The following is a 56,335-nucleotide window of genomic DNA, read 5'->3' as shown; positions in this document are numbered from 1 at the left end:
GAGCGCCAGGGCCAAAAGGCCGAGACGCCCCACGAGATTTTGCATCGTCATGCTGAATCCTCTTGTTCGGTAGACGCCGTTTCGGCGTAAGCGGGTCACGCTACTCCACCGTAACCGATTTCGCGAGGTTGCGGGGTTGATCTACGTCGCAACCGCGGCGTACGGCGATGTGGTAGGCGAGGAGCTGGAGGGGAACCACCTCCAGAATAGGCAGAAGGAGCTCGGGTGCCTGGGGAATGTGGATGACGTGCTCGACGAGCTGGCCGATCTGGTCGTCGCCGTTGATGGCGACGGCGATGACACGGCCGGAGCGGGCGGTGACCTCCTGGATGTTCGAAAGGGTCTTCTCGTACTTGAGGACGGAGGAGGGGTCGTTGGGGTCCTTGGTGGCGATGCAGACGACCGGAAGGGTCTCGTCGATGAGGGCGTTGGGGCCATGCTTCATCTCGCCTGCGGGGTAGCCCTCGGCGTGGATGTAACTGATCTCCTTGAGCTTGAGAGCGCCTTCGAGGGCGATGGGGTAGTGGATGCCGCGGCCGAGGAAGAGGAAATCGCGGGCGGTGGAGAAGGACTTGGCGAGGGTGCAGCATTGGTCGTCGATGGAACGGAGGATCTCTTCCACCTTGCCGGGAACCTTGGAGAGTTCGTCGACGAGTTCGCGGGACTGGGCTTCGGTGATCGTCCCGCGGACCTGCGCGAGATAGAGGGCGAAGAGGAAGAGGGCGGTGAGCTGGGCGGTGAAGGCCTTTGTGGAGGCGACGCCTATCTCCGGGCCGGCGTTGGTGGTGATGGTTCCCTGGGCCTCACGGGAGACGGCTGCGCCGACGACGTTGCAGATGGCGAGGGTTTTGGAGCCCTTGGCGATGAGTTCCTTTTGCGCGGCGATGGTGTCGGCGGTTTCGCCGGACTGGGTGATGAGGAGGCCGAGTCCTTTGGAATCGGCGATGGGGTCGCGGTAGCGGTACTCGCTGGCGTAGTCGACGTCAACGGGCAGGCGGGCGAGGCGCTCGATCATGAACTTGCCGGCGAGGCCTGCGTGCCAACTGGTGCCGCAGGCGGCGATGGTGATCTGGGTGGCATCCTTGAACTCCTGCTCGGAGATCTGCATCTCGGCGAGGAAGACCTTGCCGGTTTCGAGCGAGACGCGACCGAGGGTGGTGTCGCGGATGGCGCGGGGCTGCTCGTTGATCTCCTTGAGCATGAAGTGCTTGTAGCCGGCTTTTTCGGCTTGAATGGGGTCCCAGGCGATGCGGACGACCTTGAGGGGCAGAGGCGCGCCCTGGAAGTCGGTGATGGTGACTCCGGCGGGGGTGAGGACGGCGATCTCACCGTCCTGGAGGAAGTGCATGTTGCGGGTGTGGTGGAGGATGCCGGGAACGTCGGAGGCGACGAAGTACTCGCCTTCGCCGATGCCGATGACGGCGGGCGGGCCCATGCGGGCGGCGACGAGTTTATCGGGCTCGTGGGCGCTCATGACGCCGATGGCGAAGGCGCCGGTGACGCGCTTGACGGCGCGGCGGACGGCCTCTTCGAGGGGCAGGCTGGGCCTGGTGCGGTCGCCCAGAACAGCCTCGGATTCGTTGGCTTCCTCGACCGTTTCGTGCTCGTGGGGTGTGGCGCTGGCGAGTTCGAGCTCATCCTGGATGAGGTGCGCGATGATTTCGGTGTCGGTCTCGGAGACGAAGGTATGGCCCTTGGCGATGAGGGTGGCCTTGAGGGCTAAGTAGTTCTCCACAATGCCGTTATGGACGACGACGAGGGTTCCGGTGCCGTCGCGGTGAGGGTGTGCGTTCTCCTCGGTGGGGCGTCCGTGGGTGGCCCAGCGGGTGTGTCCGATGCCGAAGGTGCCTTCGATGGGGCGCTCGGCGATGACGGCTTCGAGGTTGCGGAGTTTGCCCGGGGCGCGGCGCAGCACGAGAGAGGATCCGTTGGCCTGGACCGGCCCGCCAGCGACGGCGATGCCTGCGGAGTCATAACCGCGATACTCCAGACGACGCAGACCTTCGATGATGATGGGGACGGGAGGCTTTGGACCGATGTAACCGACAATTCCGCACATAGTGTGATTGTAGATGCGAAAAGTGCGTGTGAAGCCCGGTTACGGAGTTACATTCCATGACCAAGAATAAGTAAGAATAAGCAACCAAAGTGCTTGCATATTGCAACTTAAGAGGAGTAAGGTTCGTCTTGCTCTCGGGTGCATCTAACCCGTTAGAAATGTAGATCCTGTAAGGGGTCTAAAGGAAAGTAATATGCGTAAGCTAACCCGTTTTGCTACACCACTGTTTGCAGTGGCGATTATGAGCAGCGTTCCCTTTGTGGCGCTCGCCCAGTCTTCCCAGAACCAGAACAGCGCCGTTCAGGATTGGAACACCCCTCCCGCCGGTACCGAGCAGGCCCAGCAGGGCTATCGCGATGGTATCGAGGCTGCGAAGCTCGACACCCTGACCAAGCGCAAGATCGACCCCAAGGTCTCTCACCTGTACGTCCACCCTCCCGTGAAGGGCAATGCGAAGGAAGCATACCGCTCCTCCTTCGAGGCTGGCTACAAGGCAGCGATCGAGCACGGCATCACCGCTCCCGGAGCCTAATTTTCTCCGCCAGCAGCGCATGCAACAAGAAGGGCCCCGGTCGGGGCCCTTCTTCTTGTTTAAAGCGCCCTGCGCGGGCGGCGGTCTTTCGTGACGTGTCTACCGGTCGTGGTGACGTGGAATCGTGCGGGCCTTCCGTTGGCAGGCGTGGCATTCCGACCCACGAGGAGATCCGCCTTACTGCTTCGTGATGTCGACCGTGTTGTCTTCCGGGTTGCGGTCGATGAGTTTGTTGAACGGATCGATGCCTGCTCGCGTGGGCTTCTCGTCCACGATGAACTCGAAGGTCGATGTGGGTTGATTGATCCACCTCTTTTCTACGTGAAGAGGTACTTCGTGGTTCTTTTCTCCCTTGAAGACGCCCAGCTCGATGAGGTCGTTCAACGGTGCGACGGTTTCGTTGCCGGTGCCGTCGGCCTTCAGCTTCTTCGCATCCACATGCATCGTGACTTTGAACGTATGGTCGGGGGTCTCGACGTAGGTGGCGGTCGTGGTCTTGTTGTCGTAGAGGGTGATGGTCTCGAACATGTCGGTGATGAGGTACTGGAGCTCCGGCGGGGTGACGGCACGTAGCTCCGCGGTGAGGGCGCGGGTGTCGGGATAGGGCGGACCGGCGAACTTGTACTTGTCGAGCAGAGTCTTGAGGGCGAGGTTGACCTTGTCCTCGCCGATGTAGTCGGAGAGGCCGTAGAGGACGAGTGAACCCTTTTGATACCAGACGTAAGGCTCGTTCTGCACGAGGACCAGAGGCGGTTCGTGGCGGACTTCCCCGGCGCGCCCGCGGAGGTAGCCGTCCAATTCGTAACGTAAAAACTTACGCATGTTGGCAGCGCCGTACTTCTTCTCCATGACGCGGAGGGCGGAGTACTCGGCGAAGGACTCGGACATCATGTTGGAGCCGAGGACGGCACCGCCGATGAGTTGGTGCGCCCACCACTGGTGCGCGAGTTCGTGGTCGGTGACGAAGTAGGTGAAGTCGATGTCGTCGGGCTTTTCGACCTTGCCGATGAAGCCGATGCCTTCCGAGAAGGGGATGGTGTTGGGGAACGACTGGGCGAAGGTGCGGTAGCGCGGGTACTCGAGGATGCGGTACTGGCCAAACTGGAAGGGGCCGTAGTTCTTTTCGTAGTATTCGAGGCCCTTTTTGGAGGCTTCGATCATGTCGTCGTTGTCGAACTCATGCTTGGGGTCGTGATAGACCTCGATATTGATGGGGCCGTTGACGCCCTGATAGACGGCACGCTTTACGTCGTAGCGGCCGGAGTTGTAGTCGTAGAACTCGAGCATTTTGGTCTGGCCCATGGAGTACTCGAAGTAGTTGCGGCCGTTCTGCTTCCACTGCTTCTGGAGATAGCCGGGCGAGAGCGCGATCTGGTCGGGGGCGGTGCTGACGATGGTGTGATAAGTGATCCAGTCGCCGTCCGGGGTAAAGAGATTGACGTTGGTGTAGTAGGGGTCGCCGCGTGGGGCGAGTTCTTCGAGGGGGCCGAGTTTTTCTTCCTTGCGCCGGACGGGGTTGTCGAGCTCCTGCCCGCGGTTGTAGCCGAGATGCGGGAAGTAGTCCTGATCGAAGAAGGTGCCGTTGGCGACGAGTTCGGGGCGCTCGCCGTTGTTGCGGAAGCCATGCGAGTGATAGGACGCCTTGAAGAACATCTTCATCTCTTCGCCGGGAGCGAGGGGCGTTTCGAGATGGTAGATGGTGTACCAGTGTTTGGGATCGGAGAGGGTGATGTGCGAGGGTCGATCGAAGGTGACTTCGTCGACCGACTCCTTGGTGGCGTTGATGTGGATGTCCGGGATGGGCTGATCGGTCTTGTTTTTCAGCGTGAAGGTGCCGGTGGCTTCGAAGGAGCGGGTCTCGGGCAGGAGGTTGACCCTGGTGTCGACGTCGGTGATCTTCGGTTGCGGGAGACGCTCGTATTTTTTGTAGAGCTTCTCGTAGTCGGCCTGGCGATGACGCTGTTCCTGGTCGGTGCGGATTTCGTTGAGGACGTGTGTGTTGTAGTAGATCCAGGCGCCCGATCCAAGGAAGGCGAGGGCGAAGAGGGCGGCGATGGGAAGCATGGAGGGGAGGCGAAGCTTGGCGTTGCGCCAGCGCTCGCCGAAGGGGGCTTCTGTGCCGCGCTGCGCTAGTGCAATGGCGAAGACGGCGAGCAAGCAGGCGAACGCGAGCCAGTAAAAATCCTCCCAGAACAGCGGTTTTACGAAATGGCCGTAGCCATTCATGTCCGAATAGGTGTAGCTCACGGGGTTGTTGAAAAGGTACAGGACGTCAATCCAGCCCCACCGGGTAATGAAGGTGGGGATGAAGAAGACCGCGATGGCGATGGCGTGACCGACGAATTTGTTCTTGACGAATGTCTGGATCGCCATACAGAACAGGGCGAACGTGCAGATCATCACGAACGTAATGAGGTAGAGTTCCTTGAAGTACTGCCCCAGCTCGAACCGGAAGTATCCCTGCATCGCCTGACTGAGAACGCCTGTGAGGAGCACGACGGTAAGGATCGCGAGCTGCACGATGCAGATCGCCGCAAACTTGCTCATCCAGTCGACCCAGCCTGCGAACGGCAGCGCGTCGTGGATCAATTCAAACTTCGTGTCCCGCTCTCGCCAGATCAGTTCACCGGCGTAGATGGTCACGATGATGTAGAGCAGAAGGATGGACCAGTTCTCGACCGCCTGCAACATGAGGTAGGTGACTGGATAGACATTCGCACCGTTGATGCGGCCGGCAACTCGACCAGTGAGCAGATTCAGACCGACCATCATGAGGCAGATAGCCCAGAAGAGAACTTCGGAGAAGATGTTCTTCATCCGGACTCGCATCATGGAGATGAACTGAGCCCAGGTTGTTGCCAGACCAAATATCTGGGTGACTCTTGGCAGCACGACATGGAAAGTGGGCCGTGGAGGTCCGAGCTCCTCGTCCGCCTCCAGGTTGCGTTTTTTTCCGGAGCGGACGGTGACCGCTTCGCCCTGCATCGGGAAAAAGATATAGGCAACAAGCAGTGCTACACACCCCACTCCGATCCAGAGGAGCCGGTTGTAGAGAAACTCGCCATGCCACGGAATCATCATTCCGTTGCGGTCGGCTACGGTCCAATAACGGGTGACGGAGTCGATGAGTACGTTGCCGAGTGGATCGAAGACGGATGGCCAGAAGCGATTGAGGGAGCGAGCCGTGAGTACGGAAAAGAGGAAACCGAGATACACCACAAACAGTCCGATGCCCTGCAGATAGACGATGACCAGCTTGCGGGTGAGCGCGGCTACGCAGAAAAATGAGGCCCCTAGAAAGAAGGCCTGGATCAGTGGAATCTGGATGAAGGTCTTCAGAATCATCGCGACGAGATGACCGTCGACGGGAAGCAAACGTGTGTGATCCACCCAAGGTGCGAGCGACCCGGCGAGCTCGCCGAAGATGAGGCCACTGAAGACAAAGACGGTCGTGACGAACGATCCAAGCCATCGGCCCCCGAGGTAGGCGAACTTGCTGAGGGGCTTGGTGAAGATGAGTTGATAGGTATTCAACTGGAAGTCGCGCAAGATGGCCGGGCCGAAGATACCGGCCACCAGAATCATCCCGAAGAAACTGAAGAGCATCTGGATCTGCGCGGTCTCGTACGGTCCGTTGAGTAGAACTTTACCCGGTCCGATCATGAAGTCTTCCGCGGCAACTCCAAAGAACGCGAGGAAGAAAAAGACGGCGAAGAACGAGTAAGCGAGCGCGCCCTTGGCACGAAGCTTCAACTCGAAGAAGAAGAAATTCAGGAACATGCCCATCGTTTTATCCTTGTCGACGTCTCTGTGGGGAAGGCTAGGCTGCGACTGCGGGCCTGGGCTGCTTGATGGTCAGGAAGTAGACGTCTTCAAGGTTCTGCTCGACGGGCGTGAAGCCCTCGCCTGGGTCGGATTCGGCGTAGACGCGGACCTCGTGCTTGCCGCCGGAGAGCTGCGTCGAGACGACAGTGTAGCCTTCGCCGATGGCGGTCATCTCTTCCTGGCTGGAGACGAGCTTCGAGAAGATGCGGCCGTGCAGGGTGGCGAGGGTCTCTTCGGGAGCGCCTTCGAGCAGAACCTGTCCGCCGGCGATGACGGCCATGCGAGGGCAGAGCTCGCGGACGTCGCCGACGATGTGCGTGGAGAGGATGACGACGGTGTCGCGGCCGATGGAGCCGAGGAGGTTGAGGAAGCGGTTGCGCTCGGCGGGGTCGAGGCCGGCGGTGGGCTCGTCGACGATGATGAGTTTGGGGTTGGCGAGCAGGGCCTGCGCGATGCCGAAGCGCTGCTTCATGCCGCCGGAGTAGCCGCCGAGGTTCTTCTTGCGGGCGTCCCAGAGGTTGGTCTGCTGGAGGAGTGCGTCGACGATCTCCCTGCGCTGGCCGGAGTGCGTGATGCCCTTCATGACGGCGAGGTGGTCGAGCATGTCGAGCGCGGACATCTTGGGGTAGACGCCGAACTCCTGAGGGAGATAGCCGAGCAGGCCGCGGACCTTGTCCTTCTCCTTGAGGACGTTGACGTCGTCGAGGAAGATCTCGCCGGTGTCGGGCTCCTGGAGGGTGGCGATGGTGCGCATGAGGGTGGACTTCCCTGCCCCGTTGGGACCGAGCAGACCGAACATGTTGTTTCCGATGGTCAGCGAGAGGTTCTGCAACGCCTTGACGCCGTTGCCATAGGTCTTCGAAAGGTTCGTGATACGCAAAGCCATGCGAGGTCGCTCCAGGAAGAACGCAGAATTTTATTCGGAAAGCCCGGTACACACGACGTTAGCCGTTTTCTGGCGATACGGCAAAGCTTATTCTTCGGTTCCGTGGGTTACATGACAAAGAAAAAGCACGCCCTTGCAGTAGCCTGGGCGTGCTCTTCACTGGTAACAAAATCCTGACGGTTGGTTAGGGGACGCGCTCGACGAGTAACTCGATGTCGGTATGACGGTTGCTTCCCGGGATATCGAGTGAGCCGAGCGTGATTGGTTTTCCCAAGGTCACAATGGCGTCAAGCTCGACGCTCTCCTGACGAATCACTGGGTCGGCGGGAGTGGCGGGTGGCGCATCGGCCATGCTCGACTGCTCTATCTTGCTCTGGACCTGCAGACCATATCCGAGTTCACGCAACCGACCCGCTATATTCAACCCAATATCGAGATAGGTCATCTGAGTTTGCACGGCCTTGGAGTCGGTGTTGGAGTAGGATCCCGTCGCGATGGGAATGCGGCTACCTATCTTGGCGACAGAGGAATGATTGTCGGCGGAGCTGGTCATCGAGATGTGCTGCACGCCGACTCGCTTTCCGGCTTCACTTTCGGTAAGGGTGTAGGTCAGGCGATAGGTATGCATCACTGCCTGGGGTTGTTCTGGCGCAGGCGGTTCAGCGGGCTTATTCTGGGCGAGCCCCGTCAGCGGGAAGAGAAGCGCGAGGCCAAGGAGACTGCGAGCGATTTTCATTAAGATCCTCCATCTTTCTGTCGAACATAGGCGTTGAACTCTTGTTTTTCGCGGGCGTCGGCTGCGGCCCTGCGTACCGGGTCGAGTGCATCGATGACGGCATCCTGACGCACGCGCGAGACGGCTACGAGCAACTGCTCCTCGTGGGTCAGGGCAGCCTCGGCATCTTTCGTCCTCTGGTTCACCGCAGCGATCTCAATCGCCTGCGTGGCTTGTCTCTGGCGCACCTGAGCGAGCTTTACGAGAAGCTTCTCCTGCTCGGTCAAAGGAGCAGGAGAAGCGGGGTAGGAGGCCTCAACCGTGGGTTTCATGACGAGGTGGGGCCTGCGCAAAGGAATCGACCTGCGCGAAGCGATGAGTGCTCCACTCCGAGCCAAATCCTGCGAAGGGAGGGCGTTCGCTGCAGCTGGAACAAGCGGCACAGGTGAAGCACGATGGAACCGTATGCCGACGACTAGAGCAACAACCGCACACGCACCAAGCGCGCAGGCCGGGATGAGCCAGCGGCGTCCTTGCGGAGCCTCCACGCGTTGCGTCTCCAGACGGCGCAGAACGCGCTGCTCGAGGCACTCGGGAGCTTCGGCACTGCTTAGGGTCTTCAAGGCTTGGTCTAACCGTTCGTCGTTCATATCGCACCTCCTAACCGCTGCTTCAAGTGGGTTCTCGCCCGGAAGATCAGCGAGCGCACACTGGATTCACTCTTGCCCAGCACCACGGCTACCTCCGCCGTGGTCAACTCTTCGACCGCGCACAACAGCAGACAGGCCTTCTCGGCGGCGGGCAGCTTGTCGAGTGCCTTCAGGACCATGGCTACATCGCGGGCGATCGCGATCTGAGCCTCCGCGCCCAGGTCACGTGAGACGAGCTCTGCCGCTGCGGCATCGTCCATCTGATCCGGCCGGATGCGCCGCTTGCGGTCTAACGCGAGGTTCCAGCAGATGCGTACGAGCCATGGCTTCATCTCACGGATACCGGCCAGCTTTCCACGGTGCTCGATGACGCGCAGGAAGGTCTCCTGCACGACGTCTTCGGCCTCGCTTGGGTTGCGGACGACGGAGTAAGCGACGCGATAGAGCAGGCCGTTGAAGTCGCGGACGAGTCCGGCGATGTCCGGCTGGTCCTGCGTCTCCTCCCGTCCGAACCATCCCAAGCTGAATTCCCCGATCGCCAGCGCCATAGTGTCCTTCTACTCCCATAGACGGGCAAGTGGATATCGCGCTCGGAAATATTCAGTCCATGAGAACGAAGGCAAGGACCGAAGCGATTCCCTGCGGGAATCTCGGTACATTCCGGCAAAAGCTGCCCTTTTTGGCATGGCTGACGCCATGCCCTTCCGTTCGATGCCCTTCCATTGAATGGCTGCGTCCAGCATCACTCGACGGGATGCCGGCTAGCGGCGGAAGGCGAGGACGGCGTTGAGGCCGCCGAAGGCGAGGGAGTTGGAGAGGGCGAAGTCCTTGTCCATGGCGCGGGGACTGCCCATGACTAGATCGAGGGCGAGGGTCTCATCCGCGTGGACAAGGCCTGCAGTGTGCGGGGCGCGGCGTTCGCGGAGGGAGAGAAGGGTCGCGAGGGCCTCGATGGCTCCAGTGGCTCCGATGGCATGGCCGGTGACGGCCTTGGTGGCGCTGACGGGAACGGTGCCGCAACCGAAGATGCGTCCGATGGCCTCGGCCTCGACGGCATCGTTGGCCTGGGTGCCGGTGCCGTGCGCGTTGAGGTAGCCGATATCGATGGGGGCGATGCCGGCGTCGGCGAGTGCGGCGGACATGGCGCGGGCGGCTCCTGCGGGGTCGGGCTGGGTGATGTGGGTGGCGTCGGACGACATGCCGAAGCCCACGATCTCACCGAGAATTTCAGCCCCACGGGCGAGCGCGGCAGTGCGTTCTTCGAGGCAGAGGATCGCCGCGCCTTCGCCGAGGGTCATGCCGTCGCGGTCGCGAGCGAAGGGACGGCACTGGGTGGGCGAGACGACGCGCATGGAGTCCCAGGCGCGGAGGAAGCCGAAGGTGAGCGGGGCCTCGTGGCCGCCGGTGATGGCTGCGTCCACCATCCCTGAGCGCACCATATGGAAGGCCATGCCGATGGCGTGGGTACCGGAGGCGCAGGCGGTGGAGAGGTTGAGGACGGGACCGGTGACCCGGTGGGCCATCGCGACCTGGCTGGAGCCTGAGGAGGCCATCGAGCGGACCACCGTGAGCGGATGGACGCGGGCGTTGGCGAGGTAGAGCTTGGCGGTTTCGGGCTCCTCCCAGGTGCGGCCCCCGGTGGAGCAGCCGAGGATGACGGCGGTGCGTTCGCCTGGGTAGTCGAGGCCGCTCTGCCGGACGGCCTGCGCGGCGGCGATGAGGGCGAACTGACTGGAGCGCTCGGTGGAGATGACCTGCTGGGGGGTGAGGAAAGCCGAGGGGTCGAAGACGCGCACCTGGGAGGTGCGTGTGAACTTGAGTCCGGAAGGCCGGCCTTCGGGGAGGTCGGAGAAGACGTGTTCGGCGATGCCGGTGCGGCCCGCGAAGATTGCGTTTGCGAAGGACTCGACGGTGGCTCCTGCCGGGGTGATGCAGCCCATGCCGGTGACGACGACGCGACGGGTCATGCCTTGGCCGCGACGAGCGATTGCACGCCGTCGACCATGTCGCCCACGGTCCGGATGCTGCCGATGGCGGCGTCGGGGATCTCGATGGCGAAGGCCTCTTCGACCTCGAAGGAGAGGTTGATCTTGTCGAGGGAGTCGATGGCGAGGGAGTCGAAGGTGGTCTCGCGGGCGATGGTCTCGGGGGAGACCTTCTTCGATGTGGCGATCATACCGATCAGCCTTTGCTCCAGATCTTCAGGGACGTGCATCCTCACCTCGTCGCGTTGATTGCTGCCTGTGATTGTTTGTATCCGGTCTTGGCGGTTTGGTTGTCAGGGGGAGGCAGGAATCCTGTCACATGCATGCGGAGGAGAGCTTCGAAGACAGGGGGCGCGGTTGCGAAGACTGCCATGGTGGCCTGGCGGAGGGTGGGGGAGGCGCTCATGAGCAGGAGGGCGGCGCTCATTCCACGCGCCATCCGCAGCGTTTTGGAGTGCGCGGATTCGTAGCGTGCGAGATGGTTTGCCGCCAGAGCTTCGGAGAGGGCGTCGGCCTGGCGGAAGCAGAGGTTCATGCCTTCGCCGGTGATGGCATCGACGGAGCCGGAGGCGTCGCCGACCAGGGCGATGCGGCCTGTGGTGACGCGGCGGACGCGACGTGTCACCGTGAGGGCTCCGCGGGCCGTGCTCAGGGTGGGGGCGCCGGCCAGACGCGATTGCAGCTCCGGGAAGAGGTTGAGGGCTTGCGCCATGGTGTCGAACTTTTGCGTGGAGAGGAAGGCGACGCCGACCTGCTGCTCGCCGACCGGCGTGACGTAGGCCTGCGCGCCGTTAGCCCAGTAGACCTCGACGAACTCCGACCATGGAGCGATGGCGAAGTGCTGCCGCAGGCCTACGCGCCGCGTGGTGACTTGGCTCTCCAGGCGGGCGAGGGCGCGTACGCGGGACTGGCTGCCGTCGGCTCCGACGAGGATGCCGGCGTGGATGTCTTCGAGGGCCCGGAGAGGGACGCCCCACTCGACGGCGACGCCGAGTTCGGCGGCTCGGTCCAGCATCGCGCGGTGCAGCTCGGTGCGGCGCACGCCCATGCCTTGCGCGACGCGAAACCGGGCGTGTGCTGCGCGGTTGTGGGACAGGAAGCGGATGCCTGCGATGGGTCGTCCGTGGAGATCGCGCACGCCCATGCGGTCGAGGCGGTCGAGTGCGTCGGGCAGGAGACCTTCGCCGCAGGCCTTGTCGACGGGGCCTGCGCGGGCGGCGTCGAGGACGCGCACGCGCAGCCCACGCTGGGCCGCCGTGATCGCGCAGGCGAGACCCGCGGGACCAGCACCCACGACGCAAACGTCCGGTAGAGCCATGGCGAAGACCTCCAGCCCAGCATAGTCCACTAGACTGGAGGAAGACGATGTCGACTCTTGCGCTTGTTAGCCTCATCATCACCGCAGCCGCCCTCTTTGGATGGCTCAGCGTCCGCGTCCTTCGGTTGCCCATCACCATTGGCACCATGATTCTGACGGTGCTGGCCTCGATCGTGTTGCTGATCGTCAGCCTGCGTGACCCGGGACTGCACCTTTGGGCGGTCGGCCTGGTTGGACGCATTCGCTTCGAGGACCTGATTCTGCATGGGATGCTGGGGCTTCTGCTGTTTGCGGGAGCGTTTCTGCTCGACCTGCACTACCTGGCCAAGGAGAAGCTCGCGGTTGGCCTGCTCTCGGTCTTTGGCACGCTGTTCACGACCGCGGGGATATCCACTGCGCTGTTCTATGCGCTGCCGCTGGTGGGGCTGCATGCGACGTGGATCGAGTGCCTGTTTTTTGGGACGCTGATCTCGCCGACGGACCCGATCGCCGTGCTGGAGATGCTGCACCGGGTGGGTGTGCCGAAGAATATCCAGGCGCAGCTTGCGGGAGAGTCACTGTTCAATGACGGCGTGGGTGCGGTGCTGTTTCTGGCCGTGTTGAGCGCGAGCCGCGGCGCCACACCGCATGCGGGACATATTGCATGGCTGCTGCTGGTGCAGTCGGGCGGTGGGCTGCTGCTGGGGACTGCGCTAGCGTGGTGTACCTCCGAGTTGATGCGCCGGGTGGATGCTTACCAGATCGAGATCATGCTGACCCTGGCGCTGGCGCTGGCGGGCTACTCGCTGGCAGAGACGCTGCATCTTTCGGCTCCGCTGGAGGCTGTGGCAGCGGGGATCGCACTGCGCCGTTTCAATCTGAATCACCTGCATGCCGATATCTCGCATGAGGCACTGGACCGCTTCTGGCGCGTGGTGGATGAGATTCAGAACGGCATCCTGTTCGTGCTGCTGGGGCTGGAGGTGCTGGTCATTGCGTTCAACCGGACTACGTTTGCGAGTGGCGCGCTGGCGATTGTGATCGTCACGGTGACGCGGACGGCGGTGGTGGCGGTGGTCCTCTCCGGGGTGCGGCTCATTCAGCGAGGGCACAAGACGTCGATCCTGACGCTGAGCTGGGGCGGGCTGCGCGGTGGGTTGTCGATCGCGCTGGCGCTCTCGATTCCGGAGGCCATGGGACGCACGTGGATTCTGGCGACGACGTACCTGGTGGTGGTGTTCTCCATTGTGGTGCAGGGGGGGACGATGGATCTGTTTCTGAAGCGGTTTGGGGTGTGCGAGGAGAGCTAGAGGCCGACTCCGGGTTGCCAGGTGCGGCCTTCGAGCTTGTAGATGGGATCGTTCTCCGGGGGAAGTTCGGGGAACTCGGCGCGGCACTCGGTCATGACGAGGCAACTGATGAGGGCATCGAAGGCGTCTTCGCTGGACTTCGCGGCGGCGAGCACGCTGCGGGAGAGGCCTGGGTACTTCTTCTGCTTGAGGTACTCGGTGCGGGCGGCTTCGGAGCTTTTGTTGACCGGGCCGGTCATGAGGCGGGTGTACATCTCGACCGCCATGGGGAAGACGGGCGGGTCGAAGGGCCAGACGGAGAAGCCGCCCTCGCGGAGCGTGAGGAGGTGGGGCATGCCGCGGAGGGAGCCTGTCCCGACGGAGCCTGAGCCGCCGATCTGGAAGGGAGACTTGGGCGCGATGCCGGCGACGCGCGCGGCCTTGGCGGGCTCGGCGATCTGGGACTTGATCTTGACCTCGATGTCGGCGCGGCGGAGCATGCGGTGGTTGTCTACGCCGCAGAACTCGAGGGGTTTCTTCTTCGGCTTGCCCCAGAAGCGGTCGTCCTTGCAGTCGACGTGGAGCCAGGCTTCGCCCTGGCCTTCGGCGACTTTCTTCCAGAGGGCCGGAGCGGTCTTGAGGTTGTGCTCCTGCAGAAACCAGGCGGGGTAGCTAAAGATGAAGTCGAAGCCTACGACCATGCATGGGGTCTCGTGCGAGCGCTCGATGAGCCATGCGGTCCACTCGTCGCGTGTCCGTCCGCCTTCGAGCGTCACGGTTCCCCCCATGGTCTTGCCCTTGTCGGAACGCGTCCAGACGCCAGCCCAGATCTTGCGTCGCTGTCCGGAGGCGCTCTGGTCGCCGGACCAGTCGATGGCTACGACGCGATCCATTATTCGACGGCCTCGTCATCGTGTTCGGCGTAGGAGTCGGAGTCGCCACCGCCCTCTTCGAGCATGGCGTCTTCGGGAACCTCCCACGCGCGGAGGAGCTTGAAGATGGCGTTCGAGGAGTATCCGGCGCGGATGAGACGGTTCATGACGCGGACTGTCTCCTTCTGGTCGGCGGGCTTCTTCATGCGCTTGCGGGTGACGTAGGCGCGGGCGAGGGCGACTTCGTCGGCCTCGTCGAAGGCGGCGGAGACGGCGGCGGCTACCGTTTCCTTGTGGATGCCTTTTTGGGTGAGGTCCTGCTGGACGCGGCGGCGGCCAAAGCCCTGGTTCTCCTTGCGCATGCGCGTGTAGTCGGCGGCGAAGCGGGTGTCGGAGAGGTAGCGGAGGTCTTTCAATCGAAGGACGACAGCGTCCATCGCCGCTTCTCCGGCCTGGCCCTCTTCGGCGCGGGTCTTCATGAGGCGGCGCAGGTCGCGCTCGGTGCGCATGCGGACCGTCAGCGTCTTCAGGGCGTACTCGAAGAGCCCTGCCTCGCCGACGGGCTCGCGTTTTTTGGGTTTGGCAAACGGCAACGTGCTCTCCTGCTTACTTCGATGCGTAGGCGTTCGAATGGGTCCAACGATCGCACCAGTCGCTGACGGTCTCGTTCCAGAGTTTGGCGTTTTGCGGCTTCAACACCCAGTGGCCCTCGTCGGGGAAGTAGAGCATCTTCGAGGGTACGTTGAGGCGCTGGAGGGCGGTGAAGAGCTGGAAGCCCTCGGAGACGTCGAGGCGGTAGTCCTTTTGGGAGTGGATGACGAGGGTCGGGGTCTTCGCGTTCTGGATTTGGAGCATGGGCGACCACTTGCGGAAGGGGTCGTCTTCGGCGGGTCCGGCGGCGTAACGCCAGGGCTGGCCGGGGTTGGGGTCGCCGGGGCGGCGGAACTCCCACTCGTTGAACCAGAGCTCCTCGGTGTCGCCGTAGGCGGAGGCGGGGTTGTACATGCCGTCGTGGGAGACGATGCACTGGAACCGGTTGGTGTGGGTGAGGATCCAGTTGGCCATGAAGCCGCCGTAGCTGGCTCCGAGGGCGCACTCGCGGGTCTTGTCGATGAAGGGGTATTTCGCCTCGGCGGCGTCGAGGCCGTTCATGAGATCGATATAGGCGCGGCCGCCCCAGTCGCCGCTGACCTCGTCGACGAACTTCTGCCCGTAGCCGGTGGAACCGCGGGGGTTGACCATTACCACGACGTAACCGGATGCGGCCATGAGTTCAGGGTTCCAGCGATAGGACCAGGCGTCTCCCCAGGCGCCTTGCGGGCCTCCGTGGATGAGGAACTTTACGGGGTATTTTCTGGAGGGGTCGAAATTTGGAGGGCGGACGAGGAAGCCCTGGACCTTGGTGTTTTCGACTCCGGTGAACCAGAAGGATTCCATCTTCTGCAAAGCCACGGAATCCAGAGCGCCATCGTTGATATGGGTCAGCCTTGTTTCTTTCGGCTCCATCAAACTCACCGGTTGAACGAACTCCGGACTCATGAACTCGTTGAGCGCGGTATGCCCGAGCAACCCCATGGGAATGGTAACCAGTTCGGTGGGACCTTCAGCACTCATCCTGGTTGCAACGAGGGTCGTCTGTTCCGTGGCTGATCGGTCGATGAAGAGATGAAGGTCTCCGTACTCGCCCTCACCGCTCCATCGGAGGAAGAGAGGATCGCCTCCGCGACGAAAGCCGAAGACGTCGTACGAAAAGATCGCTTCCGCTCCGCGCACTCCACTGGTAAAGACCAGCGATGTGCTGTCTCCGTTCCATACGAACTCGTCGATCCAGCCGTCGAAGTAGCCGCCTGGGGGCGTGTTGAGCTTGGGCATCAACTCCTTCAACGTCCCTGCAAGTCGATCGAACAGCACTAGGCGGAAGCGATCAGACTCAAACCCCGCCCGAGCCTGCGACCGAAACGCAATCCACTTCCCATCCGGCGAATACTGCGGCCCATCGTCGCTTCCTGGTGAAGTAGAGATCTTCCTCGGCTTCGCACCCGCATCATCGAGCAGCAGGGTAAAGACATCGTTGTTCGTGCTCGCGGCAGGAACTGTATCTAGATTGGTTACAAATGCGATTTCGTCGGATCCCGGAGACCAGGCGTAGCCAAGCGGGCCGCCGAGGGAGAACGTCGGCGTCTCCGCGTCGCCGACAAAACGCTTTGGCGTCAGGTCGCGGACTACGGAGCTATCGCCCACCGAGACAACCAGGACATGCGAGCGCTTCTCGCCGGTGAAGGCGTTCCAGTGGCGGTAAAGGAGGTGATCCCAGACCTGGGCTTTGACCGGGTTCTTGGCGGCAGCGTCGTCCTTGGCCTTGTTGCAGGCGTCCTCGTCGGTGAAGACAGCTTTGTCGGAGCAGTCGGGGTAGACGCTGGAGACGAAGAGGAGGCGCTTCGAGTTGGGGGACCAGATGGCTCCGTCGGCTTCCGTGGAGACGGCGGTGAGGCGGCGGACGCCGTGGATGGTGCCGGAGGCCTCGTCCCAGGCGGCGAGCCAGATCTGCGAGCCGGTGTCGTCGTTGCCGGTGAACGAGACCCACTTGCCGTCGGGGGAGAAGCGTCCGTTCGAGGCACCGGCGGGCAGGCCGAGGTCACGCTCCTTGCCGCCGCCGATGGGCACCACCCAGAGGCGGTTGATCTTGGTGTTCGCGGTGAGCGAGACGTCGGTGACCGAGAACAGCACCCACTTGCCGCCGGAGGAGATCTGCGGGTCGGCGACGCGCTTCATCGCCATCAGGTCTTCGAAGGTCATGGGCCGCTTCGCCTGGGCGAGAGCCGCTCCGGTGGTACCCATCAACACTGCGCACAGGATCGAACGGACAAAACGATTCATCGCGCCAGTCTAGAGCATTCGGCGGTACAGCGTCGGCTGAGCGACGAAGCCCTGGTGTATATTTGCCGCACCATGAGCCTGCTCAAAGCTTTCTTCCGCTATCTGGCGGAAAATCACGACGTATGCTCGGGGATCTACCGCAGAATGTGCCATCCGTGGTCGGGGGAGTACACGGAATACCTTCGCCGGTTCGGCGGCTTCCACTCCATGGGCGAGAATGTCAGCATCCGCAAGACCACCGTATTTCTGGATCCGGCGTACGTGAAGATCGGCAATAACGTGCAGTTTTCAACCTGCACGCTGATCGGCCATGGCGGGGAGATTGCCATGCTGAACCGCGCCTACGGATGCAGCCTGGAGTGCGTGGGCAAGATCGACATTCGGGACAACGTGTTTATCGGGTACGGTGCGATGATCCTGCCGGGCGTGACGATCGGGCCGAACGCCATCGTCGCCGCCGGGGCGGTGGTGCATGAGGATGTTCCGCCGGGATCGATCGTGGGAGGCGTTCCCGCGCGGGTAATCGGGTCCGTGGACGACTATGTGGCGCGTCTGCAGGCGCGGACCGATGCGCTTCCGTGGCACGCCATCATTGAGCGGCGTGCCTCGTCGTTCGATCCGAATGTCGAGGAAGAACTGGTGCGGCAGCGTGTCGCGTATTTCTATGGGGAGCAGCTACCCAGGACCGGGATCGCGGTCGATCCGGACGCCCTCGTGCTTCCGTAGAGACGTAGCTTTCGGTGCGGAAGCCGTTGCGCCTGAGCTCTTCATCTCGCGAACGGGCAGCTCCACGACCACCGCCGCTCCGTGTGGATGCAGGTTGAAGGCGGAGATCTCGCCGCCGTGTTCGCGGACGATTCCATAGCAGATGGAAAGACCGAGACCGGCTCCCTCGCCCGGCTGGCGCGTGGTGTAGAAGGGGTCGAAGGCGCGAGCAGGCTCGCGGAAGCCGGGGCCGGTGTCCGAGACGATCAGGTGCATGGTCTGGCCGTCGTGGCTGACGGTGATGCGGATGGTGGGCGAGAGATCACCCTCGTCGGCCCCGCGGGGGAGGCTGGTTCCGCGCATCTCCGGCGTACCGGCCCTGGGTCCGTCTCCGCTGCGTCGGCGCTCCCTGCCGGCGGCGATGGCCTGAGCGGCGTTGTTGAGGAGGTGCTCCAGGATCTGGCGGAGCCGGTCGCGGTTACCCCGGACCGAGGGCATGGCTTCGCCGGTTTCGACGACCAGGCGGACACCGCGCTCGCTGAGTTTGCCGGCGCAGGCCCTGGCGACCTCGTCAAGGAGCGCCTCGATGGCCACGGGCTCGTCGAGGAGGGTGACGGGCCGCCAGAAGTTGAGCAGGCTCTCCACGGTCTCCTTCATGCGCAGGGCTTCGCGGATGATGGTGTCGGCATCCTCGCGAACACGGGCGTCCTCCGAGGACTGGAGAATGAGTTCTGCGAACCCGAGGACGGCGGTGAGGGGGTTATTGAGTTCATGGGCGACTCCACCGGCAAGCTGGCCCAGGCCAGCGAGCTTTTCGCTGCGGAGAAGACGCTCGGCCAGGGAGGCGTTTTCGATGGTGCGGGCCAGCTTGACAGCGAGGGACTCGAGGGGAGCCATCGCGATGGGATCCTTCTCTGCACGATCGGCGGCGAGGCCAACGACCAGCGCGCCGAGGACGGCGCCACCGGCTCCCCGGAGCATGGTAACGATGACCTGGCGGCAGTCGGTCTCGGCGAGAGGACCGGTAGAGACGAAGCCCACGCTCTCGAAGGCGTCGGGCGAAGCGATCGGCATGACGAAGCTGCCTGCGCCGATCTTCTCCCGGGCCAGCGCTTTGACCGGACCGGCGGGACCGAGTCCGCGCTCCTGGCGGATGACGCTGACGCCCCACGTTTGGAGCGCGCCAACGGTGAGGTCGTCCATGCCTGAGCTCCCGGCGACGAAGAGCTTGCCTTCGGCGTCGCGGACGAGCATGGCGATGCGGCGGAAGCGGCTTGCTTCGATCACGGCGCGGCAGACGCGGCGGGCGAGCGGGCGAGTGTCGCCGCCGGGGCCGAGCGCGACGTCGAGACGGGCGTAGGCCTCCTGCTCCTCCCACTGGGCTCGTTCCAGGCGGGCTGCGCGGGCCTGCTGCCTCTGGCGGCGCAGGAGCGCCCAGACAGCCGCGAGCATGCCGCCGAGGGCCGACAGGCAGAATCCGTGCAGCATGCCGGCCCCATGCGGTCCCCGGAAACTCGCCAACCACTCCGACAAAACCTTCAATCTCCCCAGCATGCCTGTCCTTCGTTTCCTTAATCCGGTAATTGGCGTCTAATTTGTTACAGAAGTCTTTACGCCCGCGCCAGGAAGATTCAGCAGATGATGAAGATCACCACCGCCTCGCACACCCTTTTCGTCCTCGCTCTTTTCTCCCTATCGGTCCATGCCGCGCCGCTCACCGGGGTGGCGGGGTCTTCGGACAGCACCTTGGTAATGGGAGGCGCGGTTTCCGGGCTCAACTTCCTCGGGGGGCAGGAAGGCTTTGGACCGCTCGATCCGACGCCGCTGCCGGCCGGCCTGACCGCCGACGAACTGATCGCGAAGATGGGTGCGCGCGAGTCGGAGTTCGCCAAGGCGCGGACGAACTATGTCTTTCGCCAGACGGTGAAGGTGCAAACGATCACCGAGGACACCAACAAAGTCGATGGCGAGTACCAGCAGGTGACCGACATCAGCATCTCGCCCACGACCGGACGCCGCGAAGAGCACGTCGTCTTCGCGCCGCAGAACACGCTGGAGCGCGTGATGATGTCGCCGGCCGACTTCAAGGACATTGAGCAGAGACTGCCGTTCGTGCTGACCACCGAGGAGCTGCCGCAGTACAACATCACGTACCTGGGGCGGCAAAAGGTCGATGAGCTCGACACCTACGTGCTGGATGTAAAGCCCAAGGTGATGGAGAAGAACAAGCGCTACTACCAGGGCAAGGTCTGGATCGACCAGCAGGACTTCCAGATTGTGCTGATCAATGGCAAGAACGTGCCGGATGACACGCGCGCCGGGCATGAGGATCTTTCGCCGCCCTTCACCACCTACTACGAGCAGATCGACGGCAAGTACTGGTTCCCGACCTACACCAAGATGGAGGGAACACTGCACTTCGCAGCCCAGCGCGGTGCGGTGTCGCAGGACGTGCATATGAGGAACATCATCCGTTACACGAATTACAAGCGGTTCCGTGGATCGGCGAGGATCATCTCGACGGGCGATGTGCAGTCCGATGCACCGGCGACGACGACTCCACCGAAGAAGTAGAAGACTTAGTTCATCACCACGATGCCTTTACGGCGAATCACGTTGAGGAGTGCCAGCGCGGGACCGGTCGGACGCTTTATTCCGCGCTCCAACTGGGAGACGTATCCGGCGGTCAGGTTGAGATAGCGGGCGAAGGCGGCCTGGCTGAGATTTTCCCTCTCCCGGACGGCACGAATGTCCTCTCCGCTGATCGGTTGCATGGTCTCGAGCACCTTGTTGCCGAAGTGACGCAACGTGATCTTGCCATACGTCGCATCGTCCATGATGCCAAACCGGTGCTGCTCCTCGGCCATCTCCAGAATGGCGTAGCCGAGAGGGCTAGCCTTCTTTTTCGTCGTCATCACGTCTCTCCTTTCCCGTCTGGCGTATCGCTGAAACCACCTGGTCGTGAGAGTGATCACCCGCAAAACCTAGCACTGTGAACTACAGTTTTACGCTCCGGGGGCTGTACTGTCGCGCTCTCTCCCTCTCACAAACCAGTCGCTTCGTTTTTTGGACTCGCCAAGTTATCGTTTACTTGGCTACAATCACCGGGTCAAATCATCTCAACGATTCCGGAGTCCGCATGTCCATCACCCGCCGCCATACCCTCAAACTCCTTACCGGGGCCGCCGCCGCCACGCTTGCACCGCGCACCCTGCTGGGCCAGCAGATTACCAAGGGTCCCTTCACCGCCGAAAATCTGAAGACCTACGAGACGCCGGCGTGGTTTACCGAAGCGAAGTTCGGCATCTGGTCACACTGGGGCCCGCAGTCGGGCGTAGAAAAGGGCGACTGGTACGCGCGGAATATGTATATCCAGGGCTCGAAACAGTATGAGTACGAGGTGGCGACCTACGGGCATCCCTCCAAGGAGGGCTACAAGAAGCACATTCCCACGTTCAAGGGGGCGAAGTGGGACCCGGAGCACCTGATGGACCTGTACAAAGCCGCTGGCGCGAAGTACTTCGTCTCAATGGGCGTCCACCACGACAACTTCGATATGTGGAACTCAAAGTATCAGCCGCGCTGGAACGCGGTGGCCAATGGGCCGAAGCGAGACATCGTGGGCGAGTATGCCAAGGCGGCGCGTGCGCGGGGGCTGCGGTTTGGCGTGTCGGAGCATCTTTCGAACTCGTTCGACTGGCTGGCGGTGTCGCACCTGTCGGACTCGACCGGGCCTCTGGCGGGCGTGTCCTACGACGGCGTCGACCCGGCGTATGCGGATCTCTATCACGACCTCTCGGGGATGACGCTGGAAGAGATCAAGGGGCTGAAGGCGATGGGGCGCGTGGCACCGGATCGCTGGAAGAAGCAGTACTTCAACCGGATCAAGGATCTGGTGGACCAGCACTCGCCGGACCTGTTGTACACGGACGGCGGGATTCCGTTCGACGTGTACGGCAACTCGCTGGTGGCGGAGGTCTATAACGTCAGCGCGAATCTGCACAAGGGCCGGACCGAAGCCATCTACAACGGCAAGGAGCCGGAGCAGTGCGAGGTCGGAACCTGCACGCTGGATCGCGAGCGGGGGGTCGCGGATGGGATTGCCCCGAAGCCATGGCAAACGGATACATGCATCGGGCAGTGGCACTACAACCGCGGCATCAAGTACAAGACGTCGGCCAAGGTGATCGAACTGCTGACCGATATCGTGAGCAAGAACGGGAACCTGCTGCTGAACTTCCCGCTGCCGAACTCAGGCGAGCTCGACCCCGACGAGATGGTGACGCTGAACGGCATTACGAAGTGGATGCAGGTGAACTCGGAAGGCATCTATGGGACACGACCGTTTACGGTCTACGGCGAGGGGCCGTCGACGAAGGTCAATGCCGGCAATGGAGGATTCAACGAGGACAAGCGGCCTCCGTTTGGGACGGAGGACATTCGCTTCACGACCAAGGGCAAGACGCTGTATGCGTTCGTCTTTGGACCTCCGACATCGGACATTCTCATCAAGAGCCTGGGAACGGGCCCGAAGGTGAAGAGTGTACGGATTCTGGGGTACTCGGAGGCAGTGAAGTTCACGCAGAGCTCGGCTGGGCTCAAGGCTTCTGTACCTTCGAAGCCGATCAGCGAGATCGCTCTGACGTACAAGATCGAACTCGCTTAGAACGATGGTCCTCACGTTGATTGGAAGCCAATCTCCGGACAACGTGAGGACCAGTATCGTTTAAGCCGGCAACACCGGGATGCTTACGCGGCCTCTCCGCTTTCGAAGTAGAGGTAGCGGCGCCAGCTCGGGTCGGCCGATCCAATCATGCGCATGATGTGGCGCGAGGTGTGCAGCGAGAACGGCTTGGGCTCGCGCAGGAGCTTCATGTCGGTGAGCTCATGCAGCATCTGGTTGCCCTTGCGGCGATTGCACGAAGGGCAGCAGGCGACGAGGTTCTCCCAGGTCGAGAGGCCTCCGCGCGAACGCGGAATGACATGATCGAGCGTCAGCTCACCGGCAGTCAGCACCACCGAGCAGTACTGGCAGCAGTTCCGATCACGCAGCAGGATGTTCTTACGCGAGAGCGCCCGGGTCTGGTGCGGGATGCGCCGGTATTCCAGCAGGCGGATGACCGACGGCATCGCCACGCGCACGCGGGCGGCATGCAGCATGTTGCCCTGCTCTTCCTCCGTGCGGGCGACGCCCTTGAGCACCAGCACAAGAGCGCGCTTTGCCCCGCAGATGTTGATGGGCTCGTAGCTGGCATTCAGCACCAGCACCGGCGTCTGCATGGACTTTGGACGCACGACCGCCAGCCGTACGTCGAGCTCCGTCGTGAGCCGCCCCGAGCTATGCGACCCTGCCGCGTGTTTGTTCGTACTCCTCTGTTTCCGTGCCTTCCCCGAGTGCGTTCCAGACTGCATCAGAAAAATCCTCCGTCATCAGAACTCGTAGCTGTTTGACCTGCTTGACCAAATCCAACCGGGCTCCGGACAGTACCGTCCCAGAACCCGACCGATTCCTTTTGCGCGCGGGCCAGGGTTGCGACCCAGACCTTGGCGGCTCCCGCTGCGACCAGAACGCGCGCACACTCCCGGGCCGTGGCGCCGGTGGTGTAGATGTCGTCGACCAGAAGAACTTCGCGCCCGGCGATGCGTCTGGCGTCGGCGACGACAAAGGCTCCGCGCAGATTCCTGCGGCGCATGCGCGGGGTGAGGGCGAATTGGCTCTCGGTATCGCGGGTGCGGTGCAGAACCTTGTGGGCGGCGATCAGACCGGGCAGGCGGCGCAGAGCCTCATTGGCCAGCAAGACTGCCTGGTTGTAGCCGCGGACACGCTGTTTGGCCGGGAAGAGAGGTACCGCGACGACCAGGGCATCCGTCAAGCCGAGGTCCTGGACCGCCGTCGCGAGCATCCGGCCCAGGACCGGGGCTACGCTCGCAACCCGCTCATACTTCAGCAAATGCACCATCTCGCGGAGCTCATCCGCGTAGAGCCCGTAGGCTACCGCGCGGAGAAAGGTGGGAGGCGCCAGACGGCACTCGCCGCATCGCACACCATAAAGGCTCTGCGCGAAGAAACGCTCGCTCTCCATGCCGAGCGCTTCGCCGCATATGCTGCAGAGGCCTCCGCGCTGGGGCCGGACGGCACCGACGCATCTCGGGCAGACCGGACCGGCGCCGCCTGCCATCACAAACGACAAGGGACCGCCGCATACGCGGCAGTCCCCGGGAAACACTGTACTTAAGATATCTTCAGCGGCCACGCGCTGACTTCGCAGCACACGCGACACCGCGCGCCATGCTGTTGCCCCCCCGGGAACTCTCCCAGGCGGACCGCCAACCCCGAGCGTTTGAACCTTCAAGCTCTCGCTGAAGACCGCACCTCATTCGCCGGCGCGCCATTCGCAGTCTGCGAAGCGCCAATGCCCGCAGTATAGCGCAAAGAGAGGTCTCAGCGATCGGGATGCATGGATCGGAGTGCATTTTTGTTCGTTTGCCGAACCCTCAACCCTGACCCCGAAACCCTGCCTTCACTGGTACACTCCCATCAACCCAACCAAGCCGTACCCGGGAGCCCCAAACCAGATGGCCGCAAGCAAGTCGTTCCAGCCCTTCGTCCCCGCCTCCGAATCGCGCGCCGAGTTTACGCCGCGCGCCGTCATCCTCGGAGCCATCTTCGCGGTCCTCTTTGGCGCCGTGACGGTCTATGTCGGACTTCGCGCCGGACTTACGGTGGCCGCCTCCATCCCGATCTCGGTCCTTTCGATCACCATTCTGCGCGCCTTCGGCAAGGCATCGATCCTTGAAAACAACATCGTCCAGACGGTGGGCAACGCAGGCCAGTCGATTGCCTCGGGCGTCATCTTTACACTGCCCGCGCTGATCTTTCTGGGTTTCGATCTGGAGTCCACACGCATCTTCGCGCTGGCGCTGTTTGGCGGGTGGCTGGGCGTGCTGTTCATGATTCCGCTGCGACGACAGCTCATCGTCGATGAACACGAGACCCTCCTCTACCCCGAAGGCACCGCCTGCGCCGACGTTCTGATGGCGGGCGAGCGCGGCGGATCGTTCGCGTCCCGTGTCTTCTGGGGCCTTGGCATGGGTGGCCTCTATGCGCTGTTCCAGAACGAGTACCTGCTCCGCCTGTGGCCCTCCGGCCCGAACTACGAGCCTGACTTCGGTCCGCAGCATCTGCTGAAGGGCGCCGCCATTCGCGCCGACTGTACCCCGGAGTACCTCGGCGTCGGCTACATCATCGGCATTCGCGTCGCGGCTGTCATGCTCGCCGGTGGATGCTTCTCCTGGCTGGTGCTGATGCCCGCCATCTCGTTTTTCGGCGGACACCTTACCGTGCCGCTCTATCCCGGAACCATTCCCATCGGGCAGATGGATCCGTCGACGCTCTGGAAGACGTACGTCCGTCCCATGGGCGCGGGAGCCGTCGCCGCAGCCGGACTCATCACGCTCCTGCGCACCGCACCGACCATCGTCTCAGCGCTGATGGAAGGCATCCGCTCCATGAAGGCCAAGAGTCCGGCTGCGAGCAGGTCCACGCGGACGATTCGTACCGCTCACGATCTGCCCATGTCCGCCGTGCTGATCGGGTCCGTCCTGCTGATCGTGCTGATGGTTGCGTTCCTCCAGTTCCACCCCGTCCCCGGAGCGCAGGTGGGACTCTTCGCCAATATCTCCGCCGCCCTGCTGGTGGTCGTGTTCGGCTTTCTGTTCGTCGCCGTTTCGGCGCGCATCGTGGGCATCGTGGGATCGTCGTCGTCGCCTGTCTCCGGCATGACGATCGCGACCCTGATGGCCACCACCGCCATCTTTCTGGTGCGTGGGTGGACCGCACCGGCCTTTGGCGCGTTGGCCATCACGATCGGCGGCATCGTCTGCATCGCGGCCTCGAACGCCGGCGACACCGCGCAGGATCTGAAGACTGGATATCTGATCGGAGCCACCCCCTGGAAGCAACAGGTCGCCGTGATGGTCGGCGTCATTATCTCCGTGGTATCGATTGGAGCCACGCTCTCGGCGATGAACAACGGTCTCGAGACCTTCCAGCGGCTGCCCACACCCATCGCCGTAACCTCCAGCATGTATGCCGATGGAGTGCAGGACAAGGGCCCTTACTCGCATAAACCGTTCCATCTCTCCTCGAAGTCCGGTGCGGCGGACAATGGCGATGTCGTCGCCGACCCGCATGCGTATACGTTGCTGAACGTCATCGGATCGAGCACGCTGCCCGATGGCAAGTACCTGCTCAACCCCACGACGGGCAAGATCGAGATCCAGTGGATCCAGGGCATCGGCTCGGAACAGGTGGCGGCTCCGCAGGGACGCCTGATGGCGACCGTGATCAACGGCATTCTCTCGCGCAAACTGCCCTGGGGTCTGGTGCTGCTCGGCGTGGCACTGGTGATCGTCGTCGAGCTGCTGGGGGTTCGCTCGCTGACGTTTGCCGTGGGCGCGTATCTCTCGATTGCGACGACGCTGGCGATCTTCGTGGGCGGTGTGATGCGGTGGATGATCGACCGCGCTATCCTGCACCACCACGCCAAGCAGACGGCTGCGGAGAACAAGCTCTCAGCCGAGCTATGGCAGAGCGACCGCACCGCTTGGATGGCCGCGCACCCCGGCTTCGATCCGGCCGATCCGGCCATCCTCGATCCCAACGCGCCGGTCCCGCTCGATCTCACGGCACGCGAGATCGAAGTGGATTCGGAGATCTCGCCGGGGTCGCTGTATGCATCGGGACTGATCGCAGCAGGAGGCCTCTTCGGACTGCTGGGAGTGTGCCTCAAGTTCTATGAGAACTACTTCGACAAGACCGTGCCGCGCTTCCCTGCCTCGTTCAGCGCGCACTCGATCGCGCATGACTGGCTGAGCATACTGATGTTCGGGTTGCTGGCCTTCAGCCTGTACTACTTTGCGCGCAAGCCACTGGATATGGAGTAAGCGATTCCCCTCAGTGACCACCGCAACCGCTGCCGCCGCACCCGTGTCCTCCACATCCGTGTCCTCCACATCCGTGTCCACCGCAGCCGTGGCTTCCGTCGCCGCTGCTGTGGCCGCTGGCCTGGCTGAGCTTCCGCTTCTTCGAGTCGCCGTTTCTGAGGCTAAAATCGCGCCTTGCGCCCCCTGAGCCGCTCTCACAGCGTCAGCTTCCAGCCGAGCCCCACTCCCGGATAGCCTAGATATCCCTCCGCGGAGTATGCTGACACGGAATCGATTCCACACTAAGGAACCTCCGTGAAGCCGAACGCCCTCCGCCTTGCCCTCCTTCTCGCTGCCGCGACCACCCTCGCCCCGCTCGCCTCCGCGCAAAAGCTCGCCGCCACGCCCCCCATGGGCTGGAACTCCTGGAACTACTTCGCCGGCCGCGTCACCGACAAGGACATCCGCGATACCGCCGACCTGCTCGTCTCCACCGGCATGCGCGACGCCGGCTACGTCTACGTCAACATCGACGACACCTGGGAGGGCAAGCGCGACGCCCAGGGACACATCACCACCAACGAAAAATTCCCCGACATGAAAGCCCTCGCCGACTACGTCCACTCCAAGGGCCTCAAGCTCGGCATCTACTCCTCGCCCGGCGACCAGACCTGCGCGCGCTTCGAGGGCTCGCTCGGCCATGAGTACCAGGATGCACAGACCTACGCCGACTGGGGCATCGACTACCTGAAGTACGATCTTTGCGGCTTCCGCAAGAAGATGCTTGCCGACGCCCCCAACGACCCCGTCAAGCAGAACAAGATGATGCGCGACGCCTATATGCTGATGCACAAGGCGATCGTCAAGACAGGCCGTCCGATGGTCTACTCGCTCTGCCAGTACGGCTTCGATGCGGTCTGGGACTGGGCTCCGGAGGTTGGTGCGAACCTGTGGCGCACCACCGGCGACATCAACGCCACCTTCGACCGCATGACCGTCATCGGCCTCAATCAGGACGGTCTTGAGAAGTTCGCCGGCCCCGGACACTGGAACGATCCCGACATGCTCGAGGTCGGCAACGGCAAGCTCACGCTCGATGAGAACCGCTTCCACATGACCCTGTGGGCCATGCTCGCCTCGCCTCTGCTGGCGGGCAACGACCTCACCAAGATGACGCCTGAGGTCGCCTCGATCCTGATGAACAAACAGGTCCTCGCCATCGACCAGGACCCCGCGGGACACCAGGGCAAGCGCATCTACCAGGAGGGCCCGGTGCAGATCTGGAGTCGCGAACTGGCGGACGGCAGCACGGCGCTCGCGGTCTTCAACACGGGTGAGGATGCAAGCTCGATGCGCAACATCGCTCTGCCGCTGAAGCAGCTTGGTTTTTCCAAGCCGCCCATGGCCACCGATGTGTGGACCAACAAGCCGGTGGGGCGTCTCGACGCCAGCTACAAACCGACGATCCCGCGCCACGCGTCGATCCTGCTGAAGCTGACCAAGTAGCGGAACGACCGGTAAGCGCCTCCGCTTACCGGTCGCCGTTCTCGCCCTCGGCTGCCTGACGATTCAACTCCACATCGCGATCGTCGATTGCCTGCGTCTCCTTCGGCTCGATCCCGCGAAGCACCTCGAGCAACTGTGCCGGATCGAACGATCGCACGCGATAGTCCGCCGTCGGGCACTCCACATTGGCGCTTTCGATCACCACGATCGGCAGGTCGCGTTTCTTCCGCTTCAAACCCGCCACCAGAGCCTCACACTCCATGTCACCGAGCGAGGCGTCCAGCACCACACCGCTGACAGCGGGGAAGCGCTCATACAGTTCCATCGCCTCTTTTCCGCTGTAGGCGGTGATGACGTTCATCTTCGCTGTCTCGATCAGAAGCTTCCGTGTCGAGATATTTCCTGCAAACTCACGATCCACCACCAGAAAACAGGGCCTTTTCATTCCTTTATTATCTCTCCCCTGCGTCTCCCGGCGCAGGATACCTGCGCCCGAGCGCGGGATTTCCCCGCTTTCCACCCGGCGGGCTATCCTTGCCGAAGGCGACCGGACGACTGTTCCAACAACCATTCCGGCGCAAGCCCCCTCCAACTGCTCAGTACGGAAAGGCAGAACACATTGACGACCAAGACCCCTTTTTCCACCAGGACCCGCCTGATTCTCCTTACGCTTGCCCTTCTTCCCATCGCCTGCGATACCAAGGCCAAGCCTACGCCGGAGAACTACCTGCAGACCCTGAACACCTATTTCGCCGATAAATCCGAGTGCCTGCTGCCCAATACCCGTTTTCCCCTGATCACCTCGGACCCCGCCGAGATCAATCGCATGAACACGCTGGTCGCCGCACAGCTCCTGACCGTAAGCCATGAGACCGCCATCCACGTCGCGCGGTACGTGCCCTCGACACTGGGCGAAAAATCCGCCCCGCACTTCTGCTACGGCCACCGGAACGTCACGACGATCGACTCCTCCACACCGCTGGCTCCGGCGAACGGCTTCAATGAGACGCAGGTGACCTATCACTACTCCATGAAGGATGTGCCGATCTGGGCGAAGACGCCGTCGGTGCAGGCTGCCTACCCGGAGATGGCCGCCAAGGTCACCGGATCGACCCAGGACAAGGCGACGCTCGCGCAGACCCGCGTCGGATTCCAGGTCCCCGACTAATGCGGACGCAGTGCCCTGCGTCACCACGAGTGGGGCTTCGTTCCGCTTTATCATGGACGCAGGAGCCAGCATGAAGCGCATCGCCATCCTCGGTGGAGGCACAGCCGGGGTAGCAGCCGCCTACTTCCTCGCGCAGTCCGGAGCGGAACACGACGTCACCCTCTTTGAGGCCAGCCCGCGCCTTGGCGGCATCGTCGAAACCGTGCGGGAGGGCGGATTCGTCATCGAAGGTGGCCCGGACGGATGGGTTACCGAGAAACCGTGGGCCCTTACACTGGCGCAGGAACTCGGTTTGGGCGATGAGGTCATTCAGTCGCTCGATGACACCCGCAAGACCTACATCTACCTCGACGGGCGTCTCGAAGCCATGCCAAACGGCATGCGCATGATGGTTCCGGGCGATCTTCAGGCAGTTGAAGCCTCCGCGCTCTTCTCCTCGGAGGCAAAAAAAGCCTTTCTCGATGAACCCGCACGAGCCGATGCTCTCAAAGCGGCTGCACCCGACGACGACGAATCCGTGGCGTCGTTCGTGGCGCGCCACTTCGGTCCTGAAGTCCTGACCAAAATCGCCGCCCCCCTGCTGAGCGGAGTCTTCGGCGGAGACGTCAACACGCTCTCCGTGCGCGCCGTCATGCCCGCCTTTGTGGCGATGGAGCGGGAGTACGGGTCACTCGTCACGGCGGTGCAGGCCAAGGCCAAAGGGACGCAGCGTCCCATCTTCACCACGCTCAGGAGCGGCGTGGGAACCTTGGTCGAGGCGATGGCCGCGAAGATTCCCCTGCGCTGGATCCGCAGGAACGAACCCGTCAAACGCTTGAAGCGTACCGGCGAGGGCTGGCTGGTCGACGGCAGGCCCTTCGATGACGTGCTGCTCGCCACGCCGGTCGACGTCGCCGCGCATCTGCTGGAACCGACCGACCACCGTGCCTACGAGCTGATGCAGATGGAGGCGAGCTCCGCGGTCGTCGTCGGCTTCTGCTTCCAGGAGAACTTCGATCTGCCGCAGGGCTTTGGCTTCCTCGTGCCCCCCGGACAGGGCAGTCTGCTGATGGCTGCGACCTTCATGGACCAGAAGTTTCCCGGCCGCATTCCATCTGGAGGGCGGCTGGTCCGCGCCTTCTTCGGTGGAGCCTCCGCCCTGCGCCTGATGCGCTGCGGCAACGACGAGATCGCGTCGATCGCCCGCATGGAGCTCGCCCGCATCCTCGGCCCTCTGCCCACCCCAACGATTACGGTCGTCCGCCGCTGGCCCAACTCCCTGCCGCAGTACGCAGTCGGGCACCTCGGTCGCATGGCCGAGCTAGAATCCCGCGTACAAACCATCGGCAACCTCTGGCTCCTTGGCAACGGCTACCGCGGCGTAGGCCTGCCCGACCTCATCCGCGACGCCCGCAAGGCCGCCCAGGAGCTCTCAGCTTAAAGACAAAGAGGCAAAATCCGGTCGCCCGGTCTTTGCCTCTTTCCCCCTCTCTCTTTTCTGGCTTATGCGACGACAACCTCGTCCACATCGGCCTTGTACTCCCCCAGAATCACCTGCACCAGAGCCTCAGCCAGAATCGGTGAAGCGTTCAGGCTCTCGGCCCGCCAGAGCTTCAGGCCAAGCTCCTCGGCGGTCTGCCTGAAGGCGATATCGATGTCGTAGAGGATCTCGACGTGGTCGCAGAGGAAACCAACCGGCTGCATCACCACACCGATCTCACCCTGATCCTTCAGCGCCTTCAGGGTGTCTTCTACCGTGGGCCCAATCCACGGGCCGCCGCTGATGCCCTGGCTCTGGAACGCGAAGACCCAGTCGCTCTCCTTGAATCCAACGACCTTCAGACGATCAGCCACAAGCTGCGCCGTGCGCTTCGACTCGACCGGATAGGGATCGGGCGAGGTCTGCTCGGGTGTGCCGGGACGCGCGCCCGCGACCGAAGCCGATCCGGTCATGATGGTCCTGCAGGGCACGGAATGCGCCGTAAACAGCACGGGAATACGTCTGCCAGTCTCCGCACAGGCCTCAGCCCAAACGGGCCACGTTCTGTCCGCAAAGGCCTCCGCAAGCGTGGGATTCTCCGCCCAGCCGGCCACAAACTCGACCTCGAGCCCCTTCGCCGCTTCCATCAACGCCTTGCGATAGAGCCCGACGCTGGTCCGCGAGTTCTGCGGGGCAAGACACAGCGCCTTGATCCGCGTGACGCCATCCTCACGCATCTTCGCCACCACATCCGCGATGTAAGGATGCCAGTTGCGCATGCCCACGTAGACCTTCATGGGATGCCCCGCCTGGGCCAGCGCAAGCTCCAGCAGATGCCCCTGCGTCAGGGTCCACCGGGTCAGCGGTGGAGGCTCCACACCGGGCTCCCAGCCAAGGCCGATCTCGCCGTAGCGATGCTGCAGCTCCTCGACGACCTCCTGCGGAAGCGCGCGGCCACCCGTAACCTTCGACAGATATGCAGCCATCTCGCCCAGAACGTCGGGCGTTCCGTGCGCCAGCAGTAAAATCGCTTCTTTCATCCCAGCTCCTTCACCCATTCGACCACGCGGATGACGTTGTCGACGGGCGTGCCGGGCACAATCCCATGCCCCAGGTTGAAAATATGCCCGGGCTTTTTAGCCGCAGCATCAAGAACCTCTTTGACGCGCGCCCTGAGGATATCTTCAGGCGCAAAGAGGGCGATCGGATCGAGATTTCCCTGCACACCGCAACCCGAACCGACGGCCTCCCAGCCCTCGGCCAGCGGAATGCGCCAGTCGAGGCCGATGACGTCCGCGCCCGTCTCGCGCATGGTGGGCAGCAGCGAGGCCGTATCGACGCCGAAGTAAATAACCGGCACGCCAAGCGCGCGGACGCTCTCGACAAGCTGCGTCGTCCAGCTCAGGCAGTACTGGCGGTAGTCGGTCACCGAGAGCGCGCCGGCCCAGCTATCGAAGATCTGAATAACGTCCGCGCCCGCCTCCACCTGCTGCGCGGCAAACCCGGTCAGCACCGTGACCAGCTTCTCCATCAGCATGGACCACGCAGCGCCATCCGAGTACATCATCTTCTTTGTTTCAATGTAGTTGCGTGAACTGCCACCTTCGATCATGTAGCTGGCGAGCGTGAACGGAGCGCCGCAGAAGCCGATGATGCCAAGCTGGTCACCGTCGGCGCGTGGCGGAGCAAAGTGCTTGGCCACCTTCTCGATAGAGAGGGCGACATAGCTGAGATCGTCGATGCGATCGGTCCGGAGCGCCTTGACGTGCTCGAAGCTGCGCACCGGCGTATTCACCTGCGGCCCCTCGCCGGCAACGAACTCGAAGTCGAGCCCCATGGGCGTGAACGGCAGCAAAAGATCGGCAAAGATGATGGCTGCGTCGACGCCAAGGCGCTCGGCCGCCGTAATGGTCACCTCCGAGGCGACCTCCGGCGTGCGGCAGATGTCCAACAAACTATGGTGCTTACGCACCGCCATATACTCCGGCATATAGCGCCCGGCCTGGCGCAGGAACCACACCGGCGTGCGGTCGACAGGCTGGCGGAGGCAGGCACGTACAAAGCGGCTCCCATGGGCAGGAGCCGCTTGTCTTGGATCGAGGGTTGCGTTCAAGGTCGGTAGATCTCCAGCATTTAGCCTAGCATCCGGCCTTCTGCTGTGCGATTAACGATCGCGACGGCCAAATCCGAAACGGTAAAAAACAGCAAAATTGAGCGACCGAGGGTGGAAGGTCACATCTGTTCCCGTGTGCCAGCGCGACCCCTGATAGTCCGCTTTGAGGCCAAGGGTCCGGTATACGTCGAAGTCAACTCCGCCACCGTAGGTGTACACGATCGAGTTGTCGGACGTTACCGTTGGTCCAAAATGTCCCGCCACGTACTTGATGGTTCCGGAACCGATGAGAATATCTCCATAGGGACGGATGCGGCGAAAGTAGGTATGGGAAAGTTTGAGTCCACCGGAGTAGACGTTTTCACCGACCTCCTCATCGATCGGGCTGATCAGAGCGCGCACCTCGATCGAAGGATCCACATAGAAGCGGGGAGTATAGCGCGTGTAGTCCAGGCCGAAAAAGTACGCCATCTGGTTGTTTTTGTAGAAATCCGGCTGGGGCTGGATGTAAGACCCACCCGCGAAGATCGTGATCGGCGGGCGGTCGATCGTGGCAGTGGGGCTTGCCTGGGCTACTCCCCGCTCAGCAGTCAAAAGTCCTGCAACCGCGAAAAAAAGGGCAGTACGGGAAACAGTCTTCCAGTTCATAGGATTCTCCCTGAAGTCGTTTTTTACAGAAATCGGCTCTCAGTAGGACTCGACGATAGATGAGATGCCTCCAGCCTCTCATACCGCTGCCAGAACGCGAATGAATAAGTCAAACATCCTGATTGATTCGACTTATCGGCGATCAGAACTCGATACGAACGGAAAATTCTTCGATCACAGGGTTGGTGAGCACCTCCCTGGCAATACGGTTGACCTCAGCTTCGGCGGCCACGGGGTCGAGGCCATCCTCCAGCGTCAGTAGGAAATACTTGCCCTGGCGGACATCGGCAATTCCTGCATACTGCATGCGCTTGAGCGCTTCAGCGATCGTCTGCCCCTGAGCATCGAGGACAGTTCTCTTCAACGTGACATAGACATGAGCCTTCATCGTGTCTGATTATAGACATGCAGCGGACAAATCCATCAGACGTTTCCACCGGGGTTCCTGCCCGGGGCTCTCTTCATGGCAATGTACCATGGTGTCTGTTGGATGGGCTCGTTCTTGCTGTATCACGACATATCCACTCGAACTTCCGCCTCACCTCGCTCCCTCGCGAGCGATATTTTCTACGAGAAGAGACAAGCGAAATTTATGCCGAACTACCTCGAGCTGCCGGTTGGACCCAAGTCCCCTGAAGTCATCAACGCTGTGATCGAGATTCCCCACGAGGGAATCAACAAGTACGAATACGACAAGGAACTGCACGTCTTCCGCCTCGACCGCAACCTCTACTCGCCCGTGCATTACCCCGGCGACTACGGCTTTATCCCCTCGACGCTCGGAGACGACGGCGATCCTCTGGACGTTCTGGTTCTCGTCGATTCGGCAAGCTTTCCCGGCTGCGTCATGGAAGTCCGCCCCATCGGTCTGCTGGAGATGGTCGATCAGGGTCTGGGCGACGAGAAGGTGCTCTGCGTGGGCGAAGGCAATCCCCGCTACAAGGATGTCTGGAACTACTCCGAGATCTACCCCCACATGCTGAAGGAGATCACGCACTTCTTCTCGATCTACAAGGATCTCGAGGGCAAGAGCGTCGAAGTCAAGGGTTGGCGCGATGCGTCGTTCGCCCGCAACAAGATCGTCGAGGCCCAGGCGCGCTTCATCGCCAACAAAGAAAACCCCGAGCCGAAGCCGGTTCCCACCAAGTAAATTCCCTTTGCAGAGAAATGAAATATGGACCGCCCTTTGGGGCGGTCCATCTTGTTTTAAGCGGCCATCCGGGCTGACCAGCGTTTGGCCGAAACGTAGACCAGAGGCCCCGCCAGCGCAACCAGCGTGGCGAAGAGCAGGGCGGGGAGCGAGCCCACCGTCTCCCCCCGCGCAGCCCAGATGGCGAAGGCGATCAAGGCCACCGGTCCCAGCCCGATGAGCGAGGCTCCAGCCATGCCGCCCGGCACCCGAAACGGACGCGGCAGCTCCGGCTCGCGGATGCGCAGCACCAGCAGGGCGACAAACTCCAGGATGAGCGACGCCCCGTAGAGGACAAGATCGATGGAGATAAGGCGCTCAAAGGTGAACGTAAGAGCCAGAGCCCATCCGGCACTGCAAAGCAGCACGCTCGCCCATGGAACGCCATTTGCCAGCCGCCGCGCAAGGATCTTCGGCGCAAGGCCGTCAAGCGCCATCGCGTAGGGAATCCGGGTAAACGACAGCGTAAGCGCATTGAAGGTGCCCAGTCCGTCGAGCGAACCCGCCAGCACCACGGCAAGAGCAAGCACAGAGCCGCCAAGGAGCCCCGCCGCATCCGCCCACGCACCGGTCGAGAAGCGCTCCGCCGGAATGCCGGCGAACCAGATCGTCAGGATGGGAAGCGTGTAGACACACATGACCGCCAGCGCGGACCAGAGCATCGCGCGTGGATAGGTTCGCTGCGGGTCCTCGACCTCCTGCGCCACGGTGCTCGCGTTGTCCCAGCCCATATAGTTCCAGAGCGCCACCGAGATGGCGCCAGACATGTCCAGCGTCTCGGGCGCACCGGCAGAGGCATGGGCGAACCCAAGATGCATCCCCCGGTAGACGGCCAGCGCCATCAGCGCCAGAAACGGCGACAACGAGACGAACGCCATGCGCACGGATCCCTTGCCGACCGCGACCGCGCCACGCAGGTTCCAGGCCGCGCTGATGGCCACAATGGCCAACTTCAGCACCCACCCGCGATACCCGGCCGTGAGCGACGGAAAGATATGCGAGAGGTACAGCACGAAAGTCGTGGGGTAGATGGCCATGTCGAAGACCGAGGCCGACAGCGAAAGCCACGCCTCCTGGAAGCCCCAGAACGGTCCCATGGCGCGACGCACCCACTGGTAGAAGCCGCCTTCGGTAGGAATCGCTGTGGCCAGTTCGCCGACCATCAGGGAGGTCGGCAGACTCCAGAACAGGGGGATCAGGAGAAGCAGCAGGACGGCTCGTCCATAGCCGGCCTTCCCAATAATGTCTTCGAGGCCATAGGGGCCACCGGACACCATGAAATACGTTGCGCCAACCAGCGGCAGCAGCCGCATCTTCTTCGCGAAGCCCTTATCGGGCGAGCCAAACGGCCTGGTCAATCGTTGCTTCCCTCCGGCGGATCGGTATCCGCAGATGAGATTCAATCACAAAAAAGGAGCCGCTTCGCGAGAATCGCATGAGCCGCGCTATAATCGTCTTCATCCGGGCGTTCGTGAAAACGAGCAGCGTGGACACCAGTGCAGGAGAGTTGGCCGAGAGGCTGAAGGCGGCGGTTTGCTAAACCGTTATAGGACCAAAAGTTCTATCGGGGGTTCGAATCCCCCACTCTCCGCCAGAACTTTTTCAAACCCTTCCCCAAAAACAGCATACCCCGATAAGAACCAAGAAAGACGTGGCCCCAGCGTTATGCTGTTCTGCTCTTGGTTGCCCTCTTCCACGCTAAGACTGGCCCATGACGGTAACCCACGGACGATTCCGGTAACCCGATTTGGGCCAGAGTTGCCCATCCCGCAAACACCGCAACCCGGAGTTTCAGCCCCACGATCTCGCCCATAACCATGCCGTAGTGAGCGAGCGATCATATCCTCTAGGGCTAGCTCCGAATGATCTTTGCGTTGTCGCCTTCGAGAACCGCCTTGAGGAGCAGGCTATGAACGCGTATCCGACGGTTGTATTCGATCAGGCCGCGTTTGCGAAACCGATTCATAAAATAGCTGACGCGAGACCGCGTGGTTCCGATCATCCCTGCGAGCATCTCCTGGGTGATGTGGGGGATCAGTGTGGGGTCGGAGCCAAGTGTGTCGGTCTCCGCCAGGATGAGCAAGACGCGGGCAAGGCGTCGTTCGCTGGAGTGGAAGAGGTGATCGACGAGGTCCTCCTGAACGCGCATGCTGCGGGAAAGCAGAAATGCAATGAACTCCTTCGAGAAGTCGCTTTCCTTGCTGAGTGCTACGGCCATATCGCTCTTCCCGATCTTGATCGCCGTGCAATGCGTCATCGCGACCGCGGTTGCGGTGTGGCGACGAGCGGCCGGAGCGATGGCAACCTCACCCAGAAAGTCTCCCGAAGAGAGAAGAGCGACGATCATCTCTTTGCCTCGATCGGAGACGACGGTCAACTTTGCCCGTCCTGTTATCAGATAGAAGACCGACTCCGCTTTTGTGCCTTGCGAGAAGAAGACGTCTGCGGGTTTCAACGCAATAACCTTGCGCCCGCGGCAGGAGGAAAGAAATGCTTCGCAGTCAAAAGAGCCTTTGGTAACCAATGAGATCGAGTGCCTCGTAGGTGCAATCGTGCTGGCAGGGGTCTTAAGTCGCTCGTCGGATGGCTATGAGGAGTCTCTTGCAACGGTCTGGTAAGTCAGATGCCATATCCGTCGGTACGTGCTGCACTCCGAGCGTGAAACTAGAGATTTATTTCTCGCGATGGCCGAGCGCAGTAGCTGGTACGAGTATGAATGCTGAACAACCTGACCTGGCAAATGCATTTAAATTCGACATTGCTTGAGCTAAGTTGCTCGAACTTGCCTCGCGTATCCTCCGCCCCCTGGGCTGCGAAGCATGTCACTACTTGGGCCTCAACCACTCCGAGAACCTCGTCACCTTTGGACTTGAATCAACGAATCCCGGCACGCTGCGGCGGTTCAAGCCGTTGTTGGCATCATCGCAACTATTCCGAGTATTATCGCGGCTCAGCGAGCCTTCATTGTCGTGGAACGTAAGCAGTTTAGGGAAAGGCCTACATAACAGGAAGTTACTCATTGCCTGCAACAATGGGTCAGGCCCTGTAACCATCCACGCTTTCACACAATGGATAAGAGCAACGAGCATGTCACAGCCGAAACGAAATAGCCGCGATCAGTGGTGAGCCATCCATAGGAAGACATCGCGTTCGAACCGACGGATGGCTCCCCCTATGCTTGCCACCCGCAATGTCAACGAATGTCCCTGCAATCTATGAAACATCAAAGCCCCGCAAAATCGATGCAGGGCTTCGTCGTGAGCACTCGATGGAATATCGCGGAAAGTGAAGATGGTAGGCGAGGCAGGGATCGAACCTGCAACCCCCAGCTTAGAAGGCTGGTGCTCTATCCGATTGAGCTACTCGCCCGCGAATCAGTGGTTTATGAGGTTTTCCTGTCCGAATTTGACCCCCGGAGTAGGAAAATCATGGAGCCTCGTTTCGAGCAGTTTATCCGCGAACGGCAGTACCTTACAAACGTTACGCCCGCCACAATCGAATGGTATCGGCGTTGTCTCAAGTGGCTGCCTTCTGAATGCCCCGGACAAGCGGATCTCGTCGCCGTCGTCGTTCGAATGCGAGAGAAGGGCCTAACCGCCGCCGGCGCTAACTCCGTCGTTCGCTGCATCAACGCCTATCTGCATTGGACAACTGGCTCCGAACGCAAGTGCGGCGCGGGCTGTATCCATCCCCGCGTTCAACGGCTCCGCGAACCCCATCTTGTAATGCCTACGTTCTCAGATGTCCAGGTGAAGCGCCTCCTCGCGTGGAAAGCCAAGGGCAAGTACCAGCGGCGGCTCCAACTGCTTGTTTTGTTATTGCTCGATACCGGGTGTCGCATCTCCGAGGCGCTCTCGCTGCGGGTGTGCGACGTGGACATGGACAACCTGCTCTTGACCCTCGACGGCAAAGGCCGAAAGCAGCGGGTCGTACCCTTTAGCTTCGAACTGAGAAAAGTGCTGTTCCGTTACATCGGCGAGTTTGCCAGAAAGCCCGAGTGTCTCTTGTTTGCGTGCCGCTCGGAGACGACCTGGAGCCGGCGGAACGCCCTGCGGGACGTCAAGGCCCTGTGCAAGGACCTCGGCTTCGTCCCGCCTCGGCGGACGTTGCACGCCTTCCGACATAGCTTCGCCGTGAACTATCTCCGACGCGGCGGAAGCGTCTTCCACCTTCAAAAGGTCCTAGGCCATAGCTCCCTCGAAATGACCCGGCGGTATGCCAACCTCGTGACGGCGGATCTCCAGGCGATGCACGAGCGGGTGAGCCTGCTCTCTAAATAACGGAATGTGACGAACCAAGGGCCAATGACTGGCGGCATTCGAGCGGTGTAAGCTTGCTGTCTAAGTGAGCTTGCGCCCGCACGACAAGGAGAAATCATGACCTCGAATTTAGAGCGATATAAGAAGGACATCGACGTTCTCATAGAGAAAGGAGACAACCTGCTCTGGGCTCTATACCACGAACAAGATCCCGATCATGTCGGCGCACAACTCGATGAAGCTCTCGGAAAGAAAGCTCCCGATTTTATCAAGAGTTTGCCGGACTTCGACAGTTCCTATCAGGCTTGGTACTCAGAGGCAAAGGCAATGATCCGCCAACTGCTTCCGGACCGCATAGAGGATTTTGCTAGGCACTATGAAAAACCAAAATCTAGAAAGGAAATCACGATTGAAAATTACACCCTTGAAGATTGTTCAAGGACTTACTGTAAACTCCGTCCGAGGAATCTCGAGGGAAAAAGTGGTGGGGCCCGATGCCGCGATCCCGCGCCTAAAGCAACAGATTGCGATGGTGAAATCCGCCAAATCTCGTTTTGAGTCGTCGCTCTTCGACATTCGACAATTGCTGCAAGCGGACCTATTCGACTCCGAGCTAGAGGCGGCCTCGCATTTGCTCAAAAATAATTTTGCCCGCGCTGCCGGCGCGCTTGCGGGGGTTGTCTTGGAGCGGCACCTCGGGGAAGTCTGTGCAAGCCACAAACTTCCTTTGCGTAAGAAAGACCCCAGCATAAACGACCTCAACCAAGCGCTGAAGGACGCAGGGGTGATCGAAACCTCACAGTGGCGCTTCGTACAGCTTCTGGGCGATATCCGCAATACCTGCGACCACAGCAAAGATGCGGAACCAACTGCGGCAGACGTAAAGGAGCTTGTGGATGGAGTCGCAAAGGTGACGAAGACGATTTTTTGACGCTCTTTTGCGCATCAAACTAGAGGGTATTGTGGCAAACATCGTGTTCTATTCGTGGCAAGGCGACAGACCCAACCGTGGATGTCGGTCATTCATCGAGAGGGCCATTGAAGGCGCAATCGAGAGGCTCAACATGGATATGGATGTTATTGAGTCGCAGCGCCCGTCGCTGGAAGCCGACCGCGACACGAAGGGGGTTCCGGGGTCGCCGCCGATATTCGAAACCATCTTGTCGAAAATCAAAGCCGCCGAGATATTCGTCGCGGACCTCACATTCATCGGAAAGCGCGACAACGACAATCGTCTCGTTTCCAATCCGAACGTTCTCATCGAGTATGGATTCGCGCTCAACGCGCTCGGCGACGCCCGGATTATAGGCATAATGAACGCGGCTTATGGCGAGCCAAGCGATGAGACGATGCCCTTCAATTTGAAAGGGCGGCGTTTCCCCATGCACTACTGTGTGCCTGAAGATGCGAGCGATGACGACGTTAGGGCTACCCGAAAGACATTCACGAAGGAGCTTGCAGGAGCGCTCCGAACGATTCTTGAAAGTCCCGCGTACAAAGCATCTGAAAGAACCCTTCGTAAACCTACGGCTCTGGAGATTGCCGCCGCCCATCGGGCGGACTTGGATCTTAAAGCCGAAATCGATTCGTTGAGATATCGTTCGGAGGCACCCCGCGTCCGAGAGGCTGCTGAGGATTTGCTAGAACGGCTCGACAGCAAAATCCGGGAAATCGAAAAGGCCTTTAATTACGGAATTGAGCTGGGGTTACAGTGCGGTGGTGGATCGGACCCATGTCTAATTGTGAGGTTGAGGGCTGGTGTGTCTTTTCACCTTGTGTGGGAGCAGACCCAACAGGCCTCTATAAACGAATACAGACTGCATGGCCGATGGTTTAGGGGCCGCCTCGTTTTGCCGGGCGAGCCGTTTCCCGCGCTCTACAGGCCCCCTGCAATGGCGAGTGAAATGTTCTACAGACCTACCCTTTCGCGAAGCCGTGAGCTTGGTTGGGCGAAGGTGATGGGGGAAAATGCCGAACTCGATTTTGTGCCCACCGACGATCTGGTGGAGATACTTGCGACAGCGGTAGTCAACATGCTGCGAGCAATTTAGAGTGCGCCGACATCGATGGGTTTAGATCCTCACAGAGGAGGCGCCACAACCGCCGCTTGCCCTCGCCGATGGGGTAGGCGGGGAGATAGCCCTCACGAGCCCATCGGGTCACTGTGCGGCTGTTGAGGCCGCCGAGGAAAGCTGATGCTTCGATGGTGTCGAGAAACCTACTCGCGTCACACATTCAAACCTCCTTAAAAGGCCGTGGCGAAACCCCGGCTACATCCCTATCCCAAGTTTGCAGCGGTGTCGCCACGGGGCGGTATGCGCGATTGCGGGCCGTTGCCGACGATGTTTCGCGGCGATGCCACCCCCCAATACCTATGCCTGCGGGTGCCGGTGTGACCGCCGCCCTCGACCGGACCTCCGGAACCCTGCGGCCCGCCCCCTGCGCTACGGCGCACCGCCGGCCAGCGCCGGACCAACGAGGTCTTTACCGTAAAGACTTTGTTTGCAACAAACCGCCCGATGTCAGCCGCATAGGGGGTGGGGGCGGTCAAAATCTTGAACATAAGCGACTTAAAGCCCTCCGCCAATGTTTAATGTACATACACGAACAATTATTTCAAATTGGAAACATTACCGCATTATTCCCTATTAGAAACAAGCAATCTGAAACAGGGTATAAGTCCTTCAGAATGAGTAGACCTTTTTGGGCCGCGCTGCCTCGGCATCCATGACCGAGGGCCACGGCCCAACGTGCGTCTTGTCCTCGTTCGTCTTGGTGTAGTGGCACGGTCGGCACAACCCTTGGAGGTTGGAGCGGAGGAAGTACCCGGCGTTGCGGTCGAAAGGATACTTGCCCGACTGTTGCGCCTGGACGATGGCCTCGCGGGCCGGGACGATGTGGTCGGCTAGATCGCTCAAAGCGCGGTCACACCGAGCGCACATAGGCTGTTCCTTGCGGACTCGCTCTGACAGCCGTTGCCAACGTAGCGACTTGCGAAGGCTGTCCAGCTCGGCGTCATAGCCCGAGGTGTGAGTCTTCTCGTCCACCGCGACACTCTGAGGTCGAGGCTGCGGCTTGCACTCGTCGCAGAACCGGACATCGTTAGGCACGGCACGCAGACATCCGGCTCCAGAACAAACGCGCATATCGCCTCTATACGAAAACGGTGGTGGGGTAGTAGCCGAGGTGGTGTAGCGGTGCGCTGTAGACCGCTTAATGACGTCCTAGAGGCATCCGGCTAATCACGTCTACCTATCTTGAGAGCATCCCGCGTATCTCCGCGAGTGCCCGGTGGATCGCCGGCAGATGACGCTCGACAATGGCGTCCAGCTTCGGAAGCGGCAGGGATCGCCGGTACAAGTGTCCGAGTATGACAACCGTGCGGAACAATTCTCCAGCTATACGCCAACACCCACCTCAGAAGACGCGAAGCTTCTGATGTGGTGGGGGTAGGACAGAGGGTAGTGACAAACATAGCTATATCTCTTACATGGTGGTTGTCACCTCGTACCTAGAATCAACAACTTACAGGGGGTTAAGCCGGCGAGGCTCACCCCCGTAAGTCATTGATTTTATTAGAGCGCCTCTGCGCACCATTGCATCTAAAGTTCCTGCTGGCACCAGACCGCCTGATTAGTGGAGGTCCGGTCGCCGTCGAACTGCGAGGTTGGGGACATGGGGCTTGGAGGGACGCCAGCCGCGTTCCAGGGAAATCCCGTCGGCCCATTGGAGACGGCGGGCGTAAGTATCCCCTTTGACCGGCTCCAGCTCAGTCCCAAAAAGCTCGTCCGCGAGCGAATGCCGGAATTCGCAACGCCCGTTGAACTCGGGGTGAATAATCACCAGCGCTCTTCCGAAATAGGGCGTAGCGTGATCGTTCATCAGAAAGGTTCCCCCTGGGCCCATGTCCATTTCGAGCTTCCATCGGGCGTATTCCCAGAGAGAGTGATACGAAAACGCTTCGAATCCTTGCTCAATCCGTAGTTGGATCTCCCGCACAAGGAAGTCGAACACAGCCGGATTATTCCTGTGGAAGGTGTGGAACGCCCGCAGCTCTTCGTGGTCTTTTGACCGCGAAACCAATTCGTCAATTGCATCAGCCATTCGTTAGCTCCTTTTCATTGCAGCGATTGAGACACAGAATCGGACAAGCTTTCGTGAAGTCCGGGGAACCTAGCGATTCATCTTCCGAAAGGTGCGCTCGACATGCTTTTGGAGGGTGGTTTCGTGCTCCTGCAAGACCTTCTCCAACCCGCCCCGGTCGAGCGCTTGTATGGTGTAGCGAGGCGAAACGTGCGCGTGGTAGTGGTTCCCGCCGCCGCCCATGTTCCCTCCGCCCGTGGCCCTGTTCGGCCTTTGACACCAACACTGATGACGCGAGGAGCAACGCGATTCACCGCGCGGCGGCGGGTTTGTGACACTTTTGAGCCAAATATAGCCGCTCCATTACCTAACTAGAAGCTAGTCGGGCATTTCCAAAGACTGGTCGTAGGTTGGACTATTTTTTTTTGAGTTGCAGATTTTGCGCTTAAGTCGCATCTGTAGTCTTCCTGACCGGCGCGGGGCACTATCAGAGTGTGCGGGACGCTGCAATGTCCGGGACGGTCAGGCGAGCCGATGCCTTGACGTGCGGCGACCGTTGCCGACAGCGGCAAGAGAGAGATAGATAGAGAGAGAGACCCTAATCGAGCAAACCAAGAGCGGCTAAGTCCCTTAATATTAACCACTTACGAATAGGTGGTTTTTATCTGCTGCTTTTATTTGTTGCTTTCAGATGTCATTGAAAACAAGACAGTTGCGATCCTCTTAAAAGGGTGCTACGTTTTTCTTCTCCCCGCATTTCATCCGAGAAACGAGGAGGCTGCTTTGACATTAATGCACATCACGCCCGCGTACGTCACCGTCCGCCACTTCGACTACCTATTGGGAGCTTGGGAACGTTACGGTCACCGCGCCGATATCGTCCCCGGAATCCCCGGCCTTATTCGTTTCCGCTGCACTGAACCTCTCACCAAAGCCCAACTTCGCAAACTGCCTCGCGCTCTGCGGAAGATACTCGCAATCGGTCCAGACGAGGGCTCCATTGCTCCAGTTGCCCATTGATAAGCCCTACACCGTCCGGGAGGTCTGTGGCCTCCTGGGTTTCTCCCGGCAGACCATTGAGCGGATGTTCCGTAACGAGCCGGGCGTCCTTCTTATCAAGCGGCCCACTGAGAACCGGAAGCGTCGATATACGACCTTCCGAATCCCACGCCACGTTTACGAGCGCGTTTACCGGAGGTTGGAGGTATGAAGTTCCTACTTCTAGTTGTGCTCGCCGCAGAGCACCCAATGGCTATTTCCCAATCGCCCGGCCCCGATATTCACCGGGTGGCGGCGAACGCGGCCCGACTCCATGACACGATGCTGGACCCGGCCTCCTTCGTCCTCGACGCGGTATACCTCACGAAGCCTTCTAAGCGCGGGAACGTCTCAGTCTGCTATGAGTATCGGTCGCACAACACGATGGGCGGGTATTCGGCTGGACGGGCGGTAGAAGACGGAGACGACCACAACCGCCTGAGCACGTACACCGCTGCGGAAAGCGGGCGTTATCCGGGCTATAACGTCGGATGGGTTGCCCCGTGTAAGAGTAAGAACCTCGACCGGGAGATTACCGCAGACGTGGCCCCGCTAGCTGTGGCGTTATACCGAAAGGAGAGGTGAGCCGAGAGCCGTGCTCGTGGGCCCGTGTGGCGAAGTACGGGGCTACGTAGGGCACCGGGCCGCGAAAGAGAAACTAACCATCGGGGCGATGGGGTACAACCTCGATCCCGGCCCCCATAGTGAAAGCGAAGGCGCGATAGCTGGCTAACCACCCAGACCGTTTGAGAATCGGAACCTCCAAGGCGTCCACCCTGGAGGTTTCATGTCAACGGATAAGCACTATTTAATCGAGAAGAACGACGACGGCAAGTTTGCGACCCGCGCCAAAGGTTCCGACCGTGCGAGCGGAGTCTTTAATACTCAGGCGGAGGCTGTCGCCTACGCCAAGGAACTGAACCGAAACGACCACCCCGACGTCGAGCGCCTCCGGCACACCGAGACCGGCGGCCCGGATAAGTGGCGTTCTGCTTGAGCACAAGCGTTAGCGTGTAGGCCAACGGACAGACATCCGCGTCCTCAATGGATTACAGTCGCTCACATGATGAACCCAATACAAAAAGTCAATGTCGAGCCAGACGGAAAAGGCGAGGTGTTAGTCGCGTTCACAGGCGGCGCTACGGATGGAGCTGTCCGTGCGGGGGTACTCGAACCACGACCGAATGGAGAGGGCGCGGGAGTCGAAGAGTCGGCAAACCTCCAAGCGCAGAATCTCGGTTACTTTAGCTCATTGTCGAGGGTAGAACCGTAGTTCCCGATCTAGCCCGTAAACATTTTCAAGGCGTCCACGTTTGGAACTTATCCATCTAGATAGCAAAAGCAGCATCTTTGATTGACGTGATGACCCGCTCAACCTCCGTGGGTAGCCCATTCGCGCGCCAATGGTCATCGCCTAGGCCGAAGCGAGTTCGGGGCGGTAAAAACGCTTAGGCAACGTGGCCTCTCATAGGGCTTCGACCAACCCGACGTCGAGCGCCTCCGGCACAGAGGGCCGCGCCTATTGCACGCGACGCACGCCTAGAGGGACGCGGCGCTCCGCCTGGGGCAGCAAACCGGCCTCGAAGGCTCCCGGAGGGACGCGGGATCTTTCGCCAAAGAGGACATACTCGCACGCGATAAAGTGCGTCCGCTCCAGAGTCATAGGGCCCCCGCCAAAGTTGAGGACGCATTGATACAACGTGCAATCCACGAATGCGGTGTCATCCATGAGTATTTGCTCACTCTGTAGTAATTGACCCTTTATTGTCTGCAAGATTCAACCTCGAAAGGATCGGGTGCCAGTATCGCAACTGTACTCGTCCATTCGGGGAAGGTCGGTCTTCCATCATACAGAGTCGTTTTTCGGACAATGGGCCACTCGCGGGCATTGCAGCCACGCTACTCCGCCACCGGCGCGTATTGATATAACGTTTCGCGGCTAATCCCAAACTCACGAGCGAGGCCGGCTTTCTTCTCTCCAGCCGCTACGCGGCTCCGTAGCTCTGCCGCCCGCTCCGGGGTCAATGAAGGCTTGCGCCCCTTGTAGACGCCTGCTTTCTTCGCAAGGGCGATGCCTTCGCGCTGCCGCTCCTTCAAAAGGGACCGCTCAAACTCGGCGAACGCACCCATCACGCTCAAAAGCAATTTGCTCATCGCGGAGTCCTCGCCGGTGAAGAGCATTCCCTCTTTGACGAACTGGACTTGGACGCCGCGCTCGGTCAGCTCCAGGACAATCCGGCGGAGGTCGTCGAGGTTACGGGCGAGGCGGTCCATGCTGTGAACGATGAGCACGTCGCCGTCCCGGAGGTAGTCGAGCGCCGCCTGGAGCTGGGGGCGCTTGGCGTCCTTCCCGCTCGCCTTGTCCGTGAAGGTCTTGTCTAGTTCGAGGCCGTCGAGCTGGCGGCCCGGGTTCTGGTCGATGGTGCTTACTCTGACGTATCCGACCCGCTTACCGCCCCGACGCGCTGCGACCATTCTCCGCCTCCAAGTGTCAATTTAGACTCTATGACCACGGAGGCAGAGTGTCAAGCATTATCTGACACGACCCTAGACTGACAGAATCGGGGGCGCAAAGTGTCAACCTTGGGCGTGGTGTTGGGGTATACCTTTTACTGACATATCCTCTGGTTTCGCCGTCCAATCTGTGAGACTGCGCAGTAATGCGGCTAAGATAAAACGTCCGTAAAGCTCGGAGGCTTCGGGATGCTTAAGGTTTTCTTGGATGAGAGCGGCACCCACGATGGGTCGTCCGCAGTCGTCATGGCGGGATATCTCATCGAGGCAGAGGTCGTGCCCCTTCTAAATGCAGAGTGGCTGGCGGTACTGACTCAATACGACGTCGAAGAATTGCACATGAAGGAATTTGTGCCACCGCACGGAGCGTATGCGAAGTGGGGCGAAGAAAAGAAGCGCGCCTTTCTGGAATCGCTCATTTCGCTTATTCACAAATTCACTCTGATTGGAGTGGGCGCTTCGTTGCAACTTGATCCAAACCTTCGCAAGACACAACTACACGCCCATAAGAAAGCTCCTGAATTGGTGGAGAGTCTCTATGCATTTTGTCTGCGCGCGTGCGTTATCCGAGCGGCGGCTTTCGCAGATTCGCGTAACGATGACGATGGTGCAGTTATCGACTACATACTCGATAGGGGGTGTGCGGATCGCCATCACGCTGAGAAAGGGTTCACTAACGCAAAATTGGACGACGAGGTCGGGGGTAAATTGCGTCTGGGTAGCATAGCCTTCGAGGACAGCCAGCTCCTACCTGCACTTCAATGCGCGGACCTCTTAGCGTACGAAATGTACAAGGAGGTGGACCGGGAGATCCGCAATTCCTCTCGCCCACCGAGAGGCTCTTTCTTGGCGCTATGGCGAGATAGCGATCAACTCATGACCATTGACCCGGATACCGCCAAACGGCAGGTTAGCCGTGGAGCTGCGGCCATAACGGCGATTATCTCTTTCCTGCCCCCGGTGGAGAAGTTTCAAGTCTGGTGTTACGGACTTCGCTCTCTTTCCGAAGACCAGCGCCTTGCAATCTTCGGGGTTATCCCAGAATTTCAGAAAATTTATGCAATGTGCCTAGCTTCGGGAGAGATGGGCAAGCGCCTCGCGGATCTGCCGCCTGATGCGATGCCTCCTGACGATCCAGATCTCCTGATGCCCGAGTTGGAGCTTCTCACGGATTGGTTCAACGGGAAGGCAGTTGAAGAGGAGCCGGAATAAATCAGTATGTGAACCGCTGCTGAGACTCTTGTGATCGGCGGATGCCCGGACCTCATTCTCAGGGAAAGCGACACTCTAGACCTTGCCGTCATGAGCCCCGGCCTGTACTATTTCGAGCAGGACAGGAACCCACGCAACTCATTGATTGATAAGGGTGGTAGGCGAGGCAGGGATCGAACCTGCAACCCCCAGCTTAGAAGGCTGGTGCTCTATCCGATTGAGCTACTCGCCCGCGAGTCTTATTGTAGCGGGGTGCGGCGTCCGTGAACATCGAAGTTTGCCGCGTTACGCTAGCTTGGCGCGAAGTCGCGGCTGCGCAGCAGCGAGACCACGGACTCGAGCGCGGCTCCCCAGTTCTCCTCCGCCGTGTGGATGTCGGAACCAAGGGCACGGACATAAACGCTGACCGCAAAGCCCTCCTGCGGGCCTGCAAGATCCACGAACGCCGGGCGGATGATGCAGTCGAGCCCCGCGTACGGCTGGTCCAGCGCGGCAGCCAGACGCGTGAGCTTATGCAGAAGCTGGCTCTGCTGATGGAACGAGGCAAAGCTCGTCCGGTCGCGCCACACCAGGTCGATGTACGTCGCAAAACCGGTCAGCAGATCGGCCGTGTCGAGCGCCATATCCAGGTTCAGCTCCAGCGTTTCGACCTCCTCCCTGCTCATCACCCAGGCATCGCATTTCGCGGTAAACACCGGCGAGCGCGGCGCGTTGAGTGCGCGAAGAGCCTGCATCAGCGAGGGGTACTGCTCCGCCTCGGGAAGCTGGTCGAAGTCGTAGGGGTTGAGGCGGAGATCGACGAAGGCCGCAGGCCCGTTGGGGTCCTGCCAGGGGACGACTAGCACGGGATCGTCGGCTGCGCATTCTGCGGACCACTCAGCAAGCATCCGTCCATTATCGCAGCTATCGAGGCAATTCCCTACCCTGCCGCGCTCCGCAGAAAGGCGAGCAGGGTTGTCTCGGCCCAGTAACCGTCGTCGTTGCGCGTGGGATCGGGTGTGGCGAGGAAGGCGCAGTGGCCTCCGTGGGCGGGTTCCAGGAGCGTGATGCAGGCGTTCGCGGCCAGCTTGGCGCGGGACTCGTCCGTGATGACCACGAACGGATCGTCGCACGCATGGAGAATGAGCGTGGGCACCGCGATGCGGTCGAGGACGCGCGCAGCAGCGGCACGGTAGTAGTAGTCGTCCGCGCTTTGGAAGCCGGAGTAGAGCGCCGTGATGCGATCGTCGAAGTCGCGCAGCGAGTCGAGCGCGTCAGCCTTCGACGGGTCGAAGACGCGCGGGAAGAGCATGGCCTTCATCCGGAAACGCCGCCGAAGAGCCTTGAGAAAGCGCCGCTCGTACAGACGGTTGACCGGCGCGTGCAGAAGGTCCGCGGACGGCCCGAGATCGACTGCAGGGGAGACGCCGACGACGGCGCGAAGCTGCGGCGGTGCCTCGTTGCCGAGCTCCCCAGCCAGCTTGAGCACCAGATTCCCACCCATGGAGTAGCCGACGAGCGCCACGCGTTCGAGGCGCTCGCGGACAAGGAAAAGGTTCATGACGGCGCGCACATCGCCCGACAGACCGGAGTGATACAGCGTGGGCGAGAGGCGCTCGGTGCCGCCGCAGTTCCGCATATTCATCCGGACGACGTTCATCCCCGCGGCGAAGAGCTTGTTCGCGTTGCCGACAACGTATTGCGAGTTCGACGAGCCCTCAAGACCATGCAACAGGATGACCGTCAGCCGCTCCGCGCGCACAGCCTCCGGCTGCCAGTGGCAGTGGCAGAGCACCTGGCTGGCGATTTGCGTGTCGGCACCCGGGGAGACGACAACGTACACAGCCTCCGCCGGCGGCAACTTGTCCGTACGCGGCAGGAAATTGCCGACAATCGTTTGGAGGTGGCCGTTCGTGAGCCAGCGGCGAGGCGTAAACGGCCTCGGCGTGAAGGCTGGCTTCATCCGCGGGCCCCGAGCGTCTGCAGGAGCGAGGCCGCATTCAGCGGGCCGGTTGGCTCGTCTTCATGGCGGAAGTAGGCGTAGACCTCACGCGTTTTGGCAAGGTCCCGGAAGCGCGTGGCGAAGGCTTTGAGCTCCTCGGGGGTGTAGCCTCCGGTGCGGCGCAGACGAAAGCACGCAAGCCCCGGCGCGGGATGAACCTCGGGCGTAGCGAGGTCATCGGACTCCGCGACACACAGGGCTGCATGGCTCGCCGCGAGCACCTGATAGGTCGCATCGGTAAACCAGGACTCGTGCCGAAACTCAAACACAAGCTGCCTCCCGGCAAGGGAGGGCATGCTGAGGAAAGACGCAAGACGTTCAGCATCGGCTTTGAAGTTGGGTGGAAGCTGGAAGAAGAGCAGGCCTAGTTTGCCGGCTTCGCGCACCGGCTCGAGCGCGATCAGAAACTCGTCCACGGCTGCGGCACAGTCGCGCAGTCGCTTGAAGTGCGTAATGCCTTGCGGCGCCTTGAAGCTGAAGCGGAAATCGCTGGGCGTCGCCGCAAGCCAGCCGTCGAGCATCGCACCCGTGGGCAGCGTGCGGAAGGTGTAGTTCACCTCAACCGAGTTCAACTGGGAGGCATAGAACCCGAGAAACTTCTTCGCGGAGGTACCGGCCGGGTAAAACCCCGGTTTCCACGTGGGATAGGCCCAGCCGGAGGTGCCGGCCAGAACCTTTGAGGGCGCGTCACTCATGCGAGCTCGCTGAGTAAAGAGGTGCTATTGGGCCGGAATCCCACGAAATCCCGCCTGAGAGGTTTTTTGGGGCGGCTAGTGGGTTTCGAACCCACGACATCCGCTGCCACAGAGCGGCGTTCTGCCACTGAACTATAGCCGCCACAATAACCTGATTATAGCATTCCCGGACGATTTGGCGCATCGTACTGAGAGAAGGAAGGGCTGACTCCATGATTCCTGCAGTGAAACCCGAGATTCTCTCTCCGCGCATGAAGCGGGCGGGAGGTCTGGCGAGCGACGAAAACCTGGATTTCCTGTCGCATCTGTTGGACGACTACTTCAAAATCCCGGGGACGACGATCCGGTTCGGGCTCGACGGCATCATTGGCTTTATCCCCGGTTTTGGCGATATCGCCGGGGGTGTCGCCTCCTGCATCATCATCATCGCGGCCTGGCTGCGCGGCGTTTCCTACGTGACGATCACGCGGATGGTCGTGAACGTGGGCATTGAAGCCGCCGTTGGGGCCGTGCCCGTGCTGGGAAACCTCTTCGACATCGGCTGGAAGGCCAACCGCAGAAACTACGCCCTCCTGACAGGAAGCCTGCAGGAGCCGGTACGGCAGAAGCAGAAGAGCTGGCTCTTTCTCGCCGTGCTCTGCGTCACCCTGGCGCTTTTGCTGATTCTGCCCGTTCTCGCGCTCGGCTGGATTCTGCTGCATCTTGGACAAGCGATTGGTGCCGATCTGCATCGGATAAGCTGGTAGAGGCAGATTTAGGCTAAAATCGAACCAGTCGGGGCGTAGCGCAGCCTGGTAGCGCATCTGCTTTGGGAGCAGAGGGTCGGGAGTTCGAATCTCTCCGCCCCGACCATCACACCACATCTCCAAGTCCACACCCCGCGCTGGCGCACCGGTCTCTGTGCTTTCTCCACGGTCCATCCTCGCACGCCTCGGGCATGACTTCGAAACAAAACCCTCGCCTGCACGCGGCCCGCAAAACTCGCTCCCTCTTCGCACACGATCTTCCTCCCGAAGAGGCATGAGCGATGGCCAAACCACGTCTCCTAGCGCGCGCAAAAGGGCTTCGACGGAAAGCCGTGGCACCTTCCGCCGCCGTGATCGTCCAGCCCCGTGGAAAACACCTTCGGATCGCCCGGGAACGCCTCTCTCCTTCGCACCGCGGATTTATATTTCGCTCGGTAAATAAATCCGTACGCGCAGCCCTCGGCGGGGATTCGCCTGTCATAAACACAGGTTCTCCCCCAAGAAATCCAATGACGCCCACAATACTTGTGACGATTTTCCCTTGACAGTGGTGTACGGCCTCCATATATTTTGCGACGACTAAAAAACACGGTTTCGCTTGCATCCTCTTGAACCCTCCTCTCACGGGTGGTCCAAATCTGACTGGTCGGAGGCGCGAACGGCTGAGTTGAGTCAACGTTGAAGTGCTTCTGGAGGCAAGACATGAAACACCTATTTTTGACCGCCATCGTCATGGCATGCGCTTCCACCTCTGTCGTCTATGCCCAGGCAGTAGACAGCCAACAAATCAGCGGAACGGTCACCGATCCCACAGGAGCCGCGGTCGTCGGCGCAACAATCACCGTCACCAACGCCGCCACCGGCCTCAGCCGCACCGTGCAGAGCAATGGGGACGGCTTCTACGTCGTGCTGAACCTGCCCGTCGGAACCTACACCATCACCACCACCATGCAGGGCTTCAAGAAGGCCGTGACCAATGGCGTCGCCGTCGACGTCGGAGCAAAACCCGCCGTCATGGTCCAGTTGGCGGTCGGACAGGTGGGCGAATCCATTGAAGTCAAGGCCGATTCGCTCACCATCCAGACCACCACCGCCGAGATCGGCGGCCTCGTCACCAGCACGGAAGCCACCCAGATCCAGTTGAATGGCCGCAACTACGTCCAGTTGTTGACCCTCCAGCCGGGTGTCTCGCAGACCGTGGCCAGCGGCTTCGCCATCTTCGGCACCTACGGCGTCAACGGAAACTCACAGTCCGTCAACGGCATCCGCACCGACTCCGCGAACTTCTTCATCGACGGCGTGGACAACAAGGACAACGGCGGCGGCGGTAACAACTTCGTCAATATCTCGCCCGACTCCCTGCAGCAGTTCCGCAACGTCGCCTCCAGCTACGATGCCAGCTACGGCGGCACCTCCGGCGCAACCGTCTCGGTGGCCATCAAGAGCGGCGGCCGCGACTTCCACGGCAGCGCCTATGAGTACCTCCGCAACGACGCCGTGCAGGGCTACCCCTTCCGTCCGCTCAGCGCCACCCAGACGCCCGTCAAGGCGCCGCTGCGTTACAACGACTTCGGCTACACCATCGGTGGTCCCGTCTGGATCCCCGGCCTCTTCAACGACAGCCGCGAGAAGCTCTTCTTCTTCGCCGCCCAGGAGTACAAGCGCCTGCGCACCTCCACGGTGACGAACATCACCGTCCCCACGCCGGCGGCCATCGCGACCGCCATCGCCGGAGGCTCCACCGCAACCGGCCGCGCCCTCGCCGCAACCGTCCTCACCGACCCCAGCGGCAACTACCGCTATCTCAGCCTCGGCAACAACAACCAGTCCGAGTACCTGGTCAAGGTCGACTACAACCTGAACGAGAAGAACCAGATCAGCGGTCACTTCGTGCACGACAACGTGCTGAACGTCGGCAATCCAACCAACTTCGTCATCTATGACCGCACCATCCCCGGCCTGACCTCCTCGCTGCAGTGGACTCACACCTTCAACGCGAAGACAGTGAACATTGCGACTGGCTCCTACTCCGGAAACATCATCAACGAGGGTGGAAACATCCGTGCGAACTCGCAGTTCACCGGTGCCAAGATCCTCCGTTCCGACTTCGGACTCACCTATGCGACGCTCTACAACGCCTCGCCCATCATCCCCCAGATCACCATCACCAACTACAGCAACCCCGGCGTCACTCCGCGGCAGTTCGATAACTCCCAGCGCATCTACGCGCTGAAGGACGACTTCTCCCGCATCCTCGGCAACCACTCCGTCAAGATCGGCGCCTACTTCTGGCGCGCTCGCAAGAACCAGACGGCGCCCCCGCAGTTGAACGGTGCCTTTACCTTCACCAGCCTGTCCAATCTCGTCAATGGCAACTTCGCCAGCTACACCGAGGGAAGCAACACGCCCCAGGTCCAGGCGCGCTTCTCACAGTTCGAGACCTACGTGCAGGACGACTGGACCGTGAACCGCCGTCTGACCGCGAACATCGGTCTACGCTGGCAGTTCATGCCGCCCATCGCAAGCTGGCCCGGTAACACCGCCTTCTTCGACCCGAACTACTACGATCCGACCAAGGCCGCGACCATCAACCCCACAACCGGTCTCATTACCTCGGCGCCCGCTCCCTACAACGGCCTCATCCTGCCGGGCAACGGCTTCTCCGACAAGGCCAAGCAGGTCGTCGCGCCTGCGGTCTACAACAATCCCCAGGTCCAGGCGCTCTTCCACGGTCTGCCCGCCGGCATCATCAACAACACCTACAACACCTTCGCACCGCGCGTTGGATTCGCCTACGACGTAACCGGCAAGCAGGAGACCGTGGTTCACGCCGGGTACGGCATGTCCTACGAGCGCGTCGAAGGAAACTACATCTACGGCGCAGCCTCCCAGTTGCCCTTCGTCGCCGTCGCTTCGCTGGCCAGCGCGGGCAATGCGGATAACCTCGGCAGCATCGGCATCAACAGCTCCGCGCCGAACAACATCAGCAACTCGGCCGCCCGCAACCTGGCCCCGCCACGCATTCACAACTACAGCATCGGCGTCCAGCAGAAGGCCTTCAGCAACACCTCGCTGGAGCTGAACTACGTCGGCTCGCGTTCCACGAACCTCACCTGGCTCAAGGACCTCAACCAGGGAGCAGCCGGCACCGAAGCCGCAAACCCCGGGATCGCACGCAATGCTCTCCGGCCCTACAAGGGATACGGCGAGATCCTGCAGTACACCAACGGTGCGCACTCCAATTACAACTCGCTCCAGGCGCGCATGCAGACCCGCTTCAAGAGCGGTGGTCTCGTCACCCTCTCCTACACCTGGTCGCAGTCGCTCACCTACGGTTCCGCCTACAACTACCAGCCGCAGGACAGCACCAACCTTGCCGGCGACTATGGTCCGGCCAGCTTCAACCAGCCCAAGATCTTCGTCGCCAGCTACGTCTATCCCATCCCGTTCTGGCAGCATGAGCACGAGTGGTACAAGCAGGCTCTAGGCGGCTGGCAGGTCTCAGGCCTCACCCGCATCGCCAACGGTCTGCCCATCAACGTCATCCAGGCCTCCGGACAGTCGGTCGCCGGCAACCTGGTCACCACCGCCAGCGTCGCCCAGCGTCCCAACCTGGTCGGCCCCCGCTATGTCCATAACGGCAACGGCAAGCAGTACCTCGACCCCAACGCCTTCGCAACACCGGCGGCGGGAACCTACGGCAATCTCCACTACGACGACACCAAGGGACCTCTGTTCAACAACTGGGATGCCGCTCTCCAGAAGAACTTCAAGGTCGCTGAAAAAGTTGGTGTAGAGTTCCGCGCGGAGATGTTCAACGTCCCCAATCACCTCTCGCCCTTCACCGTGAACTCGACGCTTGGCGCAAGCACCTTCGGTCAGGTAGCGACCGCAACCGATGCCCGCACCATGGAGTTCGTCCTGCGCCTCAACTTCTAACCCGCTTCCATCACCCTGGAGGGCCCGATGTTCGCATCGGGCCCTTACTTTTTCGATTCGCTTTCTGGCAGTGACGGAGGATCATCATGAAGAAGTTCGTACTCACACTCGCAGCCGGATTCTTGTTCGCATCGCCCGCGTGGGCCGCGCAAAAGATCCATGTCCTCATCCTCGATGGCGAGAGCGCCGCCTCCTACCATAAGTGGGCCGCCGAGACGCCCGTCCTCAAGAAGGAGCTCGACGAGGCCGGTCTCTTCGACGTCGATATCCTCACCGCGCCTCCCGCGGGCGGCGACTTCAGCCAGTTTCACCCCGACTGGAGCAAGTACGGCGTCATCGTCCTCAACTACGATGCCCCCGACGAACGCTGGTCTCCGCAGATCAAAGAATCGTTTGAGAAGTACATGAACGCCGGCGGAGGACTCGTCACCGTCCACGCCGCCGACAACGCCTTTCCCAAATGGAAGGCCTATAACGACATGATCGGTGTCGGCGGATGGCGCGGACGCACCGAGGAAGCCGGCCCCCACTGGATCTGGAAGGACGGCAACCTTACCGAGGACGAGAAGCCCGGACGAGCCGGTGTCCACGGAAACCGCATTCCCTTCCTCGTCACCGCACGCAACACCACCCACCCCATCATGCGCGGCCTTCCCGCAACGTGGATGCACCAGGGCGACGAGCTCTACGCCAACCTCCGCGGCCCCGGCAAGATGACCGTCCTCGCCACCGCCTACTCCGACCCCAGGAACCACGGCACCGGAGACGATGAGCCCATGGTCATGGTCTCGCAGTTCGGCAAGGGACGCGTCGTCCACACCACATGGGGACACGACGTCTTCGCGCTCAGCTCAACCGATGCCGTCGTCATCTTCAAGCGCAGCGTCGAGTGGGCCGCGACCGGCAAGGTCACCCAACCCGTTCCCCCAACCTTCCCCACCGCAAACACGGTCACCTTCCGCGCGGACCTCGCCGCCATGGATCCCAACGCCGACAAGGGCGTCAACGGCTTCGACCTCACACCCCCCGTGCGTCCGGCGCGCCCTGCTCCGGAGCCGCCCGCCGCCAGGTAATCAGCGTGGGCTGACAGGCGGCTTCACCCACCTGTCGGCCCACTGCAGAAAGTACTTGATGTTCGGCGCGTCCGTGTGTCCACCATCATGCTGAC

General features: G+C 61.2%; 52 protein-coding genes and 5 tRNA genes (2 of these 57 only partly in view). 22 read left to right on the top strand and 35 right to left on the bottom strand.

The annotated features are described in order from the left end of the window. Together BM400_RS06915 and glmS are read right to left on the bottom strand one after the other, a co-directional pair. Positions 1-51, bottom strand: partial view of a hypothetical protein gene (locus BM400_RS06915; RefSeq protein ID WP_089837886.1) — the 5' end (the start) only. Its footprint begins 648 nt before the window's first position; 51 of the gene's 699 nt are visible here — the first part of the coding sequence; its start codon is at positions 49-51; its stop codon lies off the left edge, out of view. Positions 52-100: 49 nt separating this feature from the next. Next, complete coding sequence (glmS, locus tag BM400_RS06910; RefSeq protein ID WP_089837884.1) at positions 101-2,059, bottom strand: glutamine--fructose-6-phosphate transaminase (isomerizing); 1,959 nt, start codon at positions 2,057-2,059, stop codon at positions 101-103. Positions 2,060-2,252: 193 nt separating this feature from the next. On the opposite strand from glmS, the gene BM400_RS06905 reads away from it, so the two are divergent. Next, complete coding sequence (locus tag BM400_RS06905; RefSeq protein WP_089837882.1) at positions 2,253-2,591, top strand: hypothetical protein; 339 nt, start codon at positions 2,253-2,255, stop codon at positions 2,589-2,591. A gap of 177 nt (positions 2,592-2,768) precedes the next feature. On the opposite strand, the gene BM400_RS06900 is transcribed toward BM400_RS06905, so the two are convergent. The 8 genes from BM400_RS06900 to BM400_RS06865 all read right to left on the bottom strand — a co-directional run bounded on the left by BM400_RS06900 (position 2,769) and on the right by BM400_RS06865 (position 11,970). Next, positions 2,769-6,377: a M1 family aminopeptidase gene (locus BM400_RS06900; RefSeq protein ID WP_089837879.1), complete on the bottom strand. Its 3,609-nt coding sequence runs from the start codon at positions 6,375-6,377 to the stop codon at positions 2,769-2,771. A gap of 34 nt (positions 6,378-6,411) precedes the next feature. After that, on the bottom strand, positions 6,412-7,302 hold the full coding sequence (locus tag BM400_RS06895) for an ABC transporter ATP-binding protein (RefSeq protein WP_089837877.1): 891 nt from the start codon (positions 7,300-7,302) through the stop codon (positions 6,412-6,414). A 184-nt stretch (positions 7,303-7,486) separates the two neighbouring features. Continuing rightward, positions 7,487-8,038, bottom strand: coding sequence for a hypothetical protein (locus tag BM400_RS06890; RefSeq protein WP_089837875.1), 552 nt, complete (start codon positions 8,036-8,038; stop codon positions 7,487-7,489). Then, on the bottom strand, positions 8,038-8,667 hold the full coding sequence (locus BM400_RS06885) for a hypothetical protein (RefSeq protein ID WP_089837873.1): 630 nt from the start codon (positions 8,665-8,667) through the stop codon (positions 8,038-8,040). Before BM400_RS06885 ends, BM400_RS06890 begins: the two co-directional genes overlap by 1 nt. Beyond that, on the bottom strand, positions 8,664-9,215 hold the full coding sequence (locus BM400_RS06880) for an RNA polymerase sigma factor (RefSeq protein ID WP_089837871.1): 552 nt from the start codon (positions 9,213-9,215) through the stop codon (positions 8,664-8,666). The genes BM400_RS06885 and BM400_RS06880 overlap by 4 nt, the downstream gene beginning before the upstream one ends. A gap of 213 nt (positions 9,216-9,428) precedes the next feature. After that, complete coding sequence (locus tag BM400_RS06875) at positions 9,429-10,634, bottom strand: beta-ketoacyl-[acyl-carrier-protein] synthase family protein (RefSeq protein ID WP_089837869.1); 1,206 nt, start codon at positions 10,632-10,634, stop codon at positions 9,429-9,431. Next, positions 10,631-10,882 carry an acyl carrier protein gene (locus BM400_RS06870; protein ID WP_089837866.1) on the bottom strand — a complete coding sequence of 84 codons (252 nt, stop codon included), beginning with the start codon at positions 10,880-10,882 and terminating at the stop codon, positions 10,631-10,633. Before BM400_RS06870 ends, BM400_RS06875 begins: the two co-directional genes overlap by 4 nt. Positions 10,883-10,884: 2 nt before the next feature. After that, on the bottom strand, positions 10,885-11,970 hold the full coding sequence (locus BM400_RS06865) for an NAD(P)/FAD-dependent oxidoreductase (protein WP_141223831.1): 1,086 nt from the start codon (positions 11,968-11,970) through the stop codon (positions 10,885-10,887). Positions 11,971-12,017: 47 nt separating this feature from the next. Between BM400_RS06865 and BM400_RS06860 the strand changes: the two genes are divergently transcribed. Next, complete coding sequence (locus tag BM400_RS06860) at positions 12,018-13,259, top strand: cation:proton antiporter (RefSeq protein WP_089837862.1); 1,242 nt, start codon at positions 12,018-12,020, stop codon at positions 13,257-13,259. Here BM400_RS06860 and BM400_RS06855 read toward each other — a convergent pair. From BM400_RS06855 to BM400_RS06845, 3 genes are read right to left on the bottom strand one after another with little or no spacing between them, the layout of a single operon-like run. Next, on the bottom strand, positions 13,256-14,131 hold the full coding sequence (locus tag BM400_RS06855) for a hypothetical protein (protein ID WP_089837860.1): 876 nt from the start codon (positions 14,129-14,131) through the stop codon (positions 13,256-13,258). The two genes, BM400_RS06860 and BM400_RS06855, sit on opposite strands and share 4 nt — an antisense overlap. Further along, the gene (locus BM400_RS06850; RefSeq protein ID WP_089837858.1) at positions 14,131-14,703 is read right to left on the bottom strand and encodes a regulatory protein RecX; all 573 of its coding nucleotides are present in this window, start codon (positions 14,701-14,703) and stop codon (positions 14,131-14,133) included. Before BM400_RS06850 ends, BM400_RS06855 begins: the two co-directional genes overlap by 1 nt. Before the next feature lie 13 nt (positions 14,704-14,716). Further along, the gene (locus BM400_RS06845) at positions 14,717-16,987 is read right to left on the bottom strand and encodes a dipeptidyl-peptidase 5 (RefSeq protein ID WP_245781726.1); all 2,271 of its coding nucleotides are present in this window, start codon (positions 16,985-16,987) and stop codon (positions 14,717-14,719) included. A 72-nt stretch (positions 16,988-17,059) separates the two neighbouring features. Between BM400_RS06845 and BM400_RS22780 the strand changes: the two genes are divergently transcribed. Beyond that, positions 17,060-17,713, top strand: a complete 654-nt coding sequence (locus BM400_RS22780) for an acyltransferase (protein WP_089837856.1) — start codon at positions 17,060-17,062, stop codon at positions 17,711-17,713. On the opposite strand, the gene BM400_RS06835 is transcribed toward BM400_RS22780, so the two are convergent. Continuing rightward, positions 17,663-19,246: a sensor histidine kinase gene (locus BM400_RS06835; protein WP_089837854.1), complete on the bottom strand. Its 1,584-nt coding sequence runs from the start codon at positions 19,244-19,246 to the stop codon at positions 17,663-17,665. The genes BM400_RS22780 and BM400_RS06835 overlap by 51 nt on opposite strands. A gap of 84 nt (positions 19,247-19,330) precedes the next feature. On the opposite strand from BM400_RS06835, the gene BM400_RS06830 reads away from it, so the two are divergent. Then, on the top strand, positions 19,331-20,266 hold the full coding sequence (locus BM400_RS06830) for an outer membrane lipoprotein-sorting protein (protein WP_245781725.1): 936 nt from the start codon (positions 19,331-19,333) through the stop codon (positions 20,264-20,266). 5 nt (positions 20,267-20,271) lie between these two features. Here the strand turns inward: BM400_RS06830 and BM400_RS06825 are convergent, their stop codons facing one another. Further along, positions 20,272-20,607: a helix-turn-helix domain-containing protein gene (locus BM400_RS06825; protein WP_089837850.1), complete on the bottom strand. Its 336-nt coding sequence runs from the start codon at positions 20,605-20,607 to the stop codon at positions 20,272-20,274. Positions 20,608-20,831: 224 nt separating this feature from the next. On the opposite strand from BM400_RS06825, the gene BM400_RS06820 reads away from it, so the two are divergent. After that, a complete protein-coding gene (locus BM400_RS06820) occupies positions 20,832-22,358 on the top strand; it encodes an alpha-L-fucosidase (protein ID WP_089837848.1) in 1,527 nt (508 codons plus the stop codon). Positions 22,359-22,441: 83 nt separating this feature from the next. Here BM400_RS06820 and BM400_RS06815 read toward each other — a convergent pair whose 3' ends face one another. Then, complete coding sequence (locus BM400_RS06815; protein WP_089837846.1) at positions 22,442-23,104, bottom strand: HNH endonuclease; 663 nt, start codon at positions 23,102-23,104, stop codon at positions 22,442-22,444. Further along, positions 23,104-23,775: a ComF family protein gene (locus BM400_RS06810; protein WP_217644086.1), complete on the bottom strand. Its 672-nt coding sequence runs from the start codon at positions 23,773-23,775 to the stop codon at positions 23,104-23,106. The genes BM400_RS06815 and BM400_RS06810 overlap by 1 nt, the downstream gene beginning before the upstream one ends. A gap of 493 nt (positions 23,776-24,268) precedes the next feature. Here BM400_RS06810 and BM400_RS06805 point away from each other — a divergent pair, with 493 nt between their 5' ends. Continuing rightward, positions 24,269-26,638: an OPT family oligopeptide transporter gene (locus BM400_RS06805; protein ID WP_089837844.1), complete on the top strand. Its 2,370-nt coding sequence runs from the start codon at positions 24,269-24,271 to the stop codon at positions 26,636-26,638. 294 nt (positions 26,639-26,932) lie between these two features. Continuing rightward, positions 26,933-28,123 (top strand): glycoside hydrolase family 27 protein, encoded by a 1,191-nt coding sequence (locus tag BM400_RS06800; RefSeq protein WP_245781724.1) that lies wholly within the window; start codon positions 26,933-26,935, stop codon positions 28,121-28,123. Between the two features lie 25 nt (positions 28,124-28,148). On the opposite strand, the gene BM400_RS06795 is transcribed toward BM400_RS06800, so the two are convergent. Further along, a complete protein-coding gene (locus BM400_RS06795; protein ID WP_089837841.1) occupies positions 28,149-28,568 on the bottom strand; it encodes a DNA-binding transcriptional response regulator in 420 nt (139 codons plus the stop codon). Positions 28,569-28,742: 174 nt separating this feature from the next. Here BM400_RS06795 and BM400_RS06790 point away from each other — a divergent pair, with 174 nt between their 5' ends. Then, positions 28,743-29,291, top strand: a complete 549-nt coding sequence (locus tag BM400_RS06790; protein ID WP_089837839.1) for a hypothetical protein — start codon at positions 28,743-28,745, stop codon at positions 29,289-29,291. A 70-nt stretch (positions 29,292-29,361) separates the two neighbouring features. Beyond that, entirely contained in the window at positions 29,362-30,711 is a 1,350-nt protein-coding gene (hemG, locus tag BM400_RS06785; protein WP_089837837.1) for a protoporphyrinogen oxidase, read from the top strand. Positions 30,712-30,773: 62 nt separating this feature from the next. Here hemG and hemH read toward each other — a convergent pair whose 3' ends face one another. From hemH to purS, 4 genes are all read right to left on the bottom strand, one after another. Beyond that, complete coding sequence (hemH, locus tag BM400_RS06780) at positions 30,774-31,790, bottom strand: ferrochelatase (RefSeq protein WP_089837834.1); 1,017 nt, start codon at positions 31,788-31,790, stop codon at positions 30,774-30,776. Next, positions 31,787-32,863, bottom strand: a complete 1,077-nt coding sequence (hemE, locus tag BM400_RS06775) for a uroporphyrinogen decarboxylase (protein WP_089837832.1) — start codon at positions 32,861-32,863, stop codon at positions 31,787-31,789. The genes hemH and hemE overlap by 4 nt, the downstream gene beginning before the upstream one ends. A 51-nt stretch (positions 32,864-32,914) precedes the next feature. Continuing rightward, positions 32,915-33,511: a hypothetical protein gene (locus BM400_RS06770; RefSeq protein ID WP_089837830.1), complete on the bottom strand. Its 597-nt coding sequence runs from the start codon at positions 33,509-33,511 to the stop codon at positions 32,915-32,917. Between the two features lie 142 nt (positions 33,512-33,653). Then, the gene (purS, locus tag BM400_RS06765; RefSeq protein ID WP_089837827.1) at positions 33,654-33,899 is read right to left on the bottom strand and encodes a phosphoribosylformylglycinamidine synthase subunit PurS; all 246 of its coding nucleotides are present in this window, start codon (positions 33,897-33,899) and stop codon (positions 33,654-33,656) included. A gap of 204 nt (positions 33,900-34,103) precedes the next feature. Here purS and BM400_RS06760 point away from each other — a divergent pair, with 204 nt between their 5' ends. Continuing rightward, complete coding sequence (locus BM400_RS06760; RefSeq protein WP_089837825.1) at positions 34,104-34,661, top strand: inorganic diphosphatase; 558 nt, start codon at positions 34,104-34,106, stop codon at positions 34,659-34,661. 56 nt (positions 34,662-34,717) lie between these two features. Here BM400_RS06760 and BM400_RS06755 read toward each other — a convergent pair whose 3' ends face one another. After that, the gene (locus BM400_RS06755; protein ID WP_245781723.1) at positions 34,718-36,058 is read right to left on the bottom strand and encodes an APC family permease; all 1,341 of its coding nucleotides are present in this window, start codon (positions 36,056-36,058) and stop codon (positions 34,718-34,720) included. A 143-nt stretch (positions 36,059-36,201) separates the two neighbouring features. On the opposite strand from BM400_RS06755, the gene BM400_RS06750 reads away from it, so the two are divergent. After that, positions 36,202-36,294: transfer RNA gene (locus tag BM400_RS06750), tRNA-Ser, on the top strand. A gap of 258 nt (positions 36,295-36,552) precedes the next feature. Here the strand turns inward: BM400_RS06750 and BM400_RS06745 are convergent. Both BM400_RS06745 and BM400_RS06740 read right to left on the bottom strand, forming a co-directional pair. Continuing rightward, a complete protein-coding gene (locus tag BM400_RS06745) occupies positions 36,553-37,155 on the bottom strand; it encodes a Crp/Fnr family transcriptional regulator (RefSeq protein ID WP_245781722.1) in 603 nt (200 codons plus the stop codon). 837 nt (positions 37,156-37,992) lie between these two features. Beyond that, positions 37,993-38,069: transfer RNA gene (locus tag BM400_RS06740), tRNA-Arg, on the bottom strand. Here BM400_RS06740 and BM400_RS06735 point away from each other — a divergent pair. The 4 genes from BM400_RS06735 to BM400_RS06725 all read left to right on the top strand — a co-directional run bounded on the left by BM400_RS06735 (position 38,042) and on the right by BM400_RS06725 (position 41,010). Beyond that, on the top strand, positions 38,042-38,980 hold the full coding sequence (locus BM400_RS06735) for a tyrosine-type recombinase/integrase (RefSeq protein ID WP_089837821.1): 939 nt from the start codon (positions 38,042-38,044) through the stop codon (positions 38,978-38,980). The genes BM400_RS06740 and BM400_RS06735 overlap by 28 nt on opposite strands. Positions 38,981-39,076: 96 nt before the next feature. Next, entirely contained in the window at positions 39,077-39,517 is a 441-nt protein-coding gene (locus BM400_RS22270) for a hypothetical protein (RefSeq protein WP_217644085.1), read from the top strand. Further along, entirely contained in the window at positions 39,489-39,890 is a 402-nt protein-coding gene (locus BM400_RS22265) for a hypothetical protein (RefSeq protein WP_217644084.1), read from the top strand. Before BM400_RS22270 ends, BM400_RS22265 begins: the two co-directional genes overlap by 29 nt. Before the next feature lie 31 nt (positions 39,891-39,921). Further along, entirely contained in the window at positions 39,922-41,010 is a 1,089-nt protein-coding gene (locus tag BM400_RS06725) for a hypothetical protein (protein ID WP_141223830.1), read from the top strand. A 633-nt stretch (positions 41,011-41,643) separates the two neighbouring features. Here BM400_RS06725 and BM400_RS21590 read toward each other — a convergent pair. The 3 genes from BM400_RS21590 to BM400_RS21960 form a co-directional block, all read right to left on the bottom strand. Then, on the bottom strand, positions 41,644-41,901 hold the full coding sequence (locus BM400_RS21590; protein ID WP_141223829.1) for a hypothetical protein: 258 nt from the start codon (positions 41,899-41,901) through the stop codon (positions 41,644-41,646). A 691-nt stretch (positions 41,902-42,592) separates the two neighbouring features. After that, the gene (locus tag BM400_RS06710; RefSeq protein WP_089837812.1) at positions 42,593-43,063 is read right to left on the bottom strand and encodes a hypothetical protein; all 471 of its coding nucleotides are present in this window, start codon (positions 43,061-43,063) and stop codon (positions 42,593-42,595) included. A 69-nt stretch (positions 43,064-43,132) separates the two neighbouring features. Beyond that, complete coding sequence (locus BM400_RS21960; RefSeq protein WP_175528900.1) at positions 43,133-43,285, bottom strand: hypothetical protein; 153 nt, start codon at positions 43,283-43,285, stop codon at positions 43,133-43,135. Positions 43,286-44,248: 963 nt separating this feature from the next. On the opposite strand from BM400_RS21960, the gene BM400_RS06700 reads away from it, so the two are divergent. Continuing rightward, entirely contained in the window at positions 44,249-44,665 is a 417-nt protein-coding gene (locus tag BM400_RS06700) for a hypothetical protein (protein WP_089837808.1), read from the top strand. A gap of 202 nt (positions 44,666-44,867) precedes the next feature. Beyond that, positions 44,868-45,077 carry a DUF2188 domain-containing protein gene (locus BM400_RS06695; RefSeq protein ID WP_089837805.1) on the top strand — a complete coding sequence of 70 codons (210 nt, stop codon included), beginning with the start codon at positions 44,868-44,870 and terminating at the stop codon, positions 45,075-45,077. Positions 45,078-45,979: 902 nt separating this feature from the next. Here BM400_RS06695 and BM400_RS06685 read toward each other — a convergent pair. Continuing rightward, a complete protein-coding gene (locus BM400_RS06685) occupies positions 45,980-46,555 on the bottom strand; it encodes a recombinase family protein (protein ID WP_089837800.1) in 576 nt (191 codons plus the stop codon). A 228-nt stretch (positions 46,556-46,783) separates the two neighbouring features. On the opposite strand from BM400_RS06685, the gene BM400_RS06680 reads away from it, so the two are divergent. Further along, positions 46,784-47,806: a DUF3800 domain-containing protein gene (locus tag BM400_RS06680; protein ID WP_089837798.1), complete on the top strand. Its 1,023-nt coding sequence runs from the start codon at positions 46,784-46,786 to the stop codon at positions 47,804-47,806. A 155-nt stretch (positions 47,807-47,961) separates the two neighbouring features. Here BM400_RS06680 and BM400_RS06675 read toward each other — a convergent pair. The 5 genes from BM400_RS06675 to BM400_RS06655 all read right to left on the bottom strand — a co-directional run bounded on the left by BM400_RS06675 (position 47,962) and on the right by BM400_RS06655 (position 50,624). Beyond that, positions 47,962-48,038, bottom strand: a tRNA-Arg gene (locus BM400_RS06675). A gap of 58 nt (positions 48,039-48,096) precedes the next feature. Then, a complete protein-coding gene (locus BM400_RS06670) occupies positions 48,097-48,693 on the bottom strand; it encodes a hypothetical protein (RefSeq protein WP_089837796.1) in 597 nt (198 codons plus the stop codon). Between the two features lie 32 nt (positions 48,694-48,725). Then, complete coding sequence (locus tag BM400_RS06665; RefSeq protein WP_089837794.1) at positions 48,726-49,748, bottom strand: YheT family hydrolase; 1,023 nt, start codon at positions 49,746-49,748, stop codon at positions 48,726-48,728. Further along, the gene (locus tag BM400_RS06660) at positions 49,745-50,482 is read right to left on the bottom strand and encodes a DUF72 domain-containing protein (protein ID WP_089837792.1); all 738 of its coding nucleotides are present in this window, start codon (positions 50,480-50,482) and stop codon (positions 49,745-49,747) included. The genes BM400_RS06665 and BM400_RS06660 overlap by 4 nt, the downstream gene beginning before the upstream one ends. 67 nt (positions 50,483-50,549) lie before the next feature. After that, positions 50,550-50,624: transfer RNA gene (locus tag BM400_RS06655), tRNA-His, on the bottom strand. Between the two features lie 70 nt (positions 50,625-50,694). Here BM400_RS06655 and BM400_RS06650 point away from each other — a divergent pair. The 4 genes from BM400_RS06650 (at position 50,695) to BM400_RS06635 (ending at position 56,240) form a co-directional block, all read left to right on the top strand. Continuing rightward, complete coding sequence (locus BM400_RS06650; protein ID WP_089837790.1) at positions 50,695-51,228, top strand: DUF4112 domain-containing protein; 534 nt, start codon at positions 50,695-50,697, stop codon at positions 51,226-51,228. A gap of 29 nt (positions 51,229-51,257) precedes the next feature. After that, positions 51,258-51,334, top strand: a tRNA-Pro gene (locus BM400_RS06645). 596 nt (positions 51,335-51,930) lie between these two features. Then, on the top strand, positions 51,931-55,167 hold the full coding sequence (locus BM400_RS06640) for a carboxypeptidase-like regulatory domain-containing protein (RefSeq protein WP_089837788.1): 3,237 nt from the start codon (positions 51,931-51,933) through the stop codon (positions 55,165-55,167). A gap of 86 nt (positions 55,168-55,253) precedes the next feature. Next, the gene (locus BM400_RS06635; protein ID WP_089837786.1) at positions 55,254-56,240 is read left to right on the top strand and encodes a ThuA domain-containing protein; all 987 of its coding nucleotides are present in this window, start codon (positions 55,254-55,256) and stop codon (positions 56,238-56,240) included. Here BM400_RS06635 and BM400_RS06630 read toward each other — a convergent pair whose 3' ends face one another. Continuing rightward, positions 56,241-56,335, bottom strand: the 3' portion of a protein-coding gene (locus BM400_RS06630) for a hypothetical protein (RefSeq protein ID WP_245781721.1). The gene runs 307 nt beyond the window's last position; 95 of the gene's 402 nt are visible here — the last part of the coding sequence; its start codon lies off the right edge, out of view — the gene reads right to left on this strand; it ends in the stop codon at positions 56,241-56,243.

The organism is Granulicella pectinivorans (assembly GCF_900114625.1).
GTDB classification, from domain to species: Bacteria; Acidobacteriota; Terriglobia; order Terriglobales; family Acidobacteriaceae; genus Edaphobacter; species Edaphobacter pectinivorans.
Note: the sequence above shows the minus strand (reverse complement) of the source record. Positions and strands in the feature narration are given on the sequence as shown.

What these genes read in the sequence shown, in the direction of transcription:
- BM400_RS22270 (WP_217644085.1), top strand. Translation starts at nt 39,077, where the DNA reads ATGACCTCGAATTTAGAGCGATATAAGAAGGACATCGACGTTCTCATA.
- BM400_RS06815 (WP_089837846.1), bottom strand. Translation starts at nt 23,104, where the DNA reads ATGCAGTCTGGAACGCACTCGGGGAAGGCACGGAAACAGAGGAGTACG.
- BM400_RS06665 (WP_089837794.1), bottom strand. Translation starts at nt 49,748, where the DNA reads ATGAAGCCAGCCTTCACGCCGAGGCCGTTTACGCCTCGCCGCTGGCTC.
- BM400_RS06660 (WP_089837792.1), bottom strand. Translation starts at nt 50,482, where the DNA reads ATGAGTGACGCGCCCTCAAAGGTTCTGGCCGGCACCTCCGGCTGGGCC.
- glmS (WP_089837884.1), bottom strand. Translation starts at nt 2,059, where the DNA reads ATGTGCGGAATTGTCGGTTACATCGGTCCAAAGCCTCCCGTCCCCATC.
- BM400_RS06795 (WP_089837841.1), bottom strand. Translation starts at nt 28,568, where the DNA reads ATGAAAAGGCCCTGTTTTCTGGTGGTGGATCGTGAGTTTGCAGGAAAT.
- BM400_RS06760 (WP_089837825.1), top strand. Translation starts at nt 34,104, where the DNA reads ATGCCGAACTACCTCGAGCTGCCGGTTGGACCCAAGTCCCCTGAAGTC.
- BM400_RS06875 (WP_089837869.1), bottom strand. Translation starts at nt 10,634, where the DNA reads ATGACCCGTCGCGTCGTCGTCACCGGCATGGGCTGCATCACCCCGGCA.
- BM400_RS06890 (WP_089837875.1), bottom strand. Translation starts at nt 8,038, where the DNA reads ATGAAAATCGCTCGCAGTCTCCTTGGCCTCGCGCTTCTCTTCCCGCTG.
- BM400_RS06685 (WP_089837800.1), bottom strand. Translation starts at nt 46,555, where the DNA reads ATGGTCGCAGCGCGTCGGGGCGGTAAGCGGGTCGGATACGTCAGAGTA.
- BM400_RS06825 (WP_089837850.1), bottom strand. Translation starts at nt 20,607, where the DNA reads ATGACGACGAAAAAGAAGGCTAGCCCTCTCGGCTACGCCATTCTGGAG.
- BM400_RS06895 (WP_089837877.1), bottom strand. Translation starts at nt 7,302, where the DNA reads ATGGCTTTGCGTATCACGAACCTTTCGAAGACCTATGGCAACGGCGTC.
- BM400_RS06700 (WP_089837808.1), top strand. Translation starts at nt 44,249, where the DNA reads ATGAAGTTCCTACTTCTAGTTGTGCTCGCCGCAGAGCACCCAATGGCT.
- BM400_RS22265 (WP_217644084.1), top strand. Translation starts at nt 39,489, where the DNA reads ATGGTGAAATCCGCCAAATCTCGTTTTGAGTCGTCGCTCTTCGACATT.
- BM400_RS06860 (WP_089837862.1), top strand. Translation starts at nt 12,018, where the DNA reads ATGTCGACTCTTGCGCTTGTTAGCCTCATCATCACCGCAGCCGCCCTC.
- BM400_RS06805 (WP_089837844.1), top strand. Translation starts at nt 24,269, where the DNA reads ATGGCCGCAAGCAAGTCGTTCCAGCCCTTCGTCCCCGCCTCCGAATCG.
- BM400_RS06830 (WP_245781725.1), top strand. Translation starts at nt 19,331, where the DNA reads ATGATGAAGATCACCACCGCCTCGCACACCCTTTTCGTCCTCGCTCTT.
- BM400_RS06845 (WP_245781726.1), bottom strand. Translation starts at nt 16,987, where the DNA reads ATGAATCGTTTTGTCCGTTCGATCCTGTGCGCAGTGTTGATGGGTACC.
- BM400_RS06670 (WP_089837796.1), bottom strand. Translation starts at nt 48,693, where the DNA reads ATGCTTGCTGAGTGGTCCGCAGAATGCGCAGCCGACGATCCCGTGCTA.
- BM400_RS06710 (WP_089837812.1), bottom strand. Translation starts at nt 43,063, where the DNA reads ATGGCTGATGCAATTGACGAATTGGTTTCGCGGTCAAAAGACCACGAA.
- hemG (WP_089837837.1), top strand. Translation starts at nt 29,362, where the DNA reads ATGAAGCGCATCGCCATCCTCGGTGGAGGCACAGCCGGGGTAGCAGCC.
- purS (WP_089837827.1), bottom strand. Translation starts at nt 33,899, where the DNA reads ATGAAGGCTCATGTCTATGTCACGTTGAAGAGAACTGTCCTCGATGCT.
- BM400_RS06635 (WP_089837786.1), top strand. Translation starts at nt 55,254, where the DNA reads ATGAAGAAGTTCGTACTCACACTCGCAGCCGGATTCTTGTTCGCATCG.
- BM400_RS06820 (WP_089837848.1), top strand. Translation starts at nt 20,832, where the DNA reads ATGTCCATCACCCGCCGCCATACCCTCAAACTCCTTACCGGGGCCGCC.
- BM400_RS06900 (WP_089837879.1), bottom strand. Translation starts at nt 6,377, where the DNA reads ATGGGCATGTTCCTGAATTTCTTCTTCTTCGAGTTGAAGCTTCGTGCC.
- BM400_RS06870 (WP_089837866.1), bottom strand. Translation starts at nt 10,882, where the DNA reads ATGCACGTCCCTGAAGATCTGGAGCAAAGGCTGATCGGTATGATCGCC.
- hemH (WP_089837834.1), bottom strand. Translation starts at nt 31,790, where the DNA reads ATGAAAGAAGCGATTTTACTGCTGGCGCACGGAACGCCCGACGTTCTG.
- BM400_RS06695 (WP_089837805.1), top strand. Translation starts at nt 44,868, where the DNA reads ATGTCAACGGATAAGCACTATTTAATCGAGAAGAACGACGACGGCAAG.
- BM400_RS06810 (WP_217644086.1), bottom strand. Translation starts at nt 23,775, where the DNA reads ATGGAGAGCGAGCGTTTCTTCGCGCAGAGCCTTTATGGTGTGCGATGC.
- BM400_RS06650 (WP_089837790.1), top strand. Translation starts at nt 50,695, where the DNA reads ATGATTCCTGCAGTGAAACCCGAGATTCTCTCTCCGCGCATGAAGCGG.
- BM400_RS06835 (WP_089837854.1), bottom strand. Translation starts at nt 19,246, where the DNA reads ATGCTGGGGAGATTGAAGGTTTTGTCGGAGTGGTTGGCGAGTTTCCGG.
- BM400_RS06905 (WP_089837882.1), top strand. Translation starts at nt 2,253, where the DNA reads ATGCGTAAGCTAACCCGTTTTGCTACACCACTGTTTGCAGTGGCGATT.
- BM400_RS21590 (WP_141223829.1), bottom strand. Translation starts at nt 41,901, where the DNA reads ATGTGCGCTCGGTGTGACCGCGCTTTGAGCGATCTAGCCGACCACATC.
- BM400_RS06680 (WP_089837798.1), top strand. Translation starts at nt 46,784, where the DNA reads ATGCTTAAGGTTTTCTTGGATGAGAGCGGCACCCACGATGGGTCGTCC.
- BM400_RS22780 (WP_089837856.1), top strand. Translation starts at nt 17,060, where the DNA reads ATGAGCCTGCTCAAAGCTTTCTTCCGCTATCTGGCGGAAAATCACGAC.
- BM400_RS06885 (WP_089837873.1), bottom strand. Translation starts at nt 8,667, where the DNA reads ATGAACGACGAACGGTTAGACCAAGCCTTGAAGACCCTAAGCAGTGCC.
- BM400_RS06855 (WP_089837860.1), bottom strand. Translation starts at nt 14,131, where the DNA reads ATGGATCGCGTCGTAGCCATCGACTGGTCCGGCGACCAGAGCGCCTCC.
- BM400_RS06880 (WP_089837871.1), bottom strand. Translation starts at nt 9,215, where the DNA reads ATGGCGCTGGCGATCGGGGAATTCAGCTTGGGATGGTTCGGACGGGAG.
- BM400_RS06770 (WP_089837830.1), bottom strand. Translation starts at nt 33,511, where the DNA reads ATGAACTGGAAGACTGTTTCCCGTACTGCCCTTTTTTTCGCGGTTGCA.
- BM400_RS06865 (WP_141223831.1), bottom strand. Translation starts at nt 11,970, where the DNA reads ATGGCTCTACCGGACGTTTGCGTCGTGGGTGCTGGTCCCGCGGGTCTC.
- BM400_RS21960 (WP_175528900.1), bottom strand. Translation starts at nt 43,285, where the DNA reads ATGGGCGGCGGCGGGAACCACTACCACGCGCACGTTTCGCCTCGCTAC.
- BM400_RS06640 (WP_089837788.1), top strand. Translation starts at nt 51,931, where the DNA reads ATGAAACACCTATTTTTGACCGCCATCGTCATGGCATGCGCTTCCACC.